58 protein-coding genes and 1 other RNA gene (2 of these 59 running past the window's edge) are annotated in these 57,671 nt (G+C 38.6%); 20 read left to right on the top strand and 39 right to left on the bottom strand.

The features are described 5' to 3' along the window. From DN064_RS06040 to DN064_RS06030, 3 genes are all read right to left on the bottom strand, one after another. On the bottom strand, window positions 1-124 hold the start of the coding sequence (locus DN064_RS06040; protein WP_115461756.1) for a PorP/SprF family type IX secretion system membrane protein. Its footprint begins 818 nt before the window's first position; only the first 124 of its 942 coding nucleotides appear in the window; the start codon lies at window positions 122-124; its stop codon lies beyond the left edge, outside the window. Window positions 125-131: 7 nt separating this feature from the next. Next, window positions 132-6,260 carry a gliding motility-associated C-terminal domain-containing protein gene (locus DN064_RS06035; protein ID WP_115461726.1) on the bottom strand — a complete coding sequence of 2,043 codons (6,129 nt, stop codon included), beginning with the start codon at window positions 6,258-6,260 and terminating at the stop codon, window positions 132-134. Between the two features lie 173 nt (window positions 6,261-6,433). Further along, window positions 6,434-8,326, bottom strand: a complete 1,893-nt coding sequence (locus tag DN064_RS06030) for a LysM peptidoglycan-binding domain-containing protein (RefSeq protein WP_115461725.1) — start codon at window positions 8,324-8,326, stop codon at window positions 6,434-6,436. A 200-nt stretch (window positions 8,327-8,526) separates the two neighbouring features. Here DN064_RS06030 and der point away from each other — a divergent pair, with 200 nt between their 5' ends. Both der and DN064_RS06020 read left to right on the top strand, forming a co-directional pair. Continuing rightward, on the top strand, window positions 8,527-9,831 hold the full coding sequence (der, locus tag DN064_RS06025) for a ribosome biogenesis GTPase Der (protein ID WP_115461724.1): 1,305 nt from the start codon (window positions 8,527-8,529) through the stop codon (window positions 9,829-9,831). 9 nt (window positions 9,832-9,840) lie between these two features. Further along, a complete protein-coding gene (locus tag DN064_RS06020) occupies window positions 9,841-12,324 on the top strand; it encodes a T9SS type B sorting domain-containing protein (RefSeq protein WP_115461723.1) in 2,484 nt (827 codons plus the stop codon). A gap of 1 nt (window position 12,325) precedes the next feature. Here the strand turns inward: DN064_RS06020 and DN064_RS06015 are convergent, their stop codons facing one another. From DN064_RS06015 to DN064_RS05995, 5 genes are read right to left on the bottom strand one after another with little or no spacing between them, the layout of a single operon-like run. Continuing rightward, window positions 12,326-13,090 (bottom strand): TPM domain-containing protein, encoded by a 765-nt coding sequence (locus tag DN064_RS06015; RefSeq protein WP_115461722.1) that lies wholly within the window; start codon window positions 13,088-13,090, stop codon window positions 12,326-12,328. Beyond that, window positions 13,090-13,527, bottom strand: coding sequence for a TPM domain-containing protein (locus tag DN064_RS06010; RefSeq protein ID WP_115461721.1), 438 nt, complete (start codon window positions 13,525-13,527; stop codon window positions 13,090-13,092). The genes DN064_RS06015 and DN064_RS06010 overlap by 1 nt, the downstream gene beginning before the upstream one ends. Window positions 13,528-13,529: 2 nt before the next feature. After that, window positions 13,530-14,126, bottom strand: a complete 597-nt coding sequence (locus tag DN064_RS06005; RefSeq protein ID WP_115461720.1) for a LemA family protein — start codon at window positions 14,124-14,126, stop codon at window positions 13,530-13,532. Between the two features lie 12 nt (window positions 14,127-14,138). Further along, a complete protein-coding gene (locus DN064_RS06000; protein WP_115461719.1) occupies window positions 14,139-14,468 on the bottom strand; it encodes a MerR family transcriptional regulator in 330 nt (109 codons plus the stop codon). 1 nt (window position 14,469) lies between these two features. Then, entirely contained in the window at window positions 14,470-15,441 is a 972-nt protein-coding gene (locus tag DN064_RS05995) for a M23 family metallopeptidase (RefSeq protein WP_115461718.1), read from the bottom strand. A gap of 209 nt (window positions 15,442-15,650) precedes the next feature. Between DN064_RS05995 and alaS the strand changes: the two genes are divergently transcribed. The 6 genes from alaS (at window position 15,651) to DN064_RS05965 (ending at window position 23,299) form a co-directional block, all read left to right on the top strand. After that, window positions 15,651-18,263, top strand: coding sequence for an alanine--tRNA ligase (alaS, locus tag DN064_RS05990; protein WP_115461717.1), 2,613 nt, complete (start codon window positions 15,651-15,653; stop codon window positions 18,261-18,263). Between the two features lie 37 nt (window positions 18,264-18,300). Further along, window positions 18,301-19,218: a GSCFA domain-containing protein gene (locus DN064_RS05985; protein ID WP_232827399.1), complete on the top strand. Its 918-nt coding sequence runs from the start codon at window positions 18,301-18,303 to the stop codon at window positions 19,216-19,218. Between the two features lie 106 nt (window positions 19,219-19,324). Continuing rightward, window positions 19,325-19,840 (top strand): DUF6252 family protein, encoded by a 516-nt coding sequence (locus tag DN064_RS05980; protein WP_115461715.1) that lies wholly within the window; start codon window positions 19,325-19,327, stop codon window positions 19,838-19,840. A 212-nt stretch (window positions 19,841-20,052) separates the two neighbouring features. Further along, complete coding sequence (locus tag DN064_RS05975) at window positions 20,053-20,490, top strand: hypothetical protein (protein ID WP_115461714.1); 438 nt, start codon at window positions 20,053-20,055, stop codon at window positions 20,488-20,490. 148 nt (window positions 20,491-20,638) lie between these two features. Continuing rightward, a complete protein-coding gene (locus DN064_RS05970) occupies window positions 20,639-22,597 on the top strand; it encodes a tetratricopeptide repeat-containing sensor histidine kinase (protein ID WP_115461713.1) in 1,959 nt (652 codons plus the stop codon). 51 nt (window positions 22,598-22,648) lie between these two features. After that, window positions 22,649-23,299 (top strand): response regulator, encoded by a 651-nt coding sequence (locus tag DN064_RS05965; RefSeq protein ID WP_115461712.1) that lies wholly within the window; start codon window positions 22,649-22,651, stop codon window positions 23,297-23,299. On the opposite strand, the gene DN064_RS05960 is transcribed toward DN064_RS05965, so the two are convergent. The 3 genes from DN064_RS05960 to DN064_RS05950 form a co-directional block, all read right to left on the bottom strand. Next, window positions 23,292-23,675, bottom strand: coding sequence for a HEAT repeat domain-containing protein (locus DN064_RS05960; protein WP_232827397.1), 384 nt, complete (start codon window positions 23,673-23,675; stop codon window positions 23,292-23,294). The genes DN064_RS05965 and DN064_RS05960 overlap by 8 nt on opposite strands. A gap of 140 nt (window positions 23,676-23,815) precedes the next feature. Beyond that, window positions 23,816-24,271, bottom strand: a complete 456-nt coding sequence (gene coaD, locus DN064_RS05955) for a pantetheine-phosphate adenylyltransferase (protein WP_115461710.1) — start codon at window positions 24,269-24,271, stop codon at window positions 23,816-23,818. Window positions 24,272-24,306: 35 nt separating this feature from the next. Then, complete coding sequence (locus tag DN064_RS05950; protein ID WP_115461709.1) at window positions 24,307-25,281, bottom strand: D-alanine--D-alanine ligase; 975 nt, start codon at window positions 25,279-25,281, stop codon at window positions 24,307-24,309. Between the two features lie 141 nt (window positions 25,282-25,422). Between DN064_RS05950 and DN064_RS05945 the strand changes: the two genes are divergently transcribed. The 3 genes from DN064_RS05945 to yaaA all read left to right on the top strand — a co-directional run bounded on the left by DN064_RS05945 (window position 25,423) and on the right by yaaA (window position 27,859). Further along, window positions 25,423-25,986, top strand: coding sequence for a PASTA domain-containing protein (locus DN064_RS05945; RefSeq protein ID WP_115461708.1), 564 nt, complete (start codon window positions 25,423-25,425; stop codon window positions 25,984-25,986). A gap of 1 nt (window position 25,987) precedes the next feature. After that, entirely contained in the window at window positions 25,988-27,016 is a 1,029-nt protein-coding gene (locus tag DN064_RS05940; protein WP_115461755.1) for an RluA family pseudouridine synthase, read from the top strand. Window positions 27,017-27,100: 84 nt separating this feature from the next. Then, a complete protein-coding gene (yaaA, locus tag DN064_RS05935; protein ID WP_115461707.1) occupies window positions 27,101-27,859 on the top strand; it encodes a peroxide stress protein YaaA in 759 nt (252 codons plus the stop codon). 78 nt (window positions 27,860-27,937) lie between these two features. On the opposite strand, the gene DN064_RS05930 is transcribed toward yaaA, so the two are convergent. The 10 genes from DN064_RS05930 to DN064_RS05885 form a co-directional block, all read right to left on the bottom strand. Next, window positions 27,938-28,378 (bottom strand): outer membrane insertion C- signal, encoded by a 441-nt coding sequence (locus DN064_RS05930; RefSeq protein WP_115461706.1) that lies wholly within the window; start codon window positions 28,376-28,378, stop codon window positions 27,938-27,940. A 334-nt stretch (window positions 28,379-28,712) separates the two neighbouring features. Further along, window positions 28,713-29,489, bottom strand: coding sequence for a tryptophan synthase subunit alpha (gene trpA, locus DN064_RS05925; RefSeq protein ID WP_115461705.1), 777 nt, complete (start codon window positions 29,487-29,489; stop codon window positions 28,713-28,715). Between the two features lie 2 nt (window positions 29,490-29,491). Next, window positions 29,492-30,673 carry a tryptophan synthase subunit beta gene (trpB, locus tag DN064_RS05920; RefSeq protein ID WP_115461704.1) on the bottom strand — a complete coding sequence of 394 codons (1,182 nt, stop codon included), beginning with the start codon at window positions 30,671-30,673 and terminating at the stop codon, window positions 29,492-29,494. Continuing rightward, a complete protein-coding gene (locus DN064_RS05915; RefSeq protein ID WP_115461703.1) occupies window positions 30,657-31,271 on the bottom strand; it encodes a phosphoribosylanthranilate isomerase in 615 nt (204 codons plus the stop codon). Before DN064_RS05915 ends, trpB begins: the two co-directional genes overlap by 17 nt. After that, window positions 31,268-32,053 carry an indole-3-glycerol phosphate synthase TrpC gene (trpC, locus tag DN064_RS05910; RefSeq protein ID WP_115461702.1) on the bottom strand — a complete coding sequence of 262 codons (786 nt, stop codon included), beginning with the start codon at window positions 32,051-32,053 and terminating at the stop codon, window positions 31,268-31,270. Before trpC ends, DN064_RS05915 begins: the two co-directional genes overlap by 4 nt. Continuing rightward, a complete protein-coding gene (trpD, locus tag DN064_RS05905) occupies window positions 32,050-33,042 on the bottom strand; it encodes an anthranilate phosphoribosyltransferase (RefSeq protein WP_115461701.1) in 993 nt (330 codons plus the stop codon). The genes trpC and trpD overlap by 4 nt, the downstream gene beginning before the upstream one ends. Before the next feature lie 3 nt (window positions 33,043-33,045). Then, window positions 33,046-33,612 (bottom strand): anthranilate synthase component II, encoded by a 567-nt coding sequence (locus tag DN064_RS05900; RefSeq protein WP_115461700.1) that lies wholly within the window; start codon window positions 33,610-33,612, stop codon window positions 33,046-33,048. A gap of 1 nt (window position 33,613) precedes the next feature. Further along, window positions 33,614-35,014, bottom strand: coding sequence for an anthranilate synthase component I family protein (locus tag DN064_RS05895; protein ID WP_115461699.1), 1,401 nt, complete (start codon window positions 35,012-35,014; stop codon window positions 33,614-33,616). 253 nt (window positions 35,015-35,267) lie between these two features. Next, the gene (locus DN064_RS05890; RefSeq protein WP_115461698.1) at window positions 35,268-35,837 is read right to left on the bottom strand and encodes a YceI family protein; all 570 of its coding nucleotides are present in this window, start codon (window positions 35,835-35,837) and stop codon (window positions 35,268-35,270) included. A 9-nt stretch (window positions 35,838-35,846) separates the two neighbouring features. Then, window positions 35,847-36,302 carry a MarR family winged helix-turn-helix transcriptional regulator gene (locus DN064_RS05885; RefSeq protein ID WP_232827395.1) on the bottom strand — a complete coding sequence of 152 codons (456 nt, stop codon included), beginning with the start codon at window positions 36,300-36,302 and terminating at the stop codon, window positions 35,847-35,849. A 102-nt stretch (window positions 36,303-36,404) separates the two neighbouring features. Between DN064_RS05885 and DN064_RS05880 the strand changes: the two genes are divergently transcribed. The 5 genes from DN064_RS05880 to DN064_RS05860 all read left to right on the top strand — a co-directional run bounded on the left by DN064_RS05880 (window position 36,405) and on the right by DN064_RS05860 (window position 40,524). Next, window positions 36,405-36,947 carry a TlpA family protein disulfide reductase gene (locus DN064_RS05880; protein WP_115461697.1) on the top strand — a complete coding sequence of 181 codons (543 nt, stop codon included), beginning with the start codon at window positions 36,405-36,407 and terminating at the stop codon, window positions 36,945-36,947. Window positions 36,948-36,959: 12 nt separating this feature from the next. After that, window positions 36,960-37,565 carry a thioredoxin family protein gene (locus tag DN064_RS05875; RefSeq protein ID WP_115461696.1) on the top strand — a complete coding sequence of 202 codons (606 nt, stop codon included), beginning with the start codon at window positions 36,960-36,962 and terminating at the stop codon, window positions 37,563-37,565. Between the two features lie 132 nt (window positions 37,566-37,697). Continuing rightward, on the top strand, window positions 37,698-38,018 hold the full coding sequence (locus DN064_RS05870) for a rhodanese-like domain-containing protein (RefSeq protein WP_115461695.1): 321 nt from the start codon (window positions 37,698-37,700) through the stop codon (window positions 38,016-38,018). 7 nt (window positions 38,019-38,025) lie between these two features. After that, on the top strand, window positions 38,026-38,451 hold the full coding sequence (locus tag DN064_RS05865; RefSeq protein ID WP_115461694.1) for a rhodanese-like domain-containing protein: 426 nt from the start codon (window positions 38,026-38,028) through the stop codon (window positions 38,449-38,451). A gap of 102 nt (window positions 38,452-38,553) precedes the next feature. Continuing rightward, the gene (locus DN064_RS05860) at window positions 38,554-40,524 is read left to right on the top strand and encodes a protein-disulfide reductase DsbD family protein (RefSeq protein WP_115461693.1); all 1,971 of its coding nucleotides are present in this window, start codon (window positions 38,554-38,556) and stop codon (window positions 40,522-40,524) included. A gap of 4 nt (window positions 40,525-40,528) precedes the next feature. Here DN064_RS05860 and DN064_RS05855 read toward each other — a convergent pair whose 3' ends face one another. From DN064_RS05855 to DN064_RS05790, 14 genes are all read right to left on the bottom strand, one after another. Beyond that, the gene (locus DN064_RS05855; RefSeq protein WP_115461692.1) at window positions 40,529-41,146 is read right to left on the bottom strand and encodes a MarC family protein; all 618 of its coding nucleotides are present in this window, start codon (window positions 41,144-41,146) and stop codon (window positions 40,529-40,531) included. A gap of 40 nt (window positions 41,147-41,186) precedes the next feature. Continuing rightward, window positions 41,187-41,831 carry a DUF3299 domain-containing protein gene (locus DN064_RS05850; protein ID WP_115461691.1) on the bottom strand — a complete coding sequence of 215 codons (645 nt, stop codon included), beginning with the start codon at window positions 41,829-41,831 and terminating at the stop codon, window positions 41,187-41,189. Window positions 41,832-41,836: 5 nt separating this feature from the next. Continuing rightward, window positions 41,837-43,270, bottom strand: a complete 1,434-nt coding sequence (locus tag DN064_RS05845) for an ABC transporter permease (RefSeq protein ID WP_115461690.1) — start codon at window positions 43,268-43,270, stop codon at window positions 41,837-41,839. Then, the gene (locus DN064_RS05840; protein WP_115461689.1) at window positions 43,267-43,983 is read right to left on the bottom strand and encodes an ABC transporter ATP-binding protein; all 717 of its coding nucleotides are present in this window, start codon (window positions 43,981-43,983) and stop codon (window positions 43,267-43,269) included. Before DN064_RS05840 ends, DN064_RS05845 begins: the two co-directional genes overlap by 4 nt. A 73-nt stretch (window positions 43,984-44,056) precedes the next feature. Then, window positions 44,057-44,791, bottom strand: coding sequence for a nitroreductase family protein (locus DN064_RS05835; protein ID WP_115461688.1), 735 nt, complete (start codon window positions 44,789-44,791; stop codon window positions 44,057-44,059). A gap of 36 nt (window positions 44,792-44,827) precedes the next feature. After that, a complete protein-coding gene (locus DN064_RS05830; protein ID WP_115461687.1) occupies window positions 44,828-45,085 on the bottom strand; it encodes a DUF7672 family protein in 258 nt (85 codons plus the stop codon). Continuing rightward, window positions 45,085-45,798 carry a class I SAM-dependent methyltransferase gene (locus DN064_RS05825; protein WP_115461686.1) on the bottom strand — a complete coding sequence of 238 codons (714 nt, stop codon included), beginning with the start codon at window positions 45,796-45,798 and terminating at the stop codon, window positions 45,085-45,087. Before DN064_RS05825 ends, DN064_RS05830 begins: the two co-directional genes overlap by 1 nt. Beyond that, on the bottom strand, window positions 45,798-46,181 hold the full coding sequence (locus DN064_RS05820; protein WP_115461685.1) for a RidA family protein: 384 nt from the start codon (window positions 46,179-46,181) through the stop codon (window positions 45,798-45,800). Before DN064_RS05820 ends, DN064_RS05825 begins: the two co-directional genes overlap by 1 nt. Before the next feature lie 98 nt (window positions 46,182-46,279). After that, the gene (locus tag DN064_RS05815) at window positions 46,280-46,867 is read right to left on the bottom strand and encodes a DUF1287 domain-containing protein (protein ID WP_115461684.1); all 588 of its coding nucleotides are present in this window, start codon (window positions 46,865-46,867) and stop codon (window positions 46,280-46,282) included. Window positions 46,868-46,940: 73 nt separating this feature from the next. Then, window positions 46,941-47,555, bottom strand: a complete 615-nt coding sequence (locus DN064_RS05810; RefSeq protein ID WP_115461683.1) for a sterol desaturase family protein — start codon at window positions 47,553-47,555, stop codon at window positions 46,941-46,943. Window positions 47,556-47,619: 64 nt separating this feature from the next. Then, a complete protein-coding gene (locus tag DN064_RS05805; protein WP_115461682.1) occupies window positions 47,620-48,171 on the bottom strand; it encodes a YfiT family bacillithiol transferase in 552 nt (183 codons plus the stop codon). A 76-nt stretch (window positions 48,172-48,247) separates the two neighbouring features. Beyond that, window positions 48,248-49,132, bottom strand: a complete 885-nt coding sequence (locus tag DN064_RS05800) for a patatin-like phospholipase family protein (RefSeq protein ID WP_115461681.1) — start codon at window positions 49,130-49,132, stop codon at window positions 48,248-48,250. Next, window positions 49,133-49,675 (bottom strand): GNAT family N-acetyltransferase, encoded by a 543-nt coding sequence (locus DN064_RS05795; protein WP_115461680.1) that lies wholly within the window; start codon window positions 49,673-49,675, stop codon window positions 49,133-49,135. A gap of 14 nt (window positions 49,676-49,689) precedes the next feature. Continuing rightward, window positions 49,690-51,573, bottom strand: a complete 1,884-nt coding sequence (locus tag DN064_RS05790; RefSeq protein WP_115461679.1) for a mucoidy inhibitor MuiA family protein — start codon at window positions 51,571-51,573, stop codon at window positions 49,690-49,692. A gap of 212 nt (window positions 51,574-51,785) precedes the next feature. Between DN064_RS05790 and DN064_RS05785 the strand changes: the two genes are divergently transcribed. Then, complete coding sequence (locus tag DN064_RS05785) at window positions 51,786-53,291, top strand: phosphatase PAP2 family protein (RefSeq protein WP_115461678.1); 1,506 nt, start codon at window positions 51,786-51,788, stop codon at window positions 53,289-53,291. 2 nt (window positions 53,292-53,293) lie between these two features. Here DN064_RS05785 and DN064_RS05780 read toward each other — a convergent pair whose 3' ends face one another. Together DN064_RS05780 and DN064_RS05775 are read right to left on the bottom strand one after the other, a co-directional pair. After that, the gene (locus tag DN064_RS05780; RefSeq protein ID WP_115461677.1) at window positions 53,294-53,728 is read right to left on the bottom strand and encodes a cupin domain-containing protein; all 435 of its coding nucleotides are present in this window, start codon (window positions 53,726-53,728) and stop codon (window positions 53,294-53,296) included. Window positions 53,729-53,802: 74 nt separating this feature from the next. Beyond that, window positions 53,803-54,411: a hypothetical protein gene (locus DN064_RS05775; protein WP_115461676.1), complete on the bottom strand. Its 609-nt coding sequence runs from the start codon at window positions 54,409-54,411 to the stop codon at window positions 53,803-53,805. 176 nt (window positions 54,412-54,587) lie between these two features. On the opposite strand from DN064_RS05775, the gene DN064_RS05770 reads away from it, so the two are divergent. Beyond that, entirely contained in the window at window positions 54,588-55,097 is a 510-nt protein-coding gene (locus DN064_RS05770; protein ID WP_115461675.1) for a hypothetical protein, read from the top strand. Between the two features lie 4 nt (window positions 55,098-55,101). On the opposite strand, the gene DN064_RS05765 is transcribed toward DN064_RS05770, so the two are convergent. Then, window positions 55,102-55,614 carry a GrpB family protein gene (locus DN064_RS05765; RefSeq protein ID WP_157962248.1) on the bottom strand — a complete coding sequence of 171 codons (513 nt, stop codon included), beginning with the start codon at window positions 55,612-55,614 and terminating at the stop codon, window positions 55,102-55,104. A 309-nt stretch (window positions 55,615-55,923) separates the two neighbouring features. Between DN064_RS05765 and DN064_RS05760 the strand changes: the two genes are divergently transcribed. Next, a complete protein-coding gene (locus DN064_RS05760) occupies window positions 55,924-56,391 on the top strand; it encodes a hypothetical protein (RefSeq protein ID WP_157962247.1) in 468 nt (155 codons plus the stop codon). A 546-nt stretch (window positions 56,392-56,937) separates the two neighbouring features. Here DN064_RS05760 and ssrA read toward each other — a convergent pair. After that, window positions 56,938-57,333, bottom strand: a transfer-messenger RNA (tmRNA) gene (gene ssrA / locus DN064_RS05755). Window positions 57,334-57,439: 106 nt separating this feature from the next. On the opposite strand from ssrA, the gene DN064_RS05750 reads away from it, so the two are divergent. After that, a protein-coding gene (locus DN064_RS05750; RefSeq protein ID WP_115461672.1) for an NAD(P)-dependent oxidoreductase crosses the window boundary here: on the top strand, window positions 57,440-57,671 show its 5' portion. Its footprint extends 977 nt past the window's final position; 232 of the gene's 1,209 nt are visible here — the first part of the coding sequence; it begins with the start codon at window positions 57,440-57,442; its stop codon lies off the right edge, out of view.

Genomic DNA, 57,671 nt, shown 5'->3' with positions numbered 1-57,671 from the left:
GATTTATTACGCTCATATTATACATGTACTGCGTAAACTGTGGGTCTTGCTGTGCCTTCAAAATAGAAAGACTACTTAACAAGACAGTGAAACTTAGTAATATGTAATAATTGATCCTAGTCATTAACATCTTATCGGTTTAAATACACCCTTCCTTGTATTGGTTCATTTTCTCCGTCATTAATCTCTAAAACATAGAAGTAGACTCCTACTGGTAATATGCCTGAGCCAAATCCACCTTCATTTGAAGTGCCGTCCCAGTCATTAGAATTAGTATCCCCCTGATACACGATATTTCCATATCTGTTGTAAACAAATAATCTAAAAGAAGGATAGAATTCACGTAATCCTGGAATTTTAAACGTATCATTTATAGTATCCCCGTTAGGTGAGAAACCATCAGGAATAATGGAACTAATATCACAGACTTTAATCCTAACCAAAACAGAAGTTCTAGAGACGCTCTCGCAGCCATTTTCTGAAACAGTTGCTGCGTAATAAGTAACACCATCAATTAAATTGGTTTCAAAATCCAAAGGCTCGATGCTCGTTGGACTGTCATACCATATGACAATTGTCTCATTAAGGACCAGATCGTTGAGGTTTTCAACAATTGGATCATCTTCTCGACATAATTCAATTTCGTCAAAACTAAGTTCTGGTGCCAATACATCTTCAATATTGAAAATTCCAGAAATATCTCCAGATATCGCTCCTTGGCAGAAGTCATCTGTTGTACTGAAACCTGTTATGGTTATGGTATTATCTCCAGTATTTGGTAAGGATGATCCTGAAATCTCCAGAATGGATTGGCCGTTAGTGAAATTAAGATTTATAGTGTCTGAAAAACTATTCGCACCATTAATATTAAAAGATACATTGTAATTACCATCAGAGAGATTGTCGGCTTCCAATAACTCAACAAAAACAGGATCTCCTAAACAAACGACTGCTTCAACTTGCATATTTAATCCATCGATATCTGGGGTCTCAATTACAACGGTTGTTACTTCGGCCGTTTCTGATAATCCGCAAAGGTCTGGACCAACCGTATAGGTATAAACGCCAGGTGGATCTACAGCTGGGTCAAAAACGCCTGTGCCAGAAGCCAGTGCAGGAGACCAGATACCACCAGTATCAGGGGTGCCACCGAGCGAATTAAAGAGGTCTACAGGGCTGTCTGCAGAACAAATATCAAGGGTCCCATTTTCCCCGGCATTAGGGAGAGGGTTAAGCGTTACGGTTACCTCTGCACTGTCAGAAATCCCACAGCTATTAGGACCAACAGTATAGGTGTAAATTCCCGGGGCATCTAAAGCTGGGTCAAATACCCCAGTACCAGAAGCTAGCGCAGGAGACCAACTACCACCTAGTTCAGGAGATCCACCCAAAGAATTGAACAGGTCTACGGGGGCATCATTAACACAAATTTGAATACTTCCATTGTCTCCAGCGTTAGGAAGATCGACTAAGCTGACAGTAACTTCAGCAGAGGCGTCCGCGCATGGAGGAGTGCCAGAAACCGTATAGGTATAAATACCAGGTGCATCCAAAGCTGGATCAAATACGCCGGTACCGGAAGCCAGTGCCGGGGACCAGGTACCACCAGTTTCAGGTGTGCCACCTAAAGAGCTAAAGAGGTCATAAGTTATATCAGGGTCACAAACTTCTAAAGAACCATTTTCTCCAGCGTTTGCCTCAGAATTAGTTATAACAGTCACTGTAGCTGAATCGGTACAATTAGTACCAACAGTGTAGGTATAAACACCAGGTGCATCCACAGCTGGATCAAAAATGCCAGTTCCAGAAGCTAGTGCCGGGGACCAGGTACCACCAGCATCAGGTGTGCCACCGAGCGAATTAAAAAGGTCAACAGGAGCATCGGAAGAACAAACATCAAGAGCTCCATCTTCACCAGCATCAGCTTGACTAACTATAGTTACAGTGACATCGGCCGAATCGTCGGGACAAGGCGAAGTACCAGAAACCGTATAGGTATAAACGCCAGGTGGATCTACAGTTGGGTCAAAAATGCCTGTGCCAGAAGCCAGTGCAGGAGACCAGATACCACCAGTATCAGGGGTGCCACCGAGCGAATTAAAGAGGTCTACAGGGCTGTCTGCAGAACAAATATCAAGGGTCCCATTTTCCCCGGCATTAGGGAGAGGGTTAAGCGTTACGGTTACCTCTGCACTGTCAGAAATCCCACAGCTATTAGGACCAACAGTATAGGTGTAAATTCCCGGGGCATCTAAAGCTGGGTCAAATACCCCAGTACCAGAAGCTAGCGCAGGAGACCAACTACCACCTAGTTCAGGAGATCCACCCAAAGAATTGAACAGGTCTACGGGGGCATCATTAACACAAATTTGAATACTTCCATTGTCTCCAGCGTTAGGAAGATCGACTAAGCTGACAGTAACTTCAGCAGAGGCGTCCGCGCATGGAGGAGTGCCAGAAACCGTATAGGTATAAATACCAGGTGCATCCAAAGCTGGATCAAATACGCCGGTACCGGAAGCCAGTGCCGGGGACCAGGTACCACCAGTTTCAGGTGTGCCACCTAAAGAGCTAAAGAGGTCATAAGTTATATCAGGGTCACAAACTTCTAAAGAACCATTTTCTCCAGCGTTTGCCTCAGAATTAGTTATAACAGTCACTGTAGCTGAATCGGTACAATTAGTACCAACAGTGTAGGTATAAACACCAGGTGCATCCACAGCTGGATCAAAAATGCCAGTTCCAGAAGCTAGTGCCGGGGACCAGGTACCACCAGCATCAGGTGTGCCACCGAGCGAATTAAAAAGGTCAACAGGAGCATCGGAAGAACAAACATCAAGAGCTCCATCTTCACCAGCATCAGCTTGACTAACTATAGTTACAGTGACATCGGCCGAATCGTCGGGACAAGGCGAAGTACCAGAAACCGTATAGGTATAAACGCCAGGTGGATCTACAGTTGGGTCAAAAATGCCTGTGCCAGAAGCCAGTGCAGGAGACCAGATACCACCAGTATCTGGGGTGCCACCAAGTGAATTAAACAGATCTACAGGTGCATCACTAATACAAATATCTATACTCCCATCGATTCCGGCATTGGCTTCAGCAATGGTAGTAACAGTAACTTGAGAGGAATCATCAGGACAAGGCATAGTGCCAGATACTGTATAGGTATAAACTCCAGGGGTATCTACAGCTGGATCAAAAATGCCAGTTCCGGAAGCTAGTGCAGGGGACCAGGTACCACCAGCATCAGGTGTACCACCAAGCGAACTAAAAAGGTCAACAGGAGCATCGGAAGAACAAACATTGACAGCGCCATCTTCACCTGCATCAGCTTGGATAACTATAGTCACAGTGACATCGGCCGAATCATCAGGACAAGGAGAAGTGCCAGAAACCGTATAGGTATAAACACCAGGTGGATCTACAGCTGGATCAAAAATGCCAGTTCCGGAAGCTAGTGCAGGGGACCAGATTCCACCAGTATCAGGTGTGCCACCGAGGGAATTAAACAGATCTACAGGTGCATCACTAATACAAATATCTATACTTCCATCGATTCCGGCATTGGCTTCAGCAATGGTAGTAACGGTAACTTGAGCGGAATCGTTAGGACAAGGGGTAGTTCCAGTTACTGTATAGGTATAAACGCCAGGTGGATCTACAGCTGGGTCAATAACGCCTGTGCCAGAAGCCAGTGCAGGGGACCAGGTACCACCAGTATCTGGGGTGCCGCCAAGCGAATTAAAGAGGTCAACAGGGGCATCGGAAGAACAAATATCAAGAGCGCCATCTTCACCAGCATCAGCCTGGCTAACTATAGTTACAGTGACATCGGCTGAATCGTCGGGACAAGGCGAAGTACCAGAAACCGTATAGGTGTAAACACCGGGTGGATCTACAGCAGGGTCAAAAATGCCAGTTCCGGAAGCAAGTGCAGGGGACCAGATACCACCAGTATTAGGTGTGCCACCAAGCGAATTAAAAAGGTCAACAGGAGCATCGGAAGAACAAACATCAAGAGCGCCATCTTCACCAGCATCAGCCTGGCTAACAATAGTCACAATGACATCGGCTGAATCATCAGGACAAGGCGAAGTACCAGAAACCGTATAGGTATAAACACCAGGTGAATCGACAGCTGGGTCAAAAACGCCTGTGCCAGAAGCCAATGCAGGTGACCATACACCACCAGTATCAGGTGTCCCGCCCAGAGAATTAAACAAATCTATAGGAGCATCTGAAGAACAAATATCTAAAGTGCCGTCATCACCGGCACTGACTTCAGCGATAGTTGTCACAGTGACATCCGCTGAATCATCAGGACAGGGGGCAGTGCCCGTAACTGTATAGGTATAAACACCAGGGGCATCCACTGCTGGGTCAAAAATACCTGAGCCAGAGGCTAGCGCTGGAGACCAGATACCGCCAACATCAGGGGTGCCGCCCAGAGAATTAAACAGGTCTACAGGGGTGTCAGATGAACAAATGTCGAGTGTTCCATTATTGCCTGCATTTGCGGAATTAACAACTGTCACATTCACTTGGGCTGAATCGTCTGGACAAGGTGCCGTTCCGGCGACGGTATAGGTGTAAATACCTGCGGCATCTAAAGCTGGATCGAAAACTCCGGTGCCAGAGCTTAAAGCAGGGGACCAAGTACCACCTGTGTCCGGTGCATCCCCTAATGAATCAAAAAGATCAATGGGAGTGTCAAGACTGCATAAAAGAGCTGTGCCATTTGTTCCTGCATTGACCACATCAACAACACCAACAGTCACCTGAGCGCTATCGTCGGAACAAGGACCTGCGCCTGCTACCGTATAGGTATATACTCCAGGGGCATCTACAGCAGGATTAAAAACCCCAGTTCCAGAGGCCAAAGCTGGTGTCCAGGTACCACCAGCATCAGGTGAACCATTTAGAAAATTGAACAGATTTGTAGCTGTATCACTAATACAAAAATCTACAGAACCACTCAGGCCCGCATTAGGTGCCTGGGTAAATTGTACAATCACATTAGAACTATTTGGGCAAGGAAGTGAGGATCCTACGGTATAGGTGTATGTACCAGGAGGATCAACAGAAGGATCAAAAATATCAGATCCAGATGCCAAGGCAGGAGACCAAATACCACCTGGCTCCGGCGTTCCCTCCAAAGCATTAAAAAGATTGTAGGTATTTGTATCGTTGCTACATAATTCTAAAGAGCCATCTGAACCAGCATCCGGTTGAATAATTAGATTAACCTGAACTTCAGCGCTCTCATCTGGACAGGGAGAGGTGCCAGGAACAGTATATGTATAAGTGCCACCAGAATCCACCGCCGGATTAAAAACTCCTGTGCCAGAAGCCAAAGCTGGGGTCCATGATCCACCTGTATCTGGTGTTCCACCTAATGCGTTGAATAAGTCAAATGGACTATCTACGTCGCAAATTTCTATACTTCCATTAGTTCCAGGGTCTGGGCTCTCAACTACTAAGGCTAATACTGGAAATCGTCCTACACTTTCACATGGAGGATCGGATGAAGTAGCATAATAAATCTGGCCATCAACTAGTGGTGTAGTTGATGGGTAGGGTAGAGCAGAAAAAGGTGTGGGATACCAGTTGTTAGCACCTGTAGCAACTAGATCTGCCACCGTTGGGGTGTTCGTTGGACTTGAACAAAATTCTTGTATGGAGTCGCCAGTTGGCACAGGAACCACACCCACAGTGACCGATACTGCTAATCTTGAGGTTCTACATCCTGTATCGGGATTGGATTGATCGGCGTAATAGGTTGTGCCATCAACTAAGGGGGTGCTTAATGGTAAAACCCCTCCACCAAAAGGAGTACTATACCATTGGACATCATTTCCTACCGCGTTGAGATCCGCTAGAGTTACAGTCTGGGTATCGTCAATACAAAACCCTTGGAAATTCTGACCAAATGGGGGCCCCACGATGGTAACTGTAACTTGAGGTCGTGTTATACAACTGCCAACCAAATCATCTGCAAAATAATCTTCACCATTGGTCAACGGAAACCCACTTGGAAGTGGGGTTGTTGATGTAGCCGATTCGTACCAAACCACGCCACCACCATTGTCAGTGGCCTGCAGATCGCTTATTAATAATGACTCTACATCACAGAAAGATTGAATAGGATTTGAGACTGTTGGGCACTGCGCATTTAGAGACCAAGTCCCTAGAATAAAAAGTAAAAGTATAGCAATAAACGTATGTTGTTTATGGCTGTTAGATTTGGTCATCATTTAGTTTGGTCGCTTAACCTCACTCGTGGCTTTTAAAGGAACTTTAATAAATGAGTTAAAGCTTCAAATTATTGAGCTCGAGTATCTCAAAACTAACAAAATTTAACACATGAATTCTGATTGAAATACATATGTTTTTAACAATACATTCACAATGGCAGAATTACAACGGATTACTTCAGTTTTTCAAAACCAGAATCTGAGTGGTATTTAAACAGAAGTATGTTCTCATTAAATACAGAGTTGTTATTGCTGGACTCGTATTCTAACTGAAGGTAATTGAGATCTGAGTAGCTCTTAGTTAGAGTTGCTTCTGCCCCACTACGATTGAATATTCTCATTAAGGCATCTAATGAGGCATCATAGCCAATGCAGGCATAGCTTGATGGGTTGTTATTATATTCTGATTTGTACTGTTTCTGAAATCCGCTTTCCTGTGTGATTTTTTCAAGATCAATCATCGAAGGAAACATTAGGTTTAGGATCCTGAACCGTTTATCTGAAATTTGGTCATTATTGGGAATTAACGAAGCATTTAATACGGCGAGTTGTACATCATTTCTAGCGTATTGTCTTAAAAGTGAATTGGTAGCATTCAGAAAAACACTGGTCTTGTCACTGTTGATAATTACAAAATTCAATCGGCTCGCAACGAGTAAATCAGTCAAGTCAGATTCTTTGAAGCTGTCATTGGATTTTACTTTTACAAATCCCGCTTGAGGAGCTAAATTTTCAATTATAGCTTTGTCCCGACTGCGGCGAGAATCATTGATGACAATAATGTTCGCATTTTTGGCATCAGCAAAATCAAGTATGGCTTTGGCTTGCTTACTGAAGTTGGCAATTGGATTTAAATTTAAACGCTTTGATGATAGAGGTTGACTACTTAAATTTAATAGTGTTGCATCACTTTTAAGTTCAAGATTATTAGAAATGCCTTCCATTTCGCCAGAAAGAATAACTAGGTCTGCATCTGATATTGAACGATTCAATTCTTTTCTGGTTTTTGAACTCACGTCCACTATAGTCTCTTCAATACTGAACCCTTGGGATTTTAGATCATTGATGGCCAGATGACCACCTTCAAAATAAGCTTTAGCGCTATTGTTTTTAAAGTTAGATAGGTTGCTTAAAGATTGTGGAATTAACCAAACCACCTCTTTAGTTTGGCTTTTATCAATGTCGGCTAGTAGAGAAGGGGAATCTTCAATTGATGGCTCAAGAGTTGCAACTTCGGTTATAATTTCTGATTCTGAGTTTTCAATAGTGGTACCTTTTGGCATTTTTATGACGGTACCTTTGGTTACTCCATTCTTTAATTGTGGATTTAAAACAACAAACTCATCCATAGTCATACCAGCTCTTTTGGACAATCCATATAGAGTTTCTTTAGGTTTTATAGTATAGTCTTGATATGTGATATTGCCCTTTTCATCTTCAACTTCATCATCCTCAGAACCGGTTTCAGAACTAGCGATCGAGTTTTCGGTATTTAAAGAACCATTTTCTGGAATTCGAATCACCTGGCCAATTTGAAGATCGTTAATGTCTATACCTGGATTAGCATCAATTACTGGCTGTACCTTTAATCCGTAAGATTGTGAAATATTCCACATGGTCTCCCCCTTTTTAATGGTATGTGTGTTAGGACCGGGTGCTATTACCGGTTGTTGAGGTGCGGGGGTGGAATTTTCTGGGACATTTAATACATGTCCTTCTAAAAGGCCATTTGTAATTTGAGGATTTCTGGATTCTAATTCTTGAATAGTCAAGCCAAAACGCTTCGAAAGGCCATATTTTGTTTCACCCTTTTTTACAACGTATGAGGTTCCTGAAGTTGATTGTGTCGATCCGGAATTCGGTTTTGGAATGATAAGAATTTGTCCTGGCTTTATAACCGTTTCAGAACCTGGATTTGCTGAATATATATCCTGTATGCTAACACCATATTTTAAGGAAATCCTGTAAACATTTTCTCCTTTGGAGACTGTGTGATTAACAGATTGAGAATAGGAACTGACTCCAAGAAATAATAGGAAAATGAGGAAGATATTGGATTTAGACATTTTTATTAGTGACGATTGATGCTATAAAATTAGGAAAAAGCCGAGGTTAGTTGGTTTTAGAATACTTGTTTTATTAACAAGGCAATTAACAAGAACTATTCAAATTATCCTTGCACGGTTGAGCATATAAGGGTGCTTTATATCTGATATTTAGCTAGCTACCTTGGGTTTTTTTCTACCTTTGTAGCCAATTTTTTAGTATGGGAAATTTAGTAGCCATTGTAGGACGGCCAAATGTTGGAAAATCCACATTTTTTAATAGACTAATTCAAAGAAGAGAGGCTATTGTGGATGCTGTGAGTGGAGTGACCAGAGATCGTCATTATGGCAAGAGTGATTGGAACGGAAAAGAGTTTTCTTTAATTGATACTGGCGGATATGTTATTGGAAGTGACGATATATTTGAAGCCGAGATCGATAAACAGGTAGAATTAGCTATTGATGAGGCCGATGCCATTATCTTTATGGTAGATGTGGAGTCTGGTGTTACGGGAATGGATGAGGTAGTAGCCAAACTTTTGCGGAAAGTTGAGAAACCTGTTTTTCTAGCTGTAAACAAAGTAGATAATAATAAAAGAGCTGAGGATGCTGTTGAATTCTACAGTCTAGGGCTCGGTGAGTATTATAATATTGCCAGTATAAATGGCAGTGGTACTGGAGAGCTCCTAGATGCTTTGGTAAAAGTTCTGCCAGATGATGTGGAAGAAGAGGTTGATGAGTTACCTCGTTTTGCGGTAGTTGGTAGACCAAATGCTGGTAAATCATCCTTTATAAATGCACTCATTGGCGAAGACCGATATATTGTAACCGATATTGCTGGTACCACAAGGGATTCAATCGATACCAAGTACAATAGGTTTGGATTTGAATTTAATTTGGTTGATACCGCTGGAATTAGAAGAAAATCCAAGGTTAAGGAGGATCTTGAGTTTTATTCGGTTATGAGAAGTATTCGAGCCATCGAACATGCCGATGTATGTTTACTTTTATTAGATGCAACGCGTGGCTTCGATGGGCAAGTACAAAATATTTTCTGGCTTGCTGAGCGCAATAGAAAAGGAGTGGTTATTCTGGTTAACAAATGGGATTTGGTTGAAAAGAATAATAAAACTGCCAAAGAATTTGAGAATCATATACGGAAAGAGATAGCTCCATTTACCGATGTGCCAATTGTATTTATTTCGGTTTTAAACAAGCAAAGGATTTTTAAAGCTATAGAAACGGCAGTTGAGGTGTATAAAAATAGATCTAAGCGTATAAAAACACGTGTTCTAAATGATACCTTATTACCAATTATTGACAAGAACCCACCACCTGCTTACAAGGGAAAATACGTTAAGATTAAATTTATTACCCAATTGCCAACACCGCAACCCCAATTTGCATTTTTCTGTAATTTACCACAATACGTTAGAGATCCTTATAAACGCTTTCTGGAAAATAAACTCCGAGAACAGTTTGACTTTCATGGCATTCCCGTTACAGTTTATATGCGAAAAAAATAACGAGCATTGATGCGCCGTCCAAATCTTAGAATAGTATACCTTATTCATTTAGTTTCTGCCATTTCATTTGCCCAGGGTCCGCCTCCTCAAGGTAGTGAAGTCTTAGGTATTACAGTGACGCACAATCAATACTATTGTCCAGAAGCTCCAATACCAATTGTTGAATCGGTGGAAATTACCAACGGTAGTTCAACCAGTGGTACTTTGGACCAGGTTTTTATTCAAATTTCTGAAGGCTATCAAGGTGGCCAGGATCTTCTAACATTTGGCGGAACAGGATCTGGTATTACAAGTACATGGTCACCATCCGAAGGAATACTCACACTTTCTGGGACAGCAACATTTGATGCCTATGAAGTGGCCATAGAAAATGTAGCCTTTCAGACAGATCAATCGGTTTACACAGCAAATAGATCAATCTCAATAAATCTAGGTACCGCTAGTTATTTACCATCTACAGGCCATTACTATCAGTACGTTGCTGCCTCAGGTATAAGTTGGAATGAGGCACGTGATGCTGCCGCAGCGGAAACGTATTTTGGGCTTCAAGGATATCTGGTCACCTTAACTTCACAGGAAGAAGCGCAACTGGCTGGTGAGCAGAGTCCAGGAACAGGATGGATTGGTGGTTCGGATGAGGAAACTGAAGGAATTTGGAAATGGGTCACGGGCCCCGAAGCGGGAACTGTTTTTTGGGAAGGAGCCGTTAGTGGTGCTCCTCCGGCAGGTCAGTTTGCTTTCTGGAATTGTGGTGAACCTAACGATTTTGGCGGTAATGAGGACTATGCACATATTACCGACAATTCAGTTGCTGGATGTGGTAATAATATTGATCCGGATTTATTTGGGTCTTGGAATGATCTACCAATTGATTCAGGAGGAACTGATCCAAGCAATCCCTATTACCCCAGAGGCTATATTATTGAGTTTGGAGGTATGCCCGATGAACCTGAAATAAGCTTATCGGCTAGCTCGGTAATTAATATGCCTCAAGTTGAAATTGTAAATTTATCTGTTTGTGGACCTGGCACTCACGAACTTTCTGTTTCTGGAAATGCAGATGCGTATTACTGGTATGATTCTCCTGCTGCGGATAACTTGCTTCATATTGGTGAGACCTATACTGTGACGTTAAATACTAGTCAAACATTCTGGATTTCTCCGAGGTTTTTATCCTGTCCTGTTGGTGGAGTCTCTCCGCTGAGTGTTTCTATTAATGATATTCCAGATGCCATTAATCAATCTGTGACGCAATGCGATAGTGAAGGTGATTCTGATGGTATTTCACTATTCAATCTCTCTTTATATGATAATGATGTTGCCGGTGGGGATTTAACAAACCGGGAAGTTTGGCATTACGAAGATGCTCTGCTAACAGAACGCATAGACAGTCAGGTTTATACGAATCAATTTAATGGACAAATTGTTTTTGCCAGAGTCAGAAATACAATAACAGGCTGTGTTAACGTCAGTCAAATAGAGTTAAATGTCACAGCGGCGCAATCCAATAGTGCCTATCTAGAAGAATGTGATGATTTTCAAGAAGATGGTTTTACTACATTCGATTTATCTGAAGCTGATGATCAGGTAAATGTCAATCCTGGGTCGGGAGTTACAACGGCTTATTTCGAATCATATGAAGATGCCTTGACACAAAGTAATCAACTACCAACCATTTATAGCAATACCAAGCCTTATTACCAGATTATTTATGTTCGCTTGCAAGAGGGGAATAATTGTTTTGGAATTAATGAAGTTGAATTAGTAGTGAGGGGGCTTCCCAAGCTCAAGCCCGATGAGACTGTTTATTACTGTCTGAATTCTTTCCCTGATTCCATAGTTATTGATGGAGGATTGCTTGAAGGTATTCCTAATAATTACTATTACAACTGGTCTACAGGTGAAACAACTATAGCAATTGAAGTTAATGAACCAGGGACCTACAGTGTAGAAGTTTCTGAGGTTATGGGTTGTTCTAATTTTAGGACCATAACTGTTTTGCCTTCGGAGGTGGCCATGATTGAGGAAATAGAAGTTGATCCGGTTGGTGAATTAAATACGATATCAGTTGACGTTTCTGGATCTGGTGAATATATCTATTCTATAGACAGCGCTTTTGGGCCATTCCAATCATCCAACATATTCACCAATGTACCTCCAGGTGTAATCACTGTTTATGTAAAGGATATTAAAGGTGGATGCGGTGTCAGTTCAGAGGAGGTATCGGTTGTTGGGTATCCTAAATTTTTCACACCCAATGGTGATGGCAGAAATGATACCTGGGGTATTTCAGGCTTTAATAGTAATTTCCCCTTTGTAGGTGTGGTTTCAATCTTTAACAGACATGGAAAATTAATAACAACATTAACCACTACCAATTCCTTTTGGGATGGAACTTATAATGGATCACTTTTACCCGCTAACGACTATTGGTTTATTGCTGAGTTAGAAGAGGGAAGGGTGTTAACAGGCCACTTTGCTCTGAAACGTTAGTCTACCAGCCACCAGAAGCACCGCCACCACCAAAGCTGCCACCGCCAAAACCACCGCCAAAACCTCCGCCACTTCCAAAGCCTCCAGAGCCACTTGAGTAGCTGCCACGTCCCATATTGCTCAAGATGATAGCTTCAAGGAGACCGCCAGATCGTCTGCGTCGTCCACCTGAGCCTCCACCACCCTTAGATTTGGACAGGGCAATAATAATAATGATAAATAGAATTAGGATGAAAATAAACCCAATAGGAGAGCCTTCATTGGATGCTTTTCTAGTGCCTTTGTAGGTGCCTGATAACACCTCGAAAATGGCATCTGTGCCACGATCAAGGCCCCCATAATAGTCGTTTTTCTTAAAATAAGGGATGATATCACGATTGATGATGCGCTTGCTTAAGGCATCTGTCAAATAGGGCTCAATACCACGACCAGTATTAATTCCAATTTGACGGTCATCTCTCGCTAATAAAATTAAAATGCCATTATCTTCCTTTTCCTGGCCAATTCCCCATTGTTCTGCCCATTGGGCTCCTAAATAATTGATGTACTCACCCTCTGTTGATGCAATAATAGCGATAACAATTTGAGTTGAGGTAGAATCTGAATATCGTACCAACTTGTTCTCAAGTGCCTTTTTTTGACTTGGGTTCAGTAAATTATAATAATCATAAAGACTAGTCTGGTCTTTAGGGATAGGAGGTATTTCATACTGAGCGCTAACAGCAAAGCCATAACTCAATAGAAATAAAAATAATATGGTCTTCATCAGCCTCTTGAAATAGAATTGTCTAATTCGTCTGTATCTCCATGCTCCCAGGGAAAGAAGTTGGATAAAGCTTCCCCAGCCTCTTTTATGCCCTGGATAAGACCTTTGGCGTAGGCACCCATTTTAAAATGCTCCACAATATGATCTCTGGTACTGTTCCAAAAATCATCATCAACAAGGTCATTAATACCTTTATCTCCAAGAATAACAAATTGCCGCTTTTCAACAGCGACATAGATTAAGACGCCATTTTGCTGCTTGGTGTTGTCCATTTTTAAAGCATAGAATATCTCGAGAGCGTGTTCGTAGACATCTCCATCCCAGGTTTTTTCTAAATGAACTCGAATTTCACCAGAAGTTCTGTTTTCGGCATGTCTAATGGCCTCAATTACTTGAGATTCTTCATCGGCTGATAAAAAGTCTTCAAGTAGAGACATGCTTAGTCGAAATTAAAATCTACGTCAGGAGCTTTTTCACTGCCTGGGTCTGCTTTATATCTGGGCATTTCTTCAAATCCAAAAATTCCCGCAAGAAGGGTCCCTGGAAATTTGGTAGTGTGGATGTCATAGGTATTCACTGCTTCATTGTAACGATTTCGTTCTACGTTTATACGGTTCTCCGTACCCTCTAACTGACTTTGCAGTTCCAGGAAGTTTTGATTGGCCTTTAACTCAGGATAACGCTCAACTGAAACAAGTAATTTAGACAAGGCACCAGATAAGCCACTTTGTGCATTTTGAAATGCCGAAATCGATTCTGGTGTTAGGTTGTTAGCGTCAATATTCACTGAGGTGGCTTTGGATCGGGCTTCAATAACTTCTGTCAGGGTGCTGCGCTCAAAATCGGCAGCTCCTTGTACGGTCTTAACTAAATTACCTATGAGATCGTTGCGTCGTTGATAGGCGCTTTCTACATTGGACCATGCTGTTTTGGCATTTGCTTCATATTCGACTGCAGTATTGTTAAAGCCTACAGCCCAGCGATAAATTCCAAATATTACAATTACCGCAATAATTAATGGAAGCCACTTTTTCATAATACTTATTGATTAAAGATTTGATTTAATTTTTAAGAGTTCGGCCTTGACATTTTCCAGTTTTGAAATGATGTCATAGGTATTTAAAGATTGTTTTTTGTTTTCCTTTAAATGAATTTTAGCTCCTTCTAAGGTAAAGCCCCGTTCCTTAACCAGATGGTAAATAAACTTTAAGTTTTTGATATCTTCTGGAGTGAACTTTCGGTTGCCCTTGGCATTTTTTTTGGGTTTAAGAATGTCAAATTCTTTCTCCCAAAATCGTATGAGCGATGTATTGACATCAAATGCTTTGGCCACTTCCCCAATACCGTAATAACGTTTCTCTGGTAAATCTATTTGCATCTTAGTCTAGTGATTGGTTTTCTAAAGAGGCCTGTTGGAGCAATTCATTGAATTCTGCTGCGGATAGATTTCCATAGTAGAAATTAATGGGGTTTATTCGATTACCATCTTTAGATACTTCGTAATGCAAATGAGGAGCCTGGGAACGTCCGGTACTACCAACAAATCCTATAATGTCACCACGCTTTACTTTTTGGTTTTTTCGAACATTGTACTTGTACAAATGCGCATAGAGACTCACATAACCATAACCGTGATCTATTCTAATATGTTTGCCATACCCAGAGGATCTGTTATCTGCTCTGGTAACAACTCCATCACCGGTGGCATAGATAGGGGTTCCTCGTTTAGCCGTAAAGTCCATACCGTAATGGAATTTTCTAACTTTAGTAAATGGGTCGGTTCGGTAACCATAACCAGATGCCATACGCGTTAAATCTTTATTCCTTACAGGTTGAATAGCCGGTATTGCAGCCAAAAATTTCTCTTTATCTTCAGCTAGTTTAGCGATCTCATCTAAGGATTTAGACTGCACCACAATCGCTTTCTCCAAGATGTCTAATTTCTGATTACTCTCCGCTATCAATCTAGTATTGTCATAGCCCTGGTACTTCTTGTATCGATTGACACCACCAAAACCAGCGCGACGTTGCTCCTTAGGTATTGGATTGGCTTCAAAATAGAGTCTGTAAATCGAATTGTCTCGTTCTTCTACATTTTCAAGGGCAGATATGGCATCATCCATGCGCCTATTTAGAAGCTCATATTGCAGTTCCATATTCTCCAATTCCCGAGCTAATTCACGTTCTTTAGGGGATTGAATGTAATAACTAGCTATAACTACTATTATAAATCCAAATAATGCCGAAGCGACCACAAAACCGAGCGCATAAGTGAAGGTACGACGTTTCTTTTTCTCTATTTTTCTATAAGAAAGTGTATCTGGATCGTAGTAGTATTTTACCTTAGCCATAAATCAAATTATGCTATTTTTGCAGCTAAAATGAACCTGTATCTCAATGCAGAGCTGTGTTCAATGTGTACATACGCAAACAATAGACGAAGAACAAATTTAATAAAAATGCATTATCTCTTGTAATCTGTACTATTTTGAAAACTAGCCATCTGCTTGGTTTAAATAAAGTATAAGATTAAACAAATGATAATGTGCAAGATAAGCATATGAAATCCAGGGATATAAGATCTAAATTCTTAGAGTTTTTTAAATCCAAAGATCATTTAGTAGTGCCATCGGCCCCGATGGTTGTGAAAAACGATCCTACCCTAATGTTTGTTAATTCGGGTATGGCCCCTTTTAAAGAATATTTTTTGGGAAATGCCGAACCAAAGAAACCAAGAATTACAGATTCTCAAAAGTGTTTACGTGTCTCAGGTAAACATAACGATTTGGAAGAGGTCGGTTATGATACGTACCATCATACCTTGTTTGAAATGTTGGGCAATTGGAGTTTTGGAGATTATTTTAAAGAAGAGGCCATTGCCTGGGCCTGGGAGTTGCTTACTGAGATTTATAAAATTGACAAGGATAAGTTATATGTCACCATTTTTGAAGGAGATAAGGAAGATGGATTGTCTTTGGATCAAGAGGCCTTCAATATCTGGAAGAAATACATTTCTGAAGACCGTATTTTAAAAGGGAACAAAAAAGATAATTTTTGGGAAATGGGTGAGCAAGGACCATGTGGGCCTTGTAGTGAGATTCATGTGGACATACGTACTGATGAAGAACGAGCTCAAGTTGATGGTAAGGATCTGGTGAATATGGACCATCCTCAGGTTGTTGAGATATGGAATTTGGTCTTTATGGAGTACAATAGAAAGGCCAATGGCAGTCTGGAATCCCTTCCTTATAAACATATTGATACTGGTATGGGCTTCGAGCGCTTGTGTATGGTGTTACAAGGTGTTCAGTCAAATTACGACACCGATGTGTTTACTCCTCTAATTCGTGAAATTGAAACTATTACAGATTCTACCTATGGTAAGGATGACAAGGTCGATGTTGCTATTCGTGTTATAGCCGATCACATCAGGGCAGTGGCCTTCTCAATTGCAGATGGACAATTGCCAGGGAATTCAGGGGCAGGTTATGTTATTAGACGTATTCTCAGACGTGCAATTAGATATGGATTTACCTTTTTAAATGAGAAAGAGCCTTTTATCTATAAGCTTTCAAGGACACTAAGTGACCAACTATATGAGGCTTTCCCTGAATTAAAAGCTCAGGAACGAATTATTCACAACGTTATAAAAGAGGAAGAACAATCGTTCTTAAAGACTTTAGATCAAGGTTTGATGATGATGGATCGAGTCTTGGATAAGACAACTGAAGGCGAACTTGTTTCAGGAAAGCGTGCTTTTGAGTTATATGATACCTATGGATTTCCTTTAGATTTAACCCAGTTAATAGCCAAGGAAAAGGGTTATGAAGTTGATACTGAAGGATTTGAATCAGAAATGCAAAAGCAAAAGGATCGTTCTCGAGCGGCAGCTGCTTCAGAAACTTCGGATTGGGTAATTCTTGAAGACGACGACATAGAAGAGTTTATTGGTTATGATGTTTTAACTGCTGATGTACGAATTACCAGATATCGTAAGGTGATTCAGCAAAAAGAGGAGCGTTATCATTTAGTCTTTAATTTAACCCCATTTTATCCTGAAGGTGGTGGTCAGGTTGGTGATGGTGGTGCTTTGGAGGCGCCAAATGGAGATGTTATCTATATATGGACCACCAAGAAAGAGAATAATGTGATTATTCATGAAACGAAGGCTCTTCCTAAGGACCTTACACAAACGTTCAAGGCAATTGTTGGTGAGGAAAGCAGACACCTTTCCGCTTGTAATCACACTGCTACACACCTTCTTCATCAGGCTTTAAGGACCATATTAGGGACACATGTAGAGCAGAAAGGATCACTAGTTCAACCTAAATCTTTGCGCTTTGATTTTTCGCATTTTAAGAAAGTAAGTCCTGAAGAGCTCCAGGAAATTGAAGACTTTGTCAATGCCCGGATTAGAGACAGACTTCCTCTGGAGGAACAGCGCCAAATTCCTTTACAAACGGCTTTGGATCAAGGAGCTTTAGCCCTATTTGGTGAAAAGTATGGAGATGTAGTACGAGCTATTCGTTTTGGAAAATCCATGGAGTTATGCGGTGGGACCCATGTTTCGAATACCAGGGATATTTGGTATTTTAAAATTAAATCAGAAAGTGCTATTGCGGCAGGAATTAGAAGGATTGAGGCCATTACCAACAGAGCAGTTGGCAGGTATTTTGAAGAGGTGGAGCAAAACTATATAGCTGTTAAAGAGGTTCTCAAATCCAACAATGAACCGGCCAAAGCCATTTCTCAATTACAGAATGAGAATGCACAACTTAAGAAAGAACTTGAAGGTTTAAAAAGGGATAAGGTTAAGAGCCTTAAAACCGATTTATTGGCGAAGACTCAAGATATTAATGGTGTTAACTTTTTAGCTACTAGGCTGGATCTTGATGCTGCGGCTTCTAAGAACCTTGCATTTGATATGGGGGCTCTTAAGGATAACTTGTTTCTACTATTCGGTTCTGATCATGGTGGTAAGGCCATTTTAACCTGCTACATTTCAAAAGAATTAGCTACAGATCGCGAATTAAATGCCGGACAGATTGTTAGAGAATTAGGTAAGCATATTCAAGGAGGTGGAGGCGGTCAGCCATTTTTTGCAACTGCGGGTGGTAAAAACCCTGCTGGATTAGATGAGGCATTAAAGGCCGTGAGATCATTTATAGAGTAAGATAATGGAATTTAGGACTCAGGTGCCAATTAAAAGAATGCGGCATAATCAGATTGATTATAATTCAAGGCTTCTCTTAATGGGTTCCTGCTTCGCGGATTCAATTGGTTCAAAGCTTAGAGACTATCAGTTTCAAGCATTAAAAAATCCTTTTGGGGTTTTATTTCACCCTTTAGCTATTGAAAAATGCCTTACTCGAGCAATCAACAAAACTCATTATCAAGTTTCTGACTTAAAGTATCATAACTCGTTATACCTGTCCTTAGAAGCGCATTCACAGTTTAATTGTACAGATTCTGAGCAAGTACTTTTAGAATTGAATAAGGCCTTAGACATTACCAGAGACCAACTAATCGATTGTTCTCATTTGATTGTTACCCTCGGTACTTCTTGGGTATATCGTTTTATAGAAACCGATATGATTGTGGCCAATTGTCACAAAATACCGCAGAAAAAATTTCTAAAAGAGTTGTTGTCTGTAGAAGAGATACAGAATTCTTTACAAAGTATTATGGCGCTGGTCAAGGATGTTAATCCAACTTGTAAGTTTATATTCACCACATCACCAATTAGGCATATTAAAGATGGTTACAGTGAAAACAGTCGAAGTAAAGCGCACCTTATAGCTGCCACTCACAGTGTTATTAATCAATTTAAAGATGCTTTTTACTTCCCAGCCTATGAATTGATGATGGATGAATTACGTGATTATCGTTTTTATCAACGCGACATGGTTCATCCTAGTGAACAAGCTATTGATTACATTTGGGATAAATTCAGAGAATGCTGGTTAAGTGATGAGGCTCAGAAACTTTATAAGGAAGTACAAGACCTTTTAAAAGGAATGAGTCATCGACCTTTTAATCCAGAATCAACCCAGCATCAGGCCTTTTTACAGCAGTTAAAAGAAAAAGGGGAAGTGCTGCTTCAAAAAATACCACATCTAAAGATATAAGTATTTCGTATTCAATTATTTATTCCGATATACGCATTTCGTCGTATTGATTAAGATTCATTATTACGACAATTTTGTCTCACTATTAATCATAATTCAATACACAATGAAAGCGATCAAACAACTATTGCTATGCCTAACCCTAATTTCAACATTAAGTTTAACCAGCTGTTCTAGTGATGACGATGGCGGTGAAAATGGAAATGCCGCCTCTGGAACATTAACTGCAAAAATCGATGGAGTTTCATTCACTTCATTACAGATCACCTCTTTTGCCAATAAGGTAGATGTTAATGGTCAGTTTACTTTAACATTACAAGGAAATTCGGCCGATCAAGCCATTAGTATGACCATTGTGGGTTACACAGGCGAAGGCACCTATGAAATTTCGGATAATAATGTTTTTATTACAGCTGTGTATACGGAACCAAATATTACCAATCCACTTAATTCTCCGACATGGGCAGCACCATATGCCAATTCAGGAGTTATAGGAGAAATTAATATTTCTGAAGAATCTGATTCTGGGGTAAAAGGAACATTCAATTTTACAGGACAAAATTCTAATGATAATACCACTAAAGTCATTAGTGAAGGATCATTTGATTTGGACTTTCTCTAGAACCGTTAATCTCAGTAATCTTATTCATAGCGCTCTCATTTTATCGTTTATAAATAACAATGTAACGATGAAAATTCAAAAGATTGCAAACTTATACTATATTAAAACTGCTATTAATCGATACTTTTAAAGTAGAGCATCAGTTCTAAAAATGCCAATTTGCGTTTTAGAGCTGATGCTTTTTTATTTCCTTCCTCCTAATAGAATTTCAAATGATAAAGTTGACGGCCGTCTTAAATAAATCAACGATTAACTTAAATAAAAACTTTGAATCAGAATTAGAGCTTATTCAATCGTGTCAGTTACCAATTGTCATTGGAATAGTCCTGGTCGCTCTGTTCATATTTTTGTTAATCATTACTCAAAACAATTATTTTAAACAACAGTCTAGAATTAAAGCTGTCAAATGGAAGGAGCATTTTTCTAAGCAATATGAAGATCAACGTAAGTTAATTGAAGACTATCAACTAATTCAAGAGTCTAGTAATAGGCTTAGAGATAGACTAATTGGAATAGAGAAAGAATTACAAGTACAACAGCGAATGTTAGAATCAGTAAACGACGGACTAGGAGCAAAGCTTAATCAGATTCTAAATTTTGTATCGGCATCAATTGCATATTCGAGGTTTCTGGTTCGTGCAAATGCCTAAAATAGTTCTAACAGTGTCCGGAAATTCCATCAGGCACTTTAAAGGTTTGTTGATGAAAAGCTTTTATTGCGTATTTAAACAGATAAATTATTGGTAATCATCTATTTGAACTATATTCATCAGCATTTTATTTCCAACTGTATCAATCATGATGAAATATTTATTGTCAATAGGCTTGATCTTTTTAAGTCTGAGCCTCTCTTTTAGTCAGAATTTTTCAGATAGGGTAGATAGTCTTAAATCTATTAGTAAAAAACAATTAGGTGATTCATTGATTAGTACATTGGGTGAGATTTCTTGGGAGTTTCGAAATTCAAATCTTGATAGCTCCTTTCATTATTCAGAGATAGCTATTAAAAAAGCAAAAGAAATCAAAAGTTTAAAAGGGGAAGCATCGGCTTATAATAGTTTAGCCAATGTCTTTGAAGCCGCAACTTCTTTGGATAGTGCTGTCTTTTATCATCAGAAAAGTTTGGCTATCAGTAGACGCATAAACGATAGTCTACAAATGGCAAATTCCTTAAATAATTTAGGGATAATATTCGATTTGAAGGGAGCTTATAAAGAAGCACTTGAAAACTATTTTGAAGCATTAAGGATCTTTGAATCTTATGAATCTCCCTTTTATAAGATTCCTATGATTTATGTTAACATAGGAATCGTCTATAAAAAACAAAAAGTCTATGACAAAGTTCTGGACTATTATAAGAGAGCCTTAGCTATTTATCAAGAAAATAATTATGTAATAGGTGAAGTAATAACTACAGGAAATATTGGGTCGCTTCTTTTAAATATGGAGCGGTATAATGAGAGTATGGTCTTCTCCAAGCGTGCAGAATTATTATACGACAGTCTTGGTTATTCGCGGTATGTGCCTTATATGAGAAATAATATTGCTGTTGCTAAAGACAGTCTCGGTTATCATGAGGAAGCAAAAGCAGATTTCCAAAGCAGTATTAAACAATTTAAGGTCGACAATAATTTATATGAATTGGTCAATTCTAAAATTGGGTACGGTAAAAATTTAATGAGCATTGAAAATTTTAGGGAGGCCGATAGACAATTGTCAGAGGCTCTTAAAATAGCTATCGAAAATGATTTTAAAGAATGGGAATATAGATCCTATAAATATTTGTCAGAATCAAAAGCCTCTTTGAATGACTATAAATCAGCATGGAATTATCACAAATTATACACCATACGAAAGGACAGTGTTTTTGAGTCTGATAAGACAAAAATGGTATTTGAGTTGGAAACAAAATACGATACCGAAAAAAAGGAAAAGGAAATCTTGTCGCAACGTGCAAGTCTAGCAGAAAACGAGTTAAGTCTCAGTAAAAAGAACAATTATATTTTATTACTAGTAGGGTTGGCCGTGGTTCTAGTTCTTTTAGGCTATTTGTTTTACAGTAATCAAAGGGCCAAAAACAGACAGTTGATAAAGGACGGTGAATTGCGAGAGGCTTTGGCTGAGATTGAAACTCAAAATCAATTGCAAGAACAACGACTTAGAATAAGTCGTGATTTACATGATAATATTGGGTCCCAACTCACTTTTGTAATATCAAGCTTAGATAATCTGAAATTTGGTAAAAAACTTCCAGATAACATAGCTGGAAAATTGTCTCAAATTGGTGAGTTTACAGCGGCCACTATTCATGAATTGAGAGATACAATTTGGGCTATGAATAAATCTGATGTTACTCTTGAAGATCTTTTGGCCCGTTTTAGCAATTACATTGAGAAGGCCAATTTAGCTGCAACCACCACTGCATTTGCTTTAAATTTGGATAACTCGGTTGATATGGAACTTAGTTTTTCCTCATTAAAAGGGATTAATATTTATAGGATAGTGCAGGAGGCTTTTAATAATGCAATAAAATATTCCAAATCTGACCGTATTGAACTTTCAGTGTCGCAATATGACCATAATTTGACATTTGAAATTAAAGATTTTGGGATTGGTTTTGATACCGAAATAGATTCGCTGGGAAATGGATTAAATAATATTCGTAAGAGAGCGAAGGAAATTGATGCCAAACTTGACATTAATTCTGTTATTGATGAAGGTACCATTATTGTACTTCAGATCTCAGAAAATACGTAATAATGCGTATAGGAATGCAATAAGAAATTAAGAACTTTAGAAATAAAAAAGATGCCTATAAAAGTTGCTATAGTAGACGACAATAGTTTTTTAATTAATGCTGTAGCTGACAAGTTATCCTTCTTTGACGATATTAATCTAAAAATGACTTGCTTAAATGGGTCTAAACTTTTGGAAAAGCTTAGTGAAAATTCTAATCTAGACTTGATTTTAATGGATATTGAAATGCCTGTTCTAAATGGAATTGAAACCACAGAAATTGTCAAGCAAAAATATCCTCATATTAAAATTATAATGCTCACCGTATTTGATAACGATGAGCATATTTTTAATGCTATTAAAGCGGGGGCTGATGGGTATTTATTAAAGGATATTAACCCACAGCAATTGTACACTGGGATAAGAGATACTCTAAATGGTGGGGCAGCAATGAATCCTTCAATTGCTCTTAAAACTTTAAAACTACTAAGAAACCCCTCATGTATTGAAAATAAAACCGAACATGAAACAATTAAACTCACAGATCGTGAAGTTCAGGTATTAGAACAACTAAGTAAAGGGCTTAGCTATAGTGCTATTGCAGATAACCTTATTCTTTCAGTTGGCACCATACGAAAGCACATAGAAAATATATATCGAAAACTACAAGTTCATAATAAGCTTGAAGCTGTACAAAAAGCTAAACGCAATAATATTATCTAATCGGCCGCTTTAGCCGTTCCTTTACCATTTCAAAATTCTTTTTGGTGGTGCGCTCCCAACGGTAAATAGTGTATTTTCTTTTTACTTTTTCAGCTTCCCTTTTTTCCTTATCACTATAATACTTAAACCAATTTAGTCGTCTACTTGTAATGGATTTAATAAGTTCATTATTATGATCCATAGCTTCAAGTGCATTTAAAGCTGCAATAGAAACTTTATGTATGGGATCGTTTATGGCATTTAATAACAGAGGTGTCGAGGCTTTGTCTCCCGCAGTTTTTAGTCCGTTGGCTGCATATTCCCTTGTTTTATAATTCCCATTCTGCAGCGCGTATTCAAGCTTATCCACCTCACCGTGATTTGCCCAAAATTCCATGTATCGCTTTGACGGTTGGAGCAGTTTAAGCCGAAATAATATGAAAATAATTCTGTGATACATTAAAGTAGAATATACTTATATGTAGTCATTTTCTTTAAAAAGTTACAATATATGGATTGGATTGCGAACTTCTAATTTCATCCTATTTTGACGCTTTTCGGAACTAAAATCGAAAAATTGCCATTATTTCTTATAACATCTCGTACTATTGAAGAAGAAATGAAAGATGTTTTTGCAGCTGTAAGTAAGAAAACGGTTTCAATTTTTGACAACTTTCTATTGGTGTGAGCTATGGCTTTCTCAAACTCAAAATCCGCCGGGTTGCGTAATCCTCGAAGTATAAATTCAGCATCTATTTCCTTACAAAAATCTACTGTTAGCCCCTTATAAGTAACTACCTTTACTCTAGGTTCGTCCTTAAAAGCGTCTTTTATGAATTGTTGTCGTTCCTCTAAGGAAAACATGTATTTCTTTTCGGCATTAATTCCAATAGCTACTACGACCTCGTCAAAAAGTTTAACTCCTCTTTGTATGATATCAAAATGACCAAGTGTAATGGGATCAAATGATCCTGGGAATAAGGCACGCCTCATAAACTAAGTAATATGTTTAGATTCAAAGATACTTATTATTTCTGCAAAGCCTCTTCAATGGCATTTCCAAAAAGGTCTTTTAGATTGATACCTGCTTCAGCAGCTTGCTGAGGTAAAATACTTTCTGCAGTTAGTCCAGGAACTGTGTTAACTTCTAGCAAATATGGATGCCCGTCTTTAAAAATAAATTCTGATCTAGAAAATCCTGATAATCCTAGTACCATATAGATTTGTCGGGCAATGGTGCTTACTTTTTCCTGCCACTCTCTAGAAATTCTTGCAGGAGTAATCTCTTGAGACTCCCCCTGATATTTCGCTTTATAGTCAAAGAAGTCATTCTCTGAAACTATTTCAGTAATGGGTAAGACCATGATTTCTCCTTTGTAGGTGATGACCCCAACCGATACTTCGGTGCCATCTAAAAAGGATTCAATAATTACTTCGTGATCTTCTTTGAAGGCCGATTGTATGGCCTCTTCCAAATCTTCACTCTTATAAACTTTAGAAATCCCGAAGCTGCTACCTGCTCTATTAGCTTTTACAAAACAAGGCAGGCCAACTTTTGATACAATTTGTGCTGCATCTACTGTATCCCCTTTATTGATATAATAGTTTTCGGCAGATCTTATACCGTAAGGCTTTAAAGTGGCAAGCAGATCACGTTTATTGAATGTCAATGCTGCTTGATACATCGTACAACTGGTATGAGGTATTCCCAATAGCTCAAAATAACCCTGCATGTAACCATCCTCACCTGGAGAACCGTGAATGGCGTTAAATACACAATCAAAGTTTCTCATCTTATTATCAATTAAAGCTGAGAAATTACTTTTGTCAATTGGGTATTCATTTCCTGCGTCGTCTAATACCACCCATTTGTTCTTAAATATATGAACCCTAAAGACTTCGTATAGATCTTTATCCAAATGCTCATACACTACCTCTCCGCTTTTAAGCGATATTTCATACTCGCTGGAGTATCCCCCCATTATAACGGCAATGGTCTTCATAAAGAACTTTTTTAATAATGTAAAAGTATTATAAATTCATTTGTTTAAAAATCAATTTTTGCCTTGTATACGTATATAAGCCTAAAGTCGTTTAAATATTTTTAATCGGTTGTAATTTCATTAGATTTGTCCCCAAGAGCTATGAGCGTCCTTAAATTTCTAGTTAGTAAAACATTCTTTAAACAACTTGGCCTGGCTATAGTCGCCGTGGTTGTTATCATTTTCTTCCTTTTACGTTGGTTAGATGCAACTACCAATCACGGTGAATTTATAATTGTTCCCGATTTAAAAGGTAAGTCTTTAGAGACCGTTGAAATTGAGTTGAAGGACAAGGATTTGGTTATGGCCGTTCAGGATTCTTCTAATTATAATCCTAATTACCCCAAATATTCCGTTATAGAGCAGGATCCAAAAGCAGGATCCAGAGTTAAAGAAAATAGGAAGATTTATATAACCTATAATCCCTCAGGATATAGAAAGGTTGAGGTGCCCAATATAGAAATGAGAACCTTACGTCAGGCCAGGCCTACGCTTGAAGCCATTGGTTTGGAAATTGGTGAGTTAACTTATGAGGACTATATTGGAAAAGACGTGGTTTTAAAAATGTATCACAAGGGAGAGCCAGTAGAACCAGGTGATCTTCTACCTTTGACCTCAGTCATTGATTTAGAGGTAGGAAATGGCAAGCGCCGTTCTAGAAATTAGTATGAGTAATTCAATTCAGGATTTAGATCAGGACTCACTTTTTGAGCACTATGCATTTACAGTAGATAAGGGGCAACAACCTTTAAGAATTGATAAATACCTCATGAATTTTGTTGAGAATGCCACGCGCAACAAGATTCAAGCCGCCGCTAAATCAGGCAATATTTTTGTAAATGACCAAGCCGTAAAATCCAATTATAAGGTAAAACCATTTGATCAGATTTCAGTAAAATTTGAGCATCCACCTCATGAATATCTTTTGGTTGCAGAACCGATGGAGCTAGATATAGTTTATGAGGATGACGATCTTATTGTCGTGAATAAACCAGCAGGAATGGTGGTGCATCCAGGTCATGGGAATTATTCAGGGACTTTAATTAACGGCTTGATTTACCATTTTGAGAACCTCCCAAAAAACTCGAGTGATCGACCAGGGTTAGTTCATAGAATAGATAAAGACACCAGTGGTTTGTTAGTTGTAGCTAAAACGGAACAAGCGATGGCAGATTTATCACAACAATTTGCAGATAAAACGTCAGAACGATCTTATGTTGCATTGGTTTGGGGAAATATTGAGAATGAGGAAGGTACTATAGAAGGTCATATTGGAAGGCATCCTAAAAACAGGCTTCAAAACACCGTTTTTCTTGAGGATGAAATTGACAAAGGGAAGCCTGCTGTTACTCACTATAAAGTGTTGGAACACTTTACTTATGTCACACTAGTTGAATGTCGACTTGAAACGGGAAGAACGCATCAGATAAGGGTTCATATGAAGCACATAGGACATACGCTCTTTAATGACGAGCGTTATGGTGGCAACATGATTTTAAAAGGGACTAGTTTCTCGAAATACCGGCAATTTGTAGAGAATTGTTTTAAGATTCTTCCCAGACAAGCACTACATGCTAAGACCTTAGGGTTTAAACATCCCAGGACTGGAGAATTCATGCGATTCACCTCTGATATACCTGAAGACATGACTGCCTGTATTGAAAAGTGGCGTGGGTATGCCAGACATAAAGAGTAGTAATAATACTATAGGAATTTTATGTTAATTCCTATTTTATTTTAGTCCTTGTGGTCGTAATTTCGCTTCAAATCCATACTAATTATGAAACTCGTACTGTCACCTGCTAAGTCGCTCAATTTTGAATCACCATTACCAGTGACTGATCATTCAAATGCAGTTTTTCTCACAGAAGCTGAACGCTTGAATAAAGTCCTTAAGAAAAAATCGGCTAAAAGCTTATCTAGATTAATGTCTATTTCAGATGCGTTAGGTCAATTGAACTATGAGCGTAATCAGGACTGGAACCTCCCCTTTACCAGTACCAATTCTAGGCCAGCTATGTATGCCTTTGATGGTGATGTGTACAGGGGATTAGATGCTTACACCATTGACAAAACTAAGTTGGGTTTTGCACAGGATACAATTAGAATTCTTTCAGGATTATATGGTGTTTTAAAACCATTGGATCTAATTCAGCCATATCGATTGGAAATGGGAACCAAAATGACCGTTGGGAGAAATAAAAATCTTTATGAATTCTGGAAAAAACATCTCACTAAACAATTAAACGAGGAATTGGAAGAGGGAGAGCTCTTTATCAACCTTGCAAGCAATGAATACTTTAAGGCTGTAGATCGAAAGGTACTTAAGGTTCCTGTTTACAATATTGCGTTCAAGGAGTTTAAAGATGGGCAATACAAAATGATAGGTTTCTTTGCTAAGTATGCTCGTGGTTTAATGGCGAGATATATTGTTGAAACGGGTGCCCAATCAATAGAAGATATTAAGGCTTTTAATTCAGATGATTATCGCTTGTCAGAGTCTTTATCTTCAGATTTTGACTTAGTATTTACAAGATAAATGAATAATTTTTATTTCAATTATTAAACTAAAAAGCCTGAGGGTATCCTCAGGCTTTTTTGTAAAGGGCTTGTTCTTTTATTTGAAACGATATCTTATGTTGAGACCAAAGCCACCTGCTTCAAATGTTGTCTTTTCTAAAAGCCAGAAAGTTGGGCGCCAATCTATACCTAAAACAATAGGTACTCCGTTAAATGCATATTCTAGTCCAATTTCACCAGAAACACCTAGCCAAAATTTATTACCAATAAAAAGACTGGGTCCTACACCAACATACCATGAAAATGCTTCACCGCCTAATGGCCGGTATAAAAAGTCCCACAAGGCATCAACGCCAACACCATTGCCAAATGAAACGTCGGCATGTATTCTGCTGAATTCACCAGCAGCAAAAATACCGTCTACTGCTACATTATTAGATTGACTTCCTGCCGCTGTATTACCAAATCTTATACCCAGCTCTTGTGCTGATAGCGCTGTCGTGGCAAAAAGCATTAGTCCAAAAAGAAGTTTTTTCATATTAAAAAATATTTAAGGTTAATTAATTAGCTACTCTAATTTAGGGAAATATATTTACTTTTAACAGTTTATCAGATATTTAGCAATTAATTACGTTCAAAAGAATATAGTTTATTCCCACTTTTGAGAACGAAATTGGGATAAAAAAATAACTCAATTGTAGTTTTGGAGCAGCATAAACTATTTCTTGTTTAGTTTATAAGGTAATTAAAATGGTGTATATTCTTTATTTGATATACAAGAATAGGATTCTTACTATTTTGCTCAGATTAGGATTAAAGACATCGTTTTTATTTCAGTTATACAATTAACTAAATCTGCGTCAATTTTTTGTTTAAGTAGTTTCAGATCTAATAACGGATTCTACAAATTCAGAAATACCTCCTTTTCCATAATTACTAAGATGCTTTATAAATGCACTGCCTATAATGGCACCTTTGGAGTGTCGCGTAGCTTGTTGGAAGGTATGATTGTTTGAAATACCAAATCCAACAATTTGAGGATTTTTAAGATTCATTTCAGCAATGCGATCGAAATATTGTGTTTGCTCGTCTCCAAATCCTGACTTGGCACCGGTAGTACTGGCAGAGCTCACCATATAGATAAATCCTTCTGAAACAGAATCAATAAAATGGATGCGATCCTTTGATGTTTGAGGGGTGATCAAAAAGACATTGATGAGACCGTACGAATCAAAAATGGTTTTGTAGGTGTCATGATACACATCAACAGGAAGATCAGGTATAATTAACCCATCAATCCCAGTCTCCTGACATTTTATACAAAACGCTTCCACTCCGTATTGAAGAATTGGATTAAAGTAACCCATTATGATTAAGGGTATGCTTACTGATTCTCGAATGGATTTTAATTGCTCAAACAATTTTTCAGTAGACATGCCATTTTTCAATGCCTGAGTAGAGCTGTCCTGAATGGTGGGGCCATCTGCAAGTGGATCACTAAAGGGCAACCCTATTTCAATCATGTCTACACCACTGCTCTCAAGTTTTTCGATTATTTCGACGGTGTCTTCCAGTTCTGGGTAGCCGGCAGTGAAGTAAATGGATAATAGCTTTTTGTCTTCTTGAAGTTTTTGATTTATTCTGTTCATTATTACAGCTTAAAGTAGTCAATGTAATTTTGCAAGTCCTTATCTCCACGACCCGATAGATTAACGACAATGATATCGTTTGGATTGAATTTTTTATGATCGAAAACAGCCAGGGCATGGGATGTTTCTATGGCCGGAATAATGCCTTCTAACTGCGATAATTCCAATCCGGCTGTCATGGCTTCATCATCAGTGATGGAAATAAATTCGGCGCGCCCTGTGCGATATAAATTCGCATGCATAGGGCCTACACCAGGATAATCCAAGCCGGCTGAAATGGAATAAGGTTCTGTTATTTGTCCGTCCTTTGTTTGCATCATAAGGGTTTTGGATCCATGAATGATTCCCTCCTTACCTAAGACCGAAGTTGCTGCGCTTTCCCCTGTATCAATACCTTTACCAGCTGCTTCCACAGCGATAATTTTAACAGATTCATCATCTAAATAATGATAATAAGTACCAGCAGCATTACTGCCTCCTCCTACGCAGGCTATAAGATAATCCGGCTTTTCCGTTCCTTCTTTTTCTTGTAATTGCCATTTGATTTCGTCACTAACTACGGCTTGGAATCGCGCCACCATATCTGGAAATGGATGCGGACCTACAACACTTCCAACAATATAATGGGTGTCAACAGGATTATTGATCCAATCGCGCATGGCTTCGTTGGTAGCATCTTTTAAGGTTCGGCTACCCGATAGGGCAGGTACAACCTTGGCACCTAGCATTTTCATTCGTGCTACATTAGGAGCTTGGCGAGCAATATCAACTTCGCCCATATATACCACGCATTCAATTCCCATAAGCGCGCAAACCGTTGCAGTTGCAACACCATGCTGACCGGCACCAGTTTCCGCTATGATGCGGTTCTTACCCAATCGTTTTGCCAATAAGATCTGACCAATAGTATTATTGACTTTATGAGCCCCTGTATGATTCAGGTCTTCTCGTTTTAAATAGATTTTGGTATTGTATTTCTTAGAAAGTCGATCAGCAAAATAAAGGGGAGAAGGTCTTCCAACGTAATCTTTTAAAAGATGTGCAAACTCTTCTTTAAATGAAGCTTCGGATGTAATCTTTAAATAATTATTACGTAACTCCTCAATATTGGGATATAGCATTTCGGGGATGTAAGCGCCACCAAAGTCGCCATAATATCCTTTTTCATTAACGTTGTAACTCATATCTAAATTTTTCTAGTTCATCTGTATTTTTTAGTCCAGGCTTTAATTCAAATTTACTATTCACATCAATTGCATAACAGTATTTTGAATAAGGCTTTTTAAGGAACTCCTTCACATTTTCTATTTCATTAAGGCCAATACCACCACTAAGAAAATAGGGTTTGGTAGAGGGATAGTCTTCTAAAACATTCCAATTGAATGAATAACCATTGCCTCCAGGTAATTGCCCCTTGGTATCAAACAAGTAAAAATCACAAACGGTCTCATAGGGTATTAGTGTATTAAAATCGAAGGCGTCTTTAATTGAGAATACCTTTATGATTTCAACATCATAAAGTTCATTGCAGTATTCAGGGCTTTCTTTGCCATGCAGTTGGATCATGTCCAGACTATGAGTTTTAATTAAACGCTTAACCTCGTGCACTGGAGCATCTACAAAAACACCAACTTTTTTAATGGATTCAGGTAATTGCGGTATCTGACTTTCAAAAAAGCGTGAAGACCGGTCGAAAAATATAAAACCCATGAAATCAGGTTGCAAGGCTGCCACTGCTTTCATGTTGTCTTCGTATTTCATACCACATACTTTTAGCTTCATCCTTCTAGAGTTTTTATAAAGGAGCTTGCTGCTTTTCCTGGATTATCAGTTTTCATAAAATTTTCACCAATTAAAAAGCCTTGGTAACCATAAGCTTGTAAGTCTTTTATAGCTTCAATGGAGCTAATGCCACTTTCTGAAACTTTCACAAAATCATCTGGAATTTTTGATGACAACGTTTTGGAAGTATCAAGACTAACCTTAAAGGTTTTTAGATCTCTGTTATTGACACCCAACATGTCCAATGAGGGCATATTTGATTTCTCTAGTTCCATCTGGTTGTGTACTTCTAATAGTACCTCAAGTTCTAAAGACTGGGCTAGTTCAGAGAATTGTTTGATTTCCTGGCGTTCTAAAATGGCAGCAATTAAAAGTACTGCATCGGCTCCATGAGCTTTAGCCTCAACAATTTGGTAGGGGTCTATAATAAACTCTTTTCGCAATAAGGGGATGTTAGAACTGGAACGTGCTAGTAATAAATCGTCCAATGAACCACCAAAGTACTTGCCATCTGTTAAAACTGACATGCCACAAACTCCAGCCTTTTCATACCCAGTGGCCACTTCCCAAACATTTAAGTTTTGATTGATCACCGATTTTGACGGAGACCGCCTTTTGTGTTCAGCAATTATTCCTGATGTGCTTGATTTGAGACTGTTGGAAAGTGAAAAGGTGGATCTTGAAAACAAAACCGATGATTCTAATTGCTTCAAAGGTATCAGTTCCTTTTTCAGGGCAACCTCTCGTTTTTTATCACGTACTATTCGGTCTAGGATGTTCATCTGCTCAATTCAATCAATTTATTTAAACTTCGTTTGGCCTTTCCAGAACGCAATGACTCTTGGGCCATGTCAAACCCATCCTTATGTGAGATTTGTTTGGAGGTGGCAATAGCTAATCCGGCGTTAGCACATACGACATTGTTTTGGGCCTCGGTACCCTGACCTTCGATTATTGATTTGAATATAGCCGCAGCCTCTTGAACAGTGTCACCTCCAAAAATAGCTTCCTGATGTATCGTATCTAGTCCTAAGGCTTCTGGACCAAATAAGGCTTCAGAATTGTTGGATACCACTTTGGTCTTTCCAGTTAGTGATATTTCGTCATAACCGTCCAAGGCATGAACAATGGCATAATTCTTATCTGTTTCTTGATAGAGATAGCCGTATAAACGCAGCAATTCTAAGTTGAATACACCAACCATTTGATTTTTAGGAAAGGCCGGATTAACCATTGGCCCTAGCATATTAAAAAAGGTTTTTACGCCAAGTGCTCTTCTAATGGGAGCTACGTTTTTCATGGCGGGATGAAAGAGCGGGGCATGTAATACGCAAATCCCGGCCTCATCCAATGATTTTTTTAAGAATTCAATTTCGTTACTAAACTTGATTCCCATGGCTTCCATTACATTGGAGGATCCGCTTGCAGAAGACACCCCATAATTTCCGTGCTTGGCCACATGAACTCCCGCCCCCGCGGTAATAAAAGAGGCAAGCGTTGAGATATTAAAGGTATTTTTACCATCGCCCCCTGTTCCGCAGAGATCAATGGCATTATATTCGGCGATATCAACAGGGATACATAAGTCTAATAGGGCGTCTCTAAATCCACTGAGTTCTTCAATGGTTATGGAGCGCATCATATAAACGGTTAAAAAAGAAGCAATCTGACTTTCATTATAAGCGCCTTCTGATATATTAACAAGGACTCTTTTGGCCTCTTCACTGGAAATATATTCCTGATTAATTAACCTGTTGAGAAGTTCTTTCATTGTTTATGAATTAATCCAGTTTTCTAATATTTTTTTCCCGTCTGGGGTTAATACCGATTCCGGATGGTATTGTACACCTTTGACATCCAAGGTTTTGTGCTTTAAAGACATGATCTGACCGTTAATGTCGTATGAGGTTACCTCAAGAACCTCTGGTAAGTTCGTATCAACCACCCATGAGTGGTATCTTCCAACGTAAAAGCTTGTGTCCAAACCATCGAATAAAGTGTCTTCAACATCTGTAAGCGTCACCTTTGTGGCTACACCGTGATACACCGTATCCAGATTAACAATGCTGCCACCAAAAACTTCAGCGATGGCTTGTTGCCCTAGGCACACTCCAAGAATACTTTTGGTTTGGGCATAGGTAGAAATAATTTCTTTTAGTAGCCCAGCCTCATCTGGAATCCCAGGGCCAGGTGATAATAATACCTTATCAAACGACTCAATGCTTTTTAAATCAAGTTTGTCGTTGCGTTTAACCACAACTTCACAGCCCAAATCTTGCAGATAATGAACCAGGTTATAAGTAAAACTATCGTAATTGTCTATGACTAGTACTTTCTTCATTTTAAATTTCTTCAGCTAATTCTATAGCCTTGGTCAAGGCGCCTAATTTGTTATATACTTCTTGTAGCTCATTTTCGGGGCTTGACTTGGCCACAATTCCCGCTCCTGCTTGCCAAAACAGGTGGTGATTTTGACTAAGAAAAGTTCGGATCATAATGGCATGGTTAAAATTGCCCCTAAAATCCATGAAGCCAATGGCCCCGCCATAATAGCCACGACTGGTTTTTTCATAGCGCTCAATCAATTGCATCGCCATGTGTTTAGGGGCTCCACTAAGAGTTCCGGCTGGAAATGTATCAGCGACGACCTGCATCGTATTTGTATCATCAAACTTTTGCCCTGTAACTTTACTGACTAAGTGAATCACATGAGAAAAAAACTGCACCTCACGGTAATTTTCTACTGTCACCTCTGATCCATGTCTCGAAAGGTCATTCCTGGCCAAGTCTACCAGCATAACGTGTTCACTATTTTCTTTGTCATCTTCAATGAGCGCTTCAGCCAATTCTGCATCTTTTAGGTCGTTACCAGTTCTTCGGAAGGTTCCTGCGATGGGATGGATTTCAGCCTTCCCCTCCTTGACGACTAGCTGTGCTTCTGGAGAGCTTCCAAATATCTTAAAGTTGCCATAATCAAAATAAAACAGATAAGGAGAGGGGTTGATGCTTCTTAAGGCTCTGTAAACATTAAATTCATCACCAGAAAACTGTTGTGAAAACTGTTTGGATAAAACGAGCTGAAAAACATCACCTCTGGCACAATGTTGCTTGGCTAATTCAACGTGTTCCATGTATTCCTCATCAGTCAAGTTGGACGAGATACCTTGTTGAGGTTCAAATTTGTAAGAAGCAAATTGACGGATTTCAATGAGCTGTAATAGTTCGTCAATATTATTGTCATCCTCGAAGCAATGAGCAAATATGTAGGCCTCATTTTTAAAGTGGTTAATAGCAATGATATTCTTATAAACCGAATACATTACATCTGGAATATCAATTGAGTCTGGTTTTTTAGAAATTTGGATATCCTCGAAATACCGTACAGCGTCATAAGCAATGTACCCGAAAATTCCATTGTGGATAAACTTAAAGGTATCCGATTCATCCGCTTTAAATGCTTCTGAAAACTCTCGGATGCTTTCAATAACATCTCTCTCTGATGTGGAATGTGCAGTCCTGTGACCATCGGGAAAATGTGCTTCAATCAATTCGTTTGCTACTTTAATACTAGCTATAGGATTACAACAGATGTAGGAAAAACTGTTGTCATTAGTATGATAATCGCTACTCTCGAGCAAAATACTATTAGGAAACTTATCCCTGACTTTTAGATAGATACTTACAGGTGTAATTGTATCCGCAAGGATTTTCTTATGGTAGGTCTTTAATTGATATTGTGTCATCTTCAGCAATCTTAGTCCAAAAAATAAAGGCTTGTCGTGATGACAAGCCCTATTTTATATTTTTTACATACAAGGTCTGCTCACGACTATGAGTCATATGCATTCCACCACCAAGTATGTTGATTTAGTTTTTTCATTTAAAGCTCAAATATATAAAGCAAACTTTTGATTTCAAACTAATTTAAAAAAAGATTCCTGCCGGAACGTCGAACAGGAATCATAACCTAAATTTGCTATTAATCAATCAAATCGTTTAGAACGTTAGGTTAACGTTCAAATCAAATTCGTCATAGATGGTTTTGTCTCCTAGATTGTCAAAGAAACTTCCAGAACCATATTTAACATCATATTTTGCTCTATCTATTTTTAAGCTGGCAGAAGCTGTATCCCCATTAACAGTCATTTCAAATGTCACCGGGTTGGTAATTGCTTTAATAGTTAGATCTCCGGTTACAGTATAAACATCACCTTTCTTAACAGCTTTTGTAATTTCAAACTTAGCAGTTGGATGCTTTTCTACGCCAAAAAAGTCAGGTGACTTTAGGTGACCGTCTAATTTACCTTTGTAATCTCCTTCCAAATCTGTAGTGTTGATAGATGCCATATCCATCACAAACTTTCCACCTGTTAAGGTCTTTCCATCAAACATTAGAACACCACTTTTTAAATTAATGGTGCCTTCGTGCTGACCTGTTACCTTATATCCTCTCCATGTAACGGTACTTTTACTTACATCTACTGTCATTTCTTTTAACGCTGTAAATGACATTAGTCCAAGAGCTAAGACAAAAAGCGTTGCAATTTTTGTTGTTTTGGTTTTCATGATTTTAATTCAATTTTTGAGTTTTAATAAAAGAGTATTCAATATTTCAAGTTCTTTATTGTTGAGTTGTGAAGTCAATTCAGATTCCTTGGCATCAATAAGTGGATCAATCTCTTTAAGTAACTTCAATCCTTTGGACGTTATCCCAATATCAACCTTTCTTCTATTGTTTTCGCAAATGCTTCTTTCAACCAAATCTTTGGAAATGAGCTTATCGACCAATCGGGTAGTATTGCTCATTTTATTAACCATACGTTCTTGTATATCTTGAAGATTGATGGTGGATCCATCTTGTCCTCTTAGGATTCTCAACACATTAAATTGTTCTATTGAAAGATCAAAAGGTTTTAAACAAGTAAGTAAACCGTCCTTTATCCAACTGTTACTATGCATTATGCTAATAACTGTTGCTCGAGATAGGGGCAAGCTTTCCTTTGTTTTTAATAATTCTTTTAATTCTTTCACCTACAACAATTGTATATACAAATGTATATTAAATTGGATGTGTCTGCTTTAATATTTTGTTAAACTTTTAGGGTAGGGTATTTTCATGGTTAATTTTAGACTATGAAATACCTACTCTTATGCATTTGTGTTTTGGTTATGTCTTGCAAAAAGGAAGCCAAGACACCTGTGGCCTCTACTAATACCAAAGAAACCGTATCTGGAAATAAGAAGAATTATGATAATCTTCCTTTTGAGGTATATGACTACGATGGCCTGGCTCCATTAATTAATAAAGAAGATGATAAGATTCATGTCGTTAATTTTTGGGCTACCTGGTGCGCACCTTGCATTAAAGAGTTACCGTATTTTGAACAGATAGGGGATACCTATAAAAAGCATAATTTGGAATTGTTATTAGTTAGCCTGGATTTCCCCCGTAAATATGAGTCGAAGCTTGTGCCCTTTCTTGAAAAACATGATTTAAAGTCTACAGTTGTAGCTTTAGATGATGTGGACCAGAATCGTTGGATTCCGGCAATCGACAGTACTTGGTCTGGGGCTTTGCCGGCTACCATTATTTATAAGAATGGAAAGCGTAAATTTTATGAGCGATCCTTTACCTATGAAGAATTAGAAACAGAAATCAAAGAATTTATAAATTAAACCAATTGTATTATGAAAACTCTAAAACTATTTGTGGCTCTATTGGTATTGGTGGGCACAACTGCCTTTACTGCTGATAAAGGTGGTTATAAGGTAGGTGACATTGCCACCGATTTTGAATTAGAAAATATTGATGGCAAAATGGTTTCCTTATCTGATTACAAGGATGCCAAAGGTTTCATCGTCATTTTTACTTGTAACACTTGTCCATATGCGGTGGCTTATGAAGACCGCATTATTGAATTGGATAAGAAATATGCTGATAAGGGATACCCTGTAATTGCTATTATGCCTAATAATACAGATGTAAAGCCTGGTGATAAGATGGAAGCGATGCAAGCAAGAGCCAAGGCTAAAGGATTTACCTTTCCGTACTTAATGGATAAGGGTCAAAAAATTTATCCGCAGTATGGTGCTACTAAAACGCCTCATGTTTATGTTCTTGAACGCACCAAGCGCGGAAATGAGGTGAAGTATATCGGTGCCATCGATGACAATTATCAGGACGCTAGTATGGTCAATACAAAATATGTTGAAGAAGCTGTAGATGCTCTTTTAGATGGTAAAGAAGTACCAACTACTGAGACTAGAGCAGTTGGTTGCTCTATAAAGGTATAACCACAAGTTATCATAGCAATACTGTCAATATTCATTATTGATGTTAAATTTAAACCCGTAGTGTAACACTTCGGGTTTTTTTTCGTCTATATCATAACAAAATGTTAATTTTGTTTAAGAATTAGCTTCATAATGAGCGATTTAAGTCAAGAAAATTGGACAAAACAGCTGAATGCCGATACGAATGCGGTTGTTTTGGACGTTAGAACAGATGCAGAGGTAGCTGAAGGAATTATTCCAAATGCGGTGCATATTGATATTTACAAAGGTCAGGGTTTTCTGGAAGAAGTAGAGAAACTAGACAAGAATAAAAATTATTATGTGTATTGTAAAGCTGGAGGAAGAAGTGCTCAGGCCTGTGCCGTTATGAATCAATTAGGGTTTGAACAAACCTTTAATTTAGTTGGTGGTTTTTCTGAATGGACTGGTGAAACCGCATTAATTTCTGATTAATTATAGCATGAAAAAAATCACATATACATTACTGTTAGGATTGATTCTGGCAGTATCCAGTTGTTTAAATGGAGAAAAAGTCAGTTCCGAAGTACAGTTGGTTTCTGCACAAGAGATGCAAGATATTTTAGAACAAGAAGATGTGCAGTTGGTGGATGTACGCACTCCAGAGGAATATCAACAAGAACATATAGCAAATTCACAAAATATTGATTTCAGATCTCCTACATTTGATGAAGATGTGAAGGAGTTGGATAAAACCAAACCAGTTATCCTCTATTGTAAATCTGGAAAGCGTAGTGCTGAATGTGCTAAAAAATTGAAGGAAGCCGGATTTGAAAAAATCTACGAACTGGAAGGTGGTATTAGTAAATGGCGGCATTCAGAAGATATTGAGATTGGTGGTGCCATCAAACAAAAGACCCAGCCATAGCGCTGGTTTTTTTTGGTTCAATTCTTAACGGTTTTATAAATTCTCAAGAGTCAATAGGGCAATTCGAGCTCAAAATGTACATTTGTGCAAACGCAATATTTGATGAGACTTACCATCCCTAAATTTATTATAGCTTTATTCTTTATATGCTTCAACCTAGGCCAAGCTCAGGTTCTGGAGCCTGTCACCTGGACCCACAATACTAAAGAGATTTCTGAAGGTGTGTGGGAACTGGTCTTTTCTGCAACCATAGACCAAGGTTGGTACATGTATTCACAGGAAGAAACCGATGGGCCATTACCAACTTATTTTGAGTATTTGGGACAGGATCAAGGCTACCAACTTGTAGGAACAACCTCTGAGCCTGAGGTGGCTCCCAAGTACGACAAGATATTTGAGTTAGAAGTCAAAAAATTTGAAGGGTTTGCAGTTTTTAAACAGCGGATCAAACTCACAAATCCTTTATTGGAACAGATTGAGGTCATGGTGGACTACCAGGTATGCGATGACCAAAAATGCATACCTGCAGATTATACCTTTCTTATTGGCTTAGGCGGAACCACCGCGTCCAGTGTTGGTAGTGCAGAATTAGACGATAGGAGTAAAGCCCTGTCTCAGGCTCTCGATTTAAAGGTGTCAGGATGGGATGATTTTGAAGAAGAAACCATAAAAGAGAAAAGCAATCTCAGCATCTTTTTTCTAGGATTTTTAGGAGGATTAATTGCCTTACTAACTCCCTGTGTATTTCCTATGATACCATTAACTGTATCCTTTTTTACAAAAAGTGGTCAGAATAAAAAGAAAGGAACCTTTAATTCGGTGTTGTATGGTTTTTTCATTTTCCTGATTTACGTCTTATTGAGTTTACCGTTTCATCTTTTAGACACCTTAGATCCGGAGATTTTAAACAATATTTCTACCAACGTCACACTTAACATTATCTTCTTTGTGATCTTCATGGTGTTTGCTTTTTCATTCTTTGGATATTTTGAGTTGACCTTACCGGCCTCTTGGAGTAATGCTTTAGATAGTAAGGCCAATAGCATTGGGGGTATCATTGGAATCTTTTTTATGGCCATTACTTTAGCCATTGTCTCGTTTTCTTGTACAGGGCCTATTTTAGGAACCTTATTAGGAAGCAGTCTGTCTTCTGATGCGGGCGCCATGCAATTAACCCTTGGTATGAGTGGATTTGGTTTGGCATTGGCACTGCCATTCTCATTATTTGCCATGTTTCCAAACTGGTTGAATTCCCTTCCAAAGAGTGGCGGCTGGTTAAATACCGTTAAGGTAGTTTTAGGCTTTATAGAATTAGCCCTAGCCTTAAAGTTTCTTTCCAATGCGGATTTGGTGCAACACTGGGGGCTTCTGAAACGTGAGGTATTTATTGGATTATGGATTTTGATTGGACTGGGCTTGATTCTGTACCTCATTGGTAAAATTAAGTTCCCACACGACGGACCTTTGCAGAAAATTAGCAAGGGACGCTGGATAACAGCTGTCTTAACTTTGGCCTTTGTTATTTATTTAATTCCAGGTCTTACTAATACAGCACATGCCAACTTGAAGGCGCTTAGTGGATTTCCTCCTCCAATGTTTTATAGCATTTATGAGAAAGAATCCGACTGTCCCTTAAACCTAAATTGTTATAAAGATCTTGATGAGGGACTTGAGGTAGCCAAAGATGAGAATAAACCGATTATGCTCGACTTTACAGGGTGGGCTTGCGTCAACTGTCGTAAAATGGAAGAGCAGGTTTGGAGTACTGCTGATGTTTATGATATGCTCAATGAAGAATTTGTGATTATATCGCTTTATGTGGATGATCGTAGTATTATGCCTGAAGATGAACAGTTCAACTATCTGCGTACCAATGGTACAGTTAAGACCATCAAAACTATTGGCGATAAATGGGGAACGTTGCAAACACTTAATTTTCAAAACAACTCTCAGCCCTACTATATTTTGTTAAATCATGATATGGAATTATTAAATGCTACAACTGCTTATACTCCAGATGCTGACGAGTATTTTGATTGGTTGCAAAAGGGTTTGGAAAACTTCCGGGAGTAATTACTTATTCGAGTACTAATCCAAAAAAATGCGATATTCCGGTAAGGATACTTTGCACCGCATAGGCCGCCAGGATTAACCCCATGATCTTACTAATGACTGTTATTCCGTAATCTCCAATGATTTTTTGAAGATAATTAGCAGCCAATAAGATAGCCGCTGTGAGGACTAGAATAATCAACACTTGTAATGTGGTCACCCCTTGCTCACCAATAGAGTACAAATGATTGTCTGTTAAAAGGACAACCGTCAAAATGGCTCCTGGAGATGCCAAAGACGGAATGGCAATAGGAAATATGGTGACCTGTTTGTAATTGGTAATATTGCTCTTTTCGCGTTCGGGTTTGCCATCACCTAAAATCATGGTTGTGGCAAATAAAAAGAGAATCACACCACCTGAAATCTGAAAAGCATCCAGCGTAACAGACATACCCTCTAAAATAAACTGCCCCACAACAATGAAGAATAGCAGAATAAAGAAAGCAATGGCACAGGAACGAATGGCAATTTTCTTTTTGTCCGCTAGGCCAAACTTTTTGGTTGCCTCAACGTATACCGGAATAGATCCAATAGGGTCAATGACCGCAAAAATTAAAAAGAGTTCGGTTATAAATTCAATCATTGCTTAGGCAACTTACCAATGCCAAGATACTTAGAATTGCCTAGAACTTAAAAATAGTGCCGTTAATGATGCTGTAGCCGGTATTGATTTGGGTTGTTCCATCCCCAAGGAATAGGTCCGATATTTGCTCTTCGACGGATAGTTTTCCCGATAGCATAACAGGATCAAATAGCTCAACGGCGTCCATCCAATCTTTGGTTTTAACAAAGATGATCTGGTTTTTGGGTGGTGCTGGTGTATGGATACAGGCACCTACCCAGGGGACCAATAGGAATTCATTGGCCTTGCCTTGTTCAAAATTAAGGGGAAGTAAATAACCTGAAATTTCTATATTGGCGTTATTAAGTTTTGTATTCAGTTCTGTGCCACGTTTGGCGCGCATCGCCTCCACCTTTGGTCGGATTTCAAACAAATACTCATAGTCTATTTTATCCGCTTTCAGCCATTTGATTATACTGTCTTTGCGCGATAATTCATATTTGGTCAGTTCAGACTTGTCCATGGCCTCTATTTCTCGATAATAAGCCAGTTCTCCAAGTTGCTGAAGCTGTTTTAATTCCAGTTTTTCATATGGGTCCTCAAAATCAACAGGCGCCTCCAAATCTTTCCAGGTGATCAGTTTTACCTCCTGAGCCCCAAGTATAGAGAATGTTGAAATTAATATTATAAGAAATAGGCTTCGCATTACAATTATATTTTAATGGTTAATCCGTCAGACAGTGTACGTCTGTATGAACTGATAGCAGGAATGAGACCTACCAAAATTCCGGCCACAAAGATAACGACTAAGATCAATAACTCACCCTGAGTAAACTGACCAATTTCTAATATCATGCCAAAGTTTTGCGCTAAGATGGGTTTGGTTATAACCAAGGCTATAAGCAATAGGATGATGCCCGTAACAATTCCGGTGATGACAATTCCAGTTGATTCAATGATAATTAAACCAAAGATATAGCCTGGGTGTGCTCCTACTGATCTTAAGACTGACATCTCTCTTCGTCTTTGGTTGAGGCTTGAAATAATGGAGGTTAGAACACTTCCTAATGAAACAATAAGTACCAATAACGAAATGATCAACAGTATTTTTTCAATAGGGTTGATAATGTTCCATAGTTCCAATAAAGTAACAACAGGGAGAATAGCTAATAGAGCTTCGTCTTTTTCTTCGTTAATGGTTCGTTGCAGTACTAGGATGTCTGATTTGTTTTTAACTCCTAGAAAAAAGCCAGTTATAGACCCTGGTTCTCCATGATCATGGTCATGTGCTGTTTCATGTTCTTGATCATGGTCCTCTTCATGCCCGTGGTCATGTTGAGTATTGCTGTCATGACTATGTCCATCTTTTTCATGAGGGTGATCATGCTCGTGATTTATTCCCTCATTTTGTTCCTTTATCTCCTGTACTTGGGCTGCAGAACGATCGCGTTTGTAGTCGAAGTTTCCAAATACATTGACATTCTTTTTATCGTATTGATAAAACTCTTCGTGAATATGGTCGAGAGAACTTAATGAAATTAAAATTGAATTATCAATGGGGGTTCCAGTTGGGGCGAGTACGCCCGCAATTTCAAATGGATCGTCTTCGTGGGTTAAAAAGTCTTCGGAACCCATACCATGCGTTAGTATGATAGGGTCGTTAACTGCATAGCCTAGCTTTTTGGCCACCTGAGACCCAATTACGCAGTACATGTTTGAAATATTGGTCTCACCAGACCTGGTTGATAAAAGTAAATCTGCCGAATATTTAAAATGCTGGAAAAACTCAGGGGTTGTTCCAATTACGGAATAGCCTTTATGCGAGTCCCCTAGTGCAATGGGGATGGTCCAATCTACCTGAGGTAAACGTGATATCTTTTGATAAGACTCCCAACTCACATTCTGAGAGGCGTTTCCAATATGAAAAACAGTAGATAGAAGTAATGAGATATTGCCAGTACGAGCCCCCACAATTAAGTCGGTTCCAGAGATGGTACTCGTGAAACTTTCTTCTACCTTGGACCGTATGCGCTCAATGCCTAATAGCAGCATGACGCTTAATGCTATGGAAAAAATACTTAAGAAGATGGTGGACCGTCTGTAACGGATACTTTTAATAGCAAGTTTAAATACAGTATTCCTCATAAGACTTTACCTTTTAAGGATTCTACTGTGATGTTACCTCCTCTTAGCCTAGCCACTTGATCAAATTGCTGTGCCAGGCGTTCGTCATGACTTACGAAAATCAACGTAATTTCATTTTTTTTACATTCTTCATTGAGCAGCGTGAGGAAGTTTTCTTGAGCGTCTGCATCAAGGGCCGAGGTCGGTTCATCGGCGATAAGAATTTCAGGACTGCCCATCAATGCTCTACAAGCCGCGACGCGTTGTTGCTGGCCAAGGCTGAGCTCTGTAACTGGCTTATTTAAAAACTGCTTATCGCTAAAACCCAATTTATTCAGCAGACGTAACGCCTCTTTTTCCACGGCCTTATCTGAGTTACCTAATTTCTTGAATCTCGATTTTGAAAAGGAACAGGGCAATGTGACATTTTCAAGGACACTCAGGTAGGGTAATAAATTAAACATCTGAAAAATATACCCAACATGGTCTGCTCGAAATTTGTCACGTTCTTTGCTTCTCAATTGATGGATGGATTGCCCTAACATTTCAATTGTACCTGATTGAGGTACTAAAATCCCGGCCAGTAAACTTAATAGCGTACTTTTTCCGCTGCCACTAGGCCCTTGTAAAAACAAACTGCTGTTCTTCTTGAGTTTTAAGTGATCTATAGTGAGGATGGGAGATGCTGTTGGTTCCCATCGGAATTCTAAATTGTTAATGACAATTGTATCCATTGTAAACAAAGATAATTAAGCCGAATAGTTGATATTAAAATTTAATACCAATTTATAATTTGGGACTAACAGACTAATTCACAGCGCGATAAACCTCTTCAAAAGGCACTCTAAATCTCGGGCCATAAATACCCTTCTTCTCATCTCTAATGCCGCAACCAATTACCATATTAATTTCAGCACCTCTAGGTAGTCCAAGAATTCTTTTTACTCTTAGGGTATCACTGCCCTCCATAGGGCATGTATCATAGCCGATGGCTGCCATACTTATCATGAAATTTTGGGCGGCTAAACCTGCACTTTTATGCGCTACAATGCGCATATCACTTTGTCTAGTTTGTCTGTAAATGGGTTTGAATAATCCCATAAGTTGGAATACACTAAATTTTAGGTATCCTAGAATGCCAAGGAAATCGGTATAAATGGTTGGAATGAGCTTTTTATAATAATCTGTGGCTTGTTTTTTACGTTTGAGTAAGTGTGGCTCTAGATTAGGTTTATCGAAAGCCCTATTCAAAAAGTTGATATTTGCTTTTGCACGTTGCTTCCAAAGATCCTTGCGAGCAACGATTACCACAAGCTGCTGTGCGGTTTTAGCAGCATTTTGATTAAAACAAGCTTCAGACATGGCCTTAAGCTTATCTGTATTAGTAATATGATAAAACTCCCATAACTGCAGGTTACTACTTGTTGGTGCTAAAGATGCGTTATACAAACATTGTTTTACTTTTTCTGTGTCAATAAGTTCATCTGTATACACTCGTGTTGAGCGCCTGTAGGCTATAGCCTCGGTAACTGTTTTTTCCATAACTATTTGTTAAGTTTGAGTTGGTTTTAAAATGGTTTAACCATTGTAAAAAATAGTCTGTAATATATTGAAGATTTTATCGCCAATCCAATATCCGAATCCAAGTATAAATGGATAGGCTATAAATAGCCATATAAGATCTAATACTCCTAGGTTTTTAAACGTAGCGGGGATATCTTGATTTAATAGGGTTAAAAAATCATACCATGTTTTAAACCCAAGTTTTATAACTATGGCATTGGCTACAATTGCTGTAACAAGGATACTCAGCCCAATCAGATAAAGTCTAAACATTAGTTTTCATCTTTAACAAAGACCATACAATGTTGCCAGGGTAGATTGTCCATATTGACTTCTAAGGAAAAACCCGCAGATTCAAATTCCTTTTTTGCCTGTGCTTCGGTCATTTTATGAAGGGGCTTAATGGGGACGCTAGAGTCTTCTCCCCTGTATTCAATTAGGTAGATTTTTCCATTAGGTTTTAAGGCCTTTTTAATGGATAAAAGCATTTCATAGGGGTAACTGAACTCATGATAAACGTCGACCATTAGGACTTTATCAACGCTGTTTTCTGGGAGATTAACGGTCTCTGTGGACCCAAGTACCAGATTGATGTTAGAATATGGACGTGCTTTTGGGTTCGTTTTTATGGCTTCTAGCATTTCTGGCTGAATGTCGACGGCATAAACACGCCCATTGTTAACGAGAGGGGCCATTTTAATAACATGATAACCCGAACCAGCACCAATATCTGCTACAATATCAGTTGGTTCCAAAGCCATGTTTTCTAAGAGAAGAGAGGTACGTTCTTCTTGTTCTCGTTCTGGGCGTTCCAACCAAGTCATTCCTTGGTATCCCATGACATGGGCAATTTCTCTTCCCATATACCATTTGCCAATCCCGCTATAATCCCCCTTCTTAAAAATGTACTGACCGGAGTCTTGTGCCTGAACAACGCAAAACATCAAGGTCATACAATAAAGAATAACTGTTTGTATAAATTTCATTAGTGCTTTTTTATGGCGGTAACTTCAATTTCAATTTTCATCCTGGGATCTGCTAAACCAGCAGAAATCATAGTTGCTGCGGGCTTAATATCTCCAAGATACTCTCTCAGCACTGGCAAGCATAATTCAAATTCTGAGGCGGTTGGTACGATGTAAGTAACTCGAACAATATCTGATAATTGGGCATCCGCTTGTTTCAAGGCCGTAATAATATTTTCAAAACATTGTCTGGTTTGGTCAACAATATCATTAGAGATGCTCATATCTCCATAATCAAACCCTGTGGTGCCAGACATAAATATCCAATTACCATGAACGACGGCACGAGAATACCCAATGGTGGATTCAAAAGTTGATCCAGAACTTATTAGTTGACGTTTCATAAGCCTTATTTTATCCTAAAGATACGGCTTGAAACTGTGAATTTGTATCATAAAACATTTTAAAATGGGGGAGGTATGGTGATAAGCGTTGACTCGAGTCAATTTGGATAGCGGTAGTGTCCTATAATTTTATATGAGAACAGGCAATCTTCTAAAACCTGACCGGCGCCAATATTATGGACAAGGAGATATCTCTTTTTATCAGCAGTTTTTTTATTACTTACAATTCCAATATGGGTTACCGATCCACCAAGATTCCATGCCACAACATCACCAGGTTGGTAGTCGGAAGGATTATTTGTAATTGGCAAGTTGGCTTCATGTCTCGAAAAAAAAGTCATTAGGTTAGGCACACGTCTATGATCAATATTGGAATCTGGCCGCGTTAATCCCCAAATATTTGGATAGGCAGAAAAGTTCTCTATCATGTCTTCATGAACCAGTTGTTGCAAATCAATGTTTACAGTTCTATAAGCTCTTATGATTACGTCTGTACACACTCCTTTATCGGAAGGCACATCCCCATTTGGGTATGCAATGGAAAAATAACTAGGGTCGTAAGTAACTTGTGAATTGGTAAGTGCCACAGCTCCTTGAACAAGCTTCTCCTTACTTGGATCCGTTTGAGATGTGCACACTGAAAAAGAAAAAACAAGGAAACCAAGGCAAAATAATTTGAATCTCATGGGGTGTTACTTTTAATAAAGACTCTTCAAATTTTATGCCAACAAAAAACCAGCTAATTGCTGGTTTTTATTTTTATTGCTTTGACGCCTTTCGTCGTTTCTGTCTGGGAATTGGCTGGCCTTTTGGTGGCATGGTCCCAAATATCACATCCCATAGTGGAGAACTCACTCCGTAAGCTTTGTCATCGTATACATAATGATGCAGATGATGGTGCGACCATAAAATCTTTAATGCATTCGAAGGGGGTTTATGTGTATGGACAATATAGTGGACATATAAATAAGCTGCATATCCAATGAAGAAGCCTGGCCAAAAGAAAAAGGTATTCACTCCCATTAGTAACCAGAAAATTCCAAAAAATATAGAGCTTAACAAAATGGCCAATGGGATAGGCATGGCTAAGAGGTCTTTATCAGTTGGATGTACGTGATGTACCCCATGAACCTTGTATTGCCAATTCTCTTCGGCTAAATAGTCATCGCCAGAATGGTAAACAAATCGATGGAAAATATACTCAAGCAAGGTAAAGATTAGGACGCCAGTTATAAGTAAAGCTACCTTAAAAAGTAAAGTAGATTCAATTTTAAAGAGCCCATAAATAAAAACACCGATTGAGATAACCACATAGGTGCTAATAGCAGCCATGGAATTGGTTTTAGGTGCTTTGTAGGTTGTTCCGTCACTCATTAGTTAAAGATTTAATTTTTAGAATAATGCTGTGATTGGAGCAAATTTAATAAATTCCAGTATTTTAATTCTCTATTTCGGGGAAATTACCTTTGAATTTTAAGGCGTTTTCAATGTGAGCCAAATGATGGTTTCCATGCCAGGCATAGTTGCCTATGGTTTCGGCTAAATTAAACTCGGCCTTGTGCTCAGGATGAACATATACTCTGGCCAAATCCTCCGTGTTCAAAGAGCGTAACAACTTGACCCATTTGGCATGCAGCGCTTCAATAAAGAACAAGGTGGTTGACAGATCATCATAATTACCATCGACTAATTCAGCCCATCGGTCCTCATAATAAGGGCGAATGGTTGGTTTATCTTCCGTCAACGCTAACTTAAATCGCATAATGCTGTTTAGATGGCTATCGGCACAATGGTGCACCACTTGTTTGATAGACCAGCCCTCTGGTCTATATCTCCATTGCAATTGCTCAGTAGTTAATTGTCTTGTGAGTTTTGATATGCGTTCAGGAAAACTTTCAATGTCCTCAATCCATTGGTTCAGTTGCTTCTCTGAGGGCTTTTTAATTGGGTTGTAAATCCCAATGGGATATTTCAGTTGTTTAAGGGACATATACTTAAGTTTCTATTGTATGAACTTAGGCGATTTTTTTTGATCAGTTTTGTAAACAAAACAAGTATTCATAATTTTATGAATTAGTATAGGTGTCAAACGCTGACTGTGCTTTGCTGTAACCCAAATTAATCATTTCATCAGCTCTATCAAATTCAAGGGTACCACAGGCATTGCGTGCAATGACAATTTCAACATCGGGTGGATAGGCAGCAATTTTTTGCCTGGCAATGGCACTTTGCATGGTGTCAAAGGCTTTATCAGCCACTTCATACATGCCCCATTTTTTTAATGTGTCCTCATCAGATTCTTTACTCAGATCAAAAAAATCTTTGACGCGATCCTGAAACCGATCCCAGGCAGATTGATCATTATCAAGTGGTTTCTGAGGTTCCCGTTCTTGCTCTAAGGGTCCACCAAGATTAACGGCAATGGTTAAATCGGTCTCGTCATTAAAAGTAGGTGCAATGGGGACTGGATTTAGAACACCGCCATCAATTAATAAGCTATTCTTATAACGAACAGGAGTAAAGAACAGGGGTAAAGAGACCGAAGCTCTAACGGCGTCAAACAGGGATCCTGTATTGAGCCAGACTTCCTTCTCAGTAATAATATCGGCCGCTACAGCTGTAAAGGGAATGGGCAAGTTTTCAATCTTTTGATCTTGCAAAAGATTCACTAGGGTATTAACTATTTTTTCGCCTTTAAATAGTCCTCCGCTACCCCATGAAATATCCAAAAGGTTGGCAATATCCAATTTGTCGATGGTGCGCATCCAGGTCTCCAATTCATTTAATTTTCCAGCGGCATAGGCACCACCTATAAGAGAACCGATGGAACAACCGGCTATTGATTTTATATGGTACTCATGTTCTTCCAACCATCGAATCACACCAATATGGGCTAGCCCTCTGGCACCGCCACTTCCTAAAACAAGCGATATGTTTTTAACGTCTGACATCTATGTCTTAAAGTTAAGACTTTCCCAGCGTTTTTTATCGATGCTGTACCAGTTGTGTTCTTCGCCTAGATAGTAAAACGTACCGTGGGGTTGCATCCCAGATTTGAGTAGAACTTTCTGCGAGGCAAAGTGAAGCATATCGGCAGCGGCATTGATTTCTTTCAGGTTCAGCTCATTAAAACCGTAGTTTAAAGAAAGCCTGGCCGTATCAGTGGCAATACCTTGACCCCAGAATTTTTTACGTAAGCGATAGCCCATATCGTAATACACAAAGTCTCTAAGCTTTCGTTCACGCTTGATCCCGGTCCAACCTACAAATTCATCAGTCCCTTTGTGGATTATAGCCAATCGGCCCATTCCAAACTCCTGGTATTGCCAGATGATGTCATCTACCAAAGACTGCGCTTCGCTAAGTTCATTTAAGGTGACTCCACCCAGGAATTTCATCACATCTGGATCGGTATCCAAATCAAAAATCCCATTAGCATCGGTACTTATAAAGTCGCGAACTAAGACGGTATCGGTTTCAAAGTGGATGTTCATATTAAGCTTATAAGCTATTCGATAATAAGAGATTTACTTTTGGGATATTTAACAGAGTATTGCAAATTAAACGCTTTGGTTCCGGCCGGTGGAACTTCAAACTCCCATTTGACCTCTCCAGTGGTTTTATCGAACTTACCTTTAGAGATGTCTTTCCAACTCACCTCTATTTCTTCGAGGCGGGAGATGGGTATTTGATCTAAAATCACCATATTAATGGCTTCTTTTTTGTTGTTTTTAACCGTCGTCAAATAGCCTCGAGTCTCCTCTTTTTTACTTCCAATAAATTGTTTGGTAGTGTACTCTTTTAGTTTCTCACGCTTTACCGATACTTGTTTGTCCCTACCCAATGAGATTTGAAGGGTGTCTGCAGCGTATCTGATATCGAGTAAGGTTTTACCAACATAAGTTTCCTCAAAAAATACATTGGCCTCACCTTCTAACAAATTGTATTTCTCCCAATCGCTGATATTGGCAATTAAATAGGCGTTATTGTTAATTTTTGGTACTGAGAAGTATTGATAGTGGGCGGGAAGTTCATAGGATTCCATATCCACCGTATAACTTTCATTATCGGATTTTATAGTATACGGTTTTTTAATCTCAAAACTAACCGAAGTCTGGTTGTCAATTTGATCGAGCTCGATTGTTTGTTTCGATTGTGAATCTTCGACGCTTAATCCAACAGCCTCTCCTGCTAAATTTGAAGCTCCACGAATTCTAACGTCATTTTTCTTACTCCCATATCCGACAACAACAACTTCGTCTAAAGTTTCGGCATCCTCTTCGAGACGGACTACGATGTTATTGGATTTTGGATAAATGGTTTGCGTTTTAAATCCAATATAGGAGAAAACCAAGGCGCTCTGGTCGTTTGGTAGGGTAATGGAAAATCGGCCGTCAAAGTCGGTGGTAGTGCCAATAGTGGTCTCCTTGACCATGACAGTTACACCTGGTGTCGGATAGTTGTTATTAGCGTCCATAACCACACCAGAAATGGTATTGGATTCCAATCGTCCGTAGGTGGGTGGTAAGGTGTAGTAGTCCAAGTAATAGGTTTTTAATTCAGGGGCTACCCCCGATATATTTGGGTCGGCGGTAGAAAAAGTAACTTTGGCATTATTCCAGTCGACCTTAGTGTCTTGCTGAACGGTGGCTTTGTAAACCAAATTAACAGGTTCCTTAATGTTCTTGGCTCGAATGTCATAGGTAGGGAACCAACTGGCATTTTTTACCACGTAGGATAATTCCATTGGGACACTGGTACTATTTTTACAGTCCACTTTTACCATGATTTCACCTGTTGGAAATTCTTTGGTGTTCCTAATATTACCAATCTCTTTTTCAACTTGCCTTATGGCGTCATTAAGTTCACGCACATTTTTATTACGTTCTACCTCTTTGAGTTTTAACTCTCTTATACGAGTGCTGTAATAGCTAGCGGATTGTTGCAGATTACTAGCTGAAATGGCTTCGTTCTTTCCGCTGAGGTCCCGGTTTTCATCCATAAAACTTAGTTCCTTGGATAATATTCCTAAATAGGTTTTTTCGATTTCCCGCTTATCTTGTAAATTCTTGAGTTTTTGGTCAAGAGCCTCTAGTTGGGATGAGGCTTTTGTGGTTTCTTTGTAATTTTGCTTGTGATTTACTGCTAAGACAGTGACTTTACTGTTTGTTTTTAGCTGTACGCTCTTTGCCTTAATGAATGGGGATAGCTTTACAAATTTTACCACTGAGATCCCTTTAGGGAGCGCCACTGTTTTCTTCCTTGTGACCTGAGCGTCTTTTAAGAAAATGGTAACCTCATTAACCTTGCTAGCCACTTCCTTTTCTGGGATTTCCTGGGCATAAAGAACAAATGAAAAACTTAAGGAAATTATGATTAGAGCGATTTTCATGTTGTATGGATTGAATTTTAGCTTTGTCTATACAATGTAAGAGTTTTTTTCAAAAAGTTAGATTAATTAACAATAGGATTCCGCAGATTGTATTGAGTCATTTTGTTCTATACACTATAAAAAGAATTTCTAAATACATTAGAGACTAATTATGACCATTCTCATAAATTCCTTAATTTAGAATTGCTAACATTGCCTTAAAACCACACCACATGCAATCTAAAATTACCTTTCTCATCCTTGCCCTCATTGTTTTTTTTAATAGTTTCTCACAGCAGCAACTCGACTATGGAGAACATTTTTTTGTGGAATACCAGTCCATAAAATTGCAAAATAATATTGTAGGAGACCTTGGTATCATGACCTCTGGTGAGGGCTATGATCTGGATTTAAAGCGCCAAAAAGAGGCGGTAGGAATTTTTAATGAGGTGCTGTTACAACAGCAAGACCAGAAACAAAAGTGGTATGCGACTGATACTGGTGCATCTTTAATTGCTTCGGGGGCCTTAATTGGGTTGGGCTTATTTACGTACAAGGATACTGGGTTTTTAAACAGGATTGACAACTATGAATTTATACAACGGTATTTTCCAAACTTTGAAAATCATTTGGATGATTACACTCAGTTCATACCGTACATAGGGGTTTATGCATTTGACGCCTTTGGGGTAAATAGTAAGCATAAGACCTGGCGTAAAACAACAACTATGGCCACCTCCCTGGCTTTGAATTTAATCGTTATTCAAACCTTAAAATATACCATCGCCGAGCCACGTCCAGATGGTTCTGCTAATAATTCATTCCCTTCTGGTCACACGGCAACCGCTTTTATGGGAGCGCATATTTTTCATAAGGAATATGGCGAGCGCAGCCCATATTACAGTATTGGTGCCTATATACTTGCTGCTATTACTGGGGTATTTAGACAGTTGAATAATCGCCACTGGTCTTCGGATGTATTGGTTGGTGCTGGATTAGGAATTTCTTTAACAGAATTGGCCTATTTCCTTAATGATAACTGGTGGAAAGAAGATGGTAAAAATGAGATTAATTATGCGCAAAAGAAGGATGCCAATTATAACAAACCAGCCTTTCTGGGTGTTAAGGCCTCCTTTGCTCAGCTATTAGATGGGAACGAAGATTTTGGTTTAATTGCTAAAACAGGATTTGCTATGGATCTTGAAGGAGCCTATTTCTTTAATAAATACATTGGAATTGGTGGTAGTGTTGGAATACAGTCCTTTCCGCTGCAAGTAGATCCCAGTATAACAAATCAATTTCAAAATGAAGGCTATGATATATTGGCTCAGGCTGTTGGTTCCAGTAAATATAGTGTTGGTCCCTATTTTCAATTGCCGTTTAATCAAGGAAAGACCAGCGTTGGTGTGAACTTCCAATTTGGGTATTCCTCTATTGCCGATACCAAAGTGCAGTTAATTCCAATTGGTGAAGACGTTACAGATGAGGATGTTATAGACTATGCTATTTTTATTCCAAAAGGTGGTAATGTTACTACAAGTGAATTCTATTTCAGACATATGCTGTCAAAGCAGTTGTACATAGGTCTTTATGCCAACTATAACCATATAAACACGGACTTACAGGTGAGAGTAATTGATGATATCAATGCATCCGAACCTACCTATACAACAGAAAACTTTAAGGATACCTTTCATTCTTACAATGTTGGAGGTCGTTTGGGTGTGATGATCTGGTAAAATCAGCCTTCGTAAATATCATACTCGGCATTGACTTGGCGAATAAGATCTTGATCTTGAAAATCTATATCAGACATAGTCGATAGCTTCTTTAGATATTGATCAAAACGGCCGTTCTTAAAAATGGTGAGCATTTTACCACCTTTCTCGCATTTGGCTGCATGCCAGACGTTGGGTGGGGCTGTAACGGTGTCTCCAGCATGGGCGATTACAGTTTCATCATCAAAAATAAACTCGACCTCTCCTTCCAGAATGTAAAAGGTTTCTGTCATGATTTTATGATGATGACGCCCCAGGTAAAATCCTGGTTTCAACAGATCTTCAACAAAACACAACTCGCCATTAGTTTTTAACGACGATAATTTAACAAAACAATGATCCTGAGAATAGTTATAGTTTTCGCCCTGTCCTGATTTAATAACTTCTTTATGGGTCATAGCTAATCGATTTTGGTGTATTAATAATAACTTTGTAGTTCATCTTTTATACCTACGTTTTAATGTCTAATGCACTAATAGATAATCATATTTTTGGGATCAGTTTGAAATGAAGCAACCGTTGTACCTTCATCAGAAAACTGCACCATTCCAATAATTATTTCCTTGGTTTTTTTCTCACCATTTGAATCAATAAATTCCAGATTGATACCGACATTTAAGTACGGGTTACTGTCCACTTCATCTTTGTTGTTTAATGCGATATATTTCTTCAGAATTGTATTATCGATTACCAATTCTAAGCTCATGAATTCGACATAATTAGGTTCAATAACTTCATTGATATTAGTACTACACCCAGAGGTATACAAGGCGGTATTTTCAAGATTGAACATACCATCATAGCAAATACCTTCTGTTAAAGATTTATCAGCTGATAAAAACGAATACCAACGCGTAAAGGCCACTGGATTGGTTCCAGAATTTAAAAGCAATACATCAATATCTAGTTTACGACTTAGAGAATCATTAACACTAACTATTTTTGTATTACCTATTTGAAGACTCGTAACTTGGTAAAAAAACTGAATGTAAATAGTAAATAAGGTGGAGATAAGCGCAATAGTAGCAATTAAGATAGACAGCTTATCAGCAGGGCTTAATAAAAATTTAGATTTAGGCATGTTCGTAAAATAGAGGTGTGGAAATAGGTTGTATCAAACAATTTTTAGCAACTTGAGCATTGAGAATTTCTTGATGATTTAAAAGTAAGAATAATTATATATTCTAAAAAGAGTGGTACTTCCACTTCCTAATTCAAATAGTTAGTTTAAATTTCGACTGCGTTAAATTCGTCATTATGAAATTACTTTTAGCTCTCGTAATCGTACCTGTTATTTGCTTTTCTCAAACGGAGGACATATCCTTTGCCAAGCTTGATACTCCTACCATGTTTGTTGGCAAAACTAAAAACGGCATTAAGCTTCAGTACCGTTTGGATGGCAATATTAAGTATTACCGTATGACCTTCCCAGTATATGAATCCGATCCTGCACAAGGGGAGGGCTATATGGATTTTGAGGCCAACGATGCGCAGATTGAGGGTCTACGGGTTCATATGGTTAAATCCATTACTAGCGTGTTTGACAAGACCGATTATGAGATTGGTACCTATGTAATGGAAATGTATACCAATAAGACTGAAAAATATGGTAAGGAAAAAACCCTTGGCAAGACCAGCGTTACCATATTGCGTCCAGATGATGGGCAACCTACCGAGAAGCTGAAATACAATGGTAAGATCCAGGAAGGCTATTTTACCATTACTGAAACGGAGGTCAATCGTTTATTCGGTCGTTTGCAATTTTAATGAGTTATGAAGAGCCCATTGCTTTCGCTTCAATGGCTCTAATAAATTCATTTTTTGCCTGGGCATAGTCATTGCCGGTGTTCCAGTCCTTTTTTGATAATTCTAGTTTCAGATCCTGATACTGCTTTCGCGTGACTTCATGGGTTCTCAAATAATCTCTAAATAAGAGGTGACGTTCCCAGAATTTAGATCCTAATTCAACCATATGAACATGGTGGGAAGTATGACCATTTTGAGATTTTGTGAAGAACCGGCGTTCTGGCATTTGGTCTTCATATTTTGAGATGTACTGATAGCCGATGTTTTCCAGGGCTTGAATATGCTGTGATACCTCTTTAAAAGAGGGGAGTCCCACCATGATATCAATAAGGGGTTTGGCAGCCAACTCTGGAACTGCCGTACTACCAATATGTTCTATGTGCACCAAATCATCTGCAATGGCTGACTTTAATACTGCCTGTTCCTTAAGAAAAAGCTCCGGCCATTGCTGATTGTATGATACAAGTTGAACTTTCAAAATATGGACTCAATTAATACCTATTAAAGTGCAAGTATCTTCCTTATTAAAAAAGAAACGCAAAGGATTGAATTTATGCACTTAACAAGTTGATAGCAACCGCCCAGGCGCATAATAGAAGCAATGTAAACACTAATTTTCTCATCGTACAAAGTATTGAGGTTTTGTACTTGCAAAATTAGCGGGGCTAATGGTCTAAGTGTATGACATGTAGTGTCTTAAGTCATTAAAGAATTTATAAAAAAGTATTTGATTTTTGATTGAAAGAAAAAGTTTACATTTATGCAGTCAATCATATCAATTACTAATATGAAATCTTTAAGAATCACCCTAGCTTTTTTGGTGTTGGTCTCTTTCACTTTGGTTAATGCTCAAAAATTAGAGCTCCCAATTACTGGTAAATATCAAGTAACAAAAAGAGTCAGCACTTTAATAGATTCAAATACGGGTGAGTCTAGTTATGAGATGTTAGACACTTCCGGTACAATTGAAATAAATAAACTATTCATTACTAAAATTGAAGGAATGCCTAATTCTACATTCGATTTAGAATCAGAATTTACTAGTCCAATAACATATGTAACCCAAAAAATTACACCAATTGATGAAGATGATTTTATTTACTCCCTAGAATGGCATAATAAAAATTATCCAGGTAATTCAATTAAGATTGAAATTAACAAAGTAAAGAATCACGTCTTTGGTCATTACATACAGTCAATTCTACTCGCTGGCGTAGCGAATACTCATACATTCTATTTTTTAGGTAAAATTTGAATTATGATAATAGCCTTCATCATCCTATTAATAGCATCGCTGATTTTATGGCTGTTACGGTATAAGAAACTTGCTAAGTTAGCCTTAGTTTTTGCAATAGTAATCTTGATTTATATAATAGTAATATACTTTTTGGTGATCATCGAGATACCAGCATACGGAGTTTAATCCTTTTCAAATTATTGTTAAGTTAAGTCCTAATGAAAATTGCCTAGGCTTATTTCTATTTAAATATCATTAAAGGTTTTTAAAGCATTGTTAATCAAAATAACTTCGTTCAATTGTTTAGGGACGAGGGATTAACTGTGTTGTTCTCTAGTGAGTCCAAAGTTGCAAATACAACTGCCTGTCTGTTCCAGACAGGTGTCTCGAATATTAGAAAGGTTGATATTTGAGTGAGGGATTAACTGTATTGTTCTCCACCGTCTCCCATTCTGTAAATGTAACTTCACGTCCTTGCAGCCCCGACGTCTATAAACAACAAAGTGCATTCAAGTTATCTTGATGCACTTTTTATGTTTAAATCCGTAACGAAGTTACGCTTAATTGTGGAGTCGGGGAGAATCGAACTCCCGTCCAAACAAGGAACCAAAGGGCTTTCTACACGTTTAGTTTTTTATTGGTTTTCGATACCAGACCGGTAAAAAACAACCTATCTAGTACTTAGCTTCTTAATCTCGAAGCTGAATCGAAGCGCTACAGCATCTTAGTTAATTTTTACGATGCCTCATTAAAGAACGCCACTAACCAAGGCTTTCAGGAGACATTTAGCTTGCGCACCTAGTGCGCCGAGGCTTGAACTTACTATAATTCAGTTATTAAGCAGCTAAAGCGTAGTTATTTTCGCCGTTTAAAGTTTGACCTAGCCTTTTACGTGTCTCAATGTCATTACACGACGTGCTTACCATTTCATTCATCTTGCTGTCAAAACCAGTCGACCCCAATATGTTAAAGACCTTAGAATTAAAAGGGCAGCGAAGTTAGTAAAATCTTTGCATATGGCTTTAAATCCTAGTATTTTCGTGCAAATTTTGTACCAGACTTCCACATGACATTTGCCATTATTACCGAGCGAAAAAATCCACCAGATCGCCGGGTTGTTTTTTCACCTGAAATGCTGGTTAAGGCCAGGGAACAATTTCCTAAAGCACGCTTTATTATTGAAAGATCAGCCATTAGAGTATTTCCGGACGCGGCCTACGAAGCGCTTGGTTTTGAGGTCAAGGACGATGTGTCTGAAGCCGATGTCATGATTGGCGTAAAGGAAGTACCTCTAGAAA

This window comes from Winogradskyella aurantiaca, assembly GCF_003362725.1.
GTDB classification, from domain to species: domain Bacteria; phylum Bacteroidota; class Bacteroidia; order Flavobacteriales; family Flavobacteriaceae; genus Winogradskyella_A; species Winogradskyella_A aurantiaca.
The sequence above is the reverse complement of the archived record's forward strand: the minus strand, read 5'-3'. Positions and strand labels throughout refer to the sequence as shown.

Bases quoted from the DNA above. Each gene is read 5' to 3' on its own strand.
- DN064_RS06035 (WP_115461726.1), bottom strand. From the start codon at position 6,260: ATGATGACCAAATCTAACAGCCATAAACAACATACGTTTATTGCTATA.
- DN064_RS06030 (WP_115461725.1), bottom strand. From the start codon at position 8,326: ATGTCTAAATCCAATATCTTCCTCATTTTCCTATTATTTCTTGGAGTC.
- der (WP_115461724.1), top strand. From the start codon at position 8,527: ATGGGAAATTTAGTAGCCATTGTAGGACGGCCAAATGTTGGAAAATCC.
- DN064_RS06020 (WP_115461723.1), top strand. From the start codon at position 9,841: ATGCGCCGTCCAAATCTTAGAATAGTATACCTTATTCATTTAGTTTCT.
- DN064_RS06015 (WP_115461722.1), bottom strand. From the start codon at position 13,090: ATGAAGACCATATTATTTTTATTTCTATTGAGTTATGGCTTTGCTGTT.
- DN064_RS06010 (WP_115461721.1), bottom strand. From the start codon at position 13,527: ATGTCTCTACTTGAAGACTTTTTATCAGCCGATGAAGAATCTCAAGTA.
- DN064_RS06005 (WP_115461720.1), bottom strand. From the start codon at position 14,126: ATGAAAAAGTGGCTTCCATTAATTATTGCGGTAATTGTAATATTTGGA.
- DN064_RS06000 (WP_115461719.1), bottom strand. From the start codon at position 14,468: ATGCAAATAGATTTACCAGAGAAACGTTATTACGGTATTGGGGAAGTG.
- DN064_RS05995 (WP_115461718.1), bottom strand. From the start codon at position 15,441: ATGGCTAAGGTAAAATACTACTACGATCCAGATACACTTTCTTATAGA.
- alaS (WP_115461717.1), top strand. From the start codon at position 15,651: ATGAAATCCAGGGATATAAGATCTAAATTCTTAGAGTTTTTTAAATCC.
- DN064_RS05985 (WP_232827399.1), top strand. From the start codon at position 18,301: ATGCGGCATAATCAGATTGATTATAATTCAAGGCTTCTCTTAATGGGT.
- DN064_RS05980 (WP_115461715.1), top strand. From the start codon at position 19,325: ATGAAAGCGATCAAACAACTATTGCTATGCCTAACCCTAATTTCAACA.
- DN064_RS05975 (WP_115461714.1), top strand. From the start codon at position 20,053: ATGATAAAGTTGACGGCCGTCTTAAATAAATCAACGATTAACTTAAAT.
- DN064_RS05970 (WP_115461713.1), top strand. From the start codon at position 20,639: ATGATGAAATATTTATTGTCAATAGGCTTGATCTTTTTAAGTCTGAGC.
- DN064_RS05965 (WP_115461712.1), top strand. From the start codon at position 22,649: ATGCCTATAAAAGTTGCTATAGTAGACGACAATAGTTTTTTAATTAAT.
- DN064_RS05960 (WP_232827397.1), bottom strand. From the start codon at position 23,675: ATGGAATTTTGGGCAAATCACGGTGAGGTGGATAAGCTTGAATACGCG.
- coaD (WP_115461710.1), bottom strand. From the start codon at position 24,271: ATGAGGCGTGCCTTATTCCCAGGATCATTTGATCCCATTACACTTGGT.
- DN064_RS05950 (WP_115461709.1), bottom strand. From the start codon at position 25,281: ATGAAGACCATTGCCGTTATAATGGGGGGATACTCCAGCGAGTATGAA.
- DN064_RS05945 (WP_115461708.1), top strand. From the start codon at position 25,423: ATGAGCGTCCTTAAATTTCTAGTTAGTAAAACATTCTTTAAACAACTT.
- DN064_RS05940 (WP_115461755.1), top strand. From the start codon at position 25,988: ATGAGTAATTCAATTCAGGATTTAGATCAGGACTCACTTTTTGAGCAC.
- yaaA (WP_115461707.1), top strand. From the start codon at position 27,101: ATGAAACTCGTACTGTCACCTGCTAAGTCGCTCAATTTTGAATCACCA.
- DN064_RS05930 (WP_115461706.1), bottom strand. From the start codon at position 28,378: ATGAAAAAACTTCTTTTTGGACTAATGCTTTTTGCCACGACAGCGCTA.
- trpA (WP_115461705.1), bottom strand. From the start codon at position 29,489: ATGAACAGAATAAATCAAAAACTTCAAGAAGACAAAAAGCTATTATCC.
- trpB (WP_115461704.1), bottom strand. From the start codon at position 30,673: ATGAGTTACAACGTTAATGAAAAAGGATATTATGGCGACTTTGGTGGC.
- DN064_RS05915 (WP_115461703.1), bottom strand. From the start codon at position 31,271: ATGAAGCTAAAAGTATGTGGTATGAAATACGAAGACAACATGAAAGCA.
- trpC (WP_115461702.1), bottom strand. From the start codon at position 32,053: ATGAACATCCTAGACCGAATAGTACGTGATAAAAAACGAGAGGTTGCC.
- trpD (WP_115461701.1), bottom strand. From the start codon at position 33,042: ATGAAAGAACTTCTCAACAGGTTAATTAATCAGGAATATATTTCCAGT.
- DN064_RS05900 (WP_115461700.1), bottom strand. From the start codon at position 33,612: ATGAAGAAAGTACTAGTCATAGACAATTACGATAGTTTTACTTATAAC.
- DN064_RS05895 (WP_115461699.1), bottom strand. From the start codon at position 35,014: ATGACACAATATCAATTAAAGACCTACCATAAGAAAATCCTTGCGGAT.
- DN064_RS05890 (WP_115461698.1), bottom strand. From the start codon at position 35,837: ATGAAAACCAAAACAACAAAAATTGCAACGCTTTTTGTCTTAGCTCTT.
- DN064_RS05880 (WP_115461697.1), top strand. From the start codon at position 36,405: ATGAAATACCTACTCTTATGCATTTGTGTTTTGGTTATGTCTTGCAAA.
- DN064_RS05875 (WP_115461696.1), top strand. From the start codon at position 36,960: ATGAAAACTCTAAAACTATTTGTGGCTCTATTGGTATTGGTGGGCACA.
- DN064_RS05870 (WP_115461695.1), top strand. From the start codon at position 37,698: ATGAGCGATTTAAGTCAAGAAAATTGGACAAAACAGCTGAATGCCGAT.
- DN064_RS05865 (WP_115461694.1), top strand. From the start codon at position 38,026: ATGAAAAAAATCACATATACATTACTGTTAGGATTGATTCTGGCAGTA.
- DN064_RS05860 (WP_115461693.1), top strand. From the start codon at position 38,554: ATGAGACTTACCATCCCTAAATTTATTATAGCTTTATTCTTTATATGC.
- DN064_RS05855 (WP_115461692.1), bottom strand. From the start codon at position 41,146: ATGATTGAATTTATAACCGAACTCTTTTTAATTTTTGCGGTCATTGAC.
- DN064_RS05850 (WP_115461691.1), bottom strand. From the start codon at position 41,831: ATGCGAAGCCTATTTCTTATAATATTAATTTCAACATTCTCTATACTT.
- DN064_RS05845 (WP_115461690.1), bottom strand. From the start codon at position 43,270: ATGAGGAATACTGTATTTAAACTTGCTATTAAAAGTATCCGTTACAGA.
- DN064_RS05840 (WP_115461689.1), bottom strand. From the start codon at position 43,983: ATGGATACAATTGTCATTAACAATTTAGAATTCCGATGGGAACCAACA.
- DN064_RS05835 (WP_115461688.1), bottom strand. From the start codon at position 44,791: ATGGAAAAAACAGTTACCGAGGCTATAGCCTACAGGCGCTCAACACGA.
- DN064_RS05830 (WP_115461687.1), bottom strand. From the start codon at position 45,085: ATGTTTAGACTTTATCTGATTGGGCTGAGTATCCTTGTTACAGCAATT.
- DN064_RS05825 (WP_115461686.1), bottom strand. From the start codon at position 45,798: ATGAAATTTATACAAACAGTTATTCTTTATTGTATGACCTTGATGTTT.
- DN064_RS05820 (WP_115461685.1), bottom strand. From the start codon at position 46,181: ATGAAACGTCAACTAATAAGTTCTGGATCAACTTTTGAATCCACCATT.
- DN064_RS05815 (WP_115461684.1), bottom strand. From the start codon at position 46,867: ATGAGATTCAAATTATTTTGCCTTGGTTTCCTTGTTTTTTCTTTTTCA.
- DN064_RS05810 (WP_115461683.1), bottom strand. From the start codon at position 47,555: ATGAGTGACGGAACAACCTACAAAGCACCTAAAACCAATTCCATGGCT.
- DN064_RS05805 (WP_115461682.1), bottom strand. From the start codon at position 48,171: ATGTCCCTTAAACAACTGAAATATCCCATTGGGATTTACAACCCAATT.
- DN064_RS05800 (WP_115461681.1), bottom strand. From the start codon at position 49,132: ATGTCAGACGTTAAAAACATATCGCTTGTTTTAGGAAGTGGCGGTGCC.
- DN064_RS05795 (WP_115461680.1), bottom strand. From the start codon at position 49,675: ATGAACATCCACTTTGAAACCGATACCGTCTTAGTTCGCGACTTTATA.
- DN064_RS05790 (WP_115461679.1), bottom strand. From the start codon at position 51,573: ATGAAAATCGCTCTAATCATAATTTCCTTAAGTTTTTCATTTGTTCTT.
- DN064_RS05785 (WP_115461678.1), top strand. From the start codon at position 51,786: ATGCAATCTAAAATTACCTTTCTCATCCTTGCCCTCATTGTTTTTTTT.
- DN064_RS05780 (WP_115461677.1), bottom strand. From the start codon at position 53,728: ATGACCCATAAAGAAGTTATTAAATCAGGACAGGGCGAAAACTATAAC.
- DN064_RS05775 (WP_115461676.1), bottom strand. From the start codon at position 54,411: ATGCCTAAATCTAAATTTTTATTAAGCCCTGCTGATAAGCTGTCTATC.
- DN064_RS05770 (WP_115461675.1), top strand. From the start codon at position 54,588: ATGAAATTACTTTTAGCTCTCGTAATCGTACCTGTTATTTGCTTTTCT.
- DN064_RS05760 (WP_157962247.1), top strand. From the start codon at position 55,924: ATGAAATCTTTAAGAATCACCCTAGCTTTTTTGGTGTTGGTCTCTTTC.